Below are 57671 nucleotides of genomic sequence, written 5' to 3'. Positions count from 1 at the left end.
TGGAAGGAGGCCCGTCGCATCTCGACACCTTTGATCCAAAACCCGAGTTGGCGAAGCAGCACTTGAAAGCGTTCACACGCAGTGGTGAGATGGAAAGTGCGATGTCCTCCGGCAAACGGTACTTTGTCAAAAGTCCCTTTGACTTTGTCAAAGCGGGGCAGTGCGGCGCCGATATATCCACTCCCTGGGTGCACTTGAAGGAAATGGTGGACGACATTTGTTTCTACCGGGGTGCGCAAGTCGAATCGGTCAATCATCCCACGGCCTGTTACCAATTAAACACCGGCAATCAATTTGGGGGCGACCCCGCCGTCGGTTCCTGGGTCACCTATGGATTAGGTTCGCCCAACGAGAATTTGCCTGGTTTCGTTGTCTTGCCGCGAACGAGTTATCCGCAAGGGGGCGCAGGCAATTGGTCCAACGGGTTCCTGCCGGCCAAGTTTCAAGGCACCCCGCTTCGATCCGCAGGCAGTCCCATCTTGGACCTCGCACCGCCTGACGGAATCACACGGAATCGGCAGCGTGAGAATCTCGACTTACTGGCCCAACTGAATCAACAACATTTGGCCGACCGGTCGGGGCGAAGTGATTTGGCGGCTCGCATGGACAGTTACGAGCTGGCCTACTCGATGCAGACCGAGGTTCCCGGCGTGATCGATCTCGACGGCGAATCCTCGCAAACCCTAGCTGCCTACGGAATCGGTGATGCCAAAACCGATGACTTTGGACGCAAATGCTTGCTTGCCCGCCGCTTGGTCGAAAAGGGCGTGCGTTTTGTGCAGGCCTACGCTGGCAATTGGGATAGCCATGACTATATCGAAAAGGCTCATGGAGCGCTAATTCGCAGCGTCGATAAACCGATCGCGGCATTGCTTCGCGATTTGAAACAACGCGGAATGCTCAAGGACACGCTGGTGGTTTGGTGTGGCGAATTCGGACGTACCCCCGACAACGGGCTTCGAGGCGGCGGTCAATCGTATGGTCGCGACCACAATGCTAAAGCGATGACGATGTGGTTCGCTGGCGGCGGCACGCGTGCCGGTCACACGGTTGGTGCAACCGATGAAATTGGCGCCGAAGCGGTCGAGTGTGTCCATCACATCCGCGATGTTCATGTCACTCTGTTACATCTGTTGGGGTTAGATGACAACAAACTGACCTACTACCATGCCGGTCGCCACAAACAGTTGTCGCAATTCGGCGGATCGGTCATCCAAGAACTGTTGGCCTAAACGCATCGGCGAATCATATTCGCCGAACTATCCAGAATCGCGGACATCCCCCTACTGCAAGTAGCGAGTCAATCAGACTCGGTCTACTTGCTTAGTGTTGCCAGAGACGTCTCAGAACGAGCGGGGAAGCCTCATTGACTTCGCGTATTAAAACTCGCCGTCAATCAGTTCTTTATTCGCCCGAGTCCCAAGTGCACCCCAAAGACCATAGGGACTTTTCGATCCCGCAGGGTTGATCACCCAGCCGTCGTGGCGAACAGGTGGAGCCTTCGAGTTACCGGCTTCGATGGAATCAGTAATAAATTTCACTGCCCCATCGGCCATCAGCACATGGACACCACCTTGGTGACGGCTGCTAGGCGGAAGCACTCCTTCGTTATGACGATTATCCTGCATGCAAATCTCCGAGTTCGGAGGCAGGATGGTGTTCATCGCACTGAACAATGGTCGTCCATACGCCCATTTGTAACCTCGTGCCATTTCCGAATCAGGTCCGGTGACGGCAGGCGAAGAGACGAACGGAGCTCCGTTGACCCAAAACTGCGGACGTTGTGGATCGAGCATCGGACGACACTCCAACGCATTGTTGGGACCGGTCGGATCGCTAGAGCTGGCCATAATACTGCCGGGTGCATCGGCGGGCCAAGTTCGCGCGTCGCGATCACCTAAATCGGTACAAATTTCGCCCGCAGCAATCGTGTTTGCCAAACCATCCAAAATCTCACTGAATTTGGTCGACCGGCTGGCGACAAAGACGCCACGACACGCTGCACGCTCGGCGGTAAACCACCCGGTGCTTGCCGAAAAAGCTCGGTCATCCTGGTTCCCTACGTGCATGTGGTGTGTAGAGTCCCCCAGACACGCTGCGTAGTTGGTACGACCTTGAGCGGGTAATCCCTCACCTGGATCACTAGGGCAGCGAAGCGAAGGGATATTCGTCAACCAAGGCGAGTATCGATTTCCGGCCGCACCATGGTCGGAAATGTTCATTCGTGGATCGGGTCCCATGGCTTGAAAATCGACAACGCCATTGCCGTCGGAATCCATCGGATTACTAATCTGTTCCCAAAGCGCTTGTTGCTCGAAGAATGGCGTCAATCCGGGCAGCCAACTCAATTCGTTGCGATTGTGTCCGCCACCGCCATCCCGACGCAGCGCTGGATTCGGCGAGCCAGAGTTCGCCGTATTGGTCGTTCCTCTGGAGTGTGCCGGCAACTGGTCGTAGGCCGCGTGGTAGTTGTGCAGCGCAAGCCCGATCTGCTTGAAATTATTGCTGCAACTCATCCGCCGAGCTGCCTCCCGCGCGGCTTGCACCGCGGGCAGCAGCAATCCGACCAATACACCGATGATTGCAATCACAACCAATAGTTCGACGAGGGTAAAACCTCGCGTTTGCTTTGAACGTAGCATTATCAAACCTCTGATAAAAAGGCAAAAGAGAACCGAGGCATACGCCTGCGGATAAAGAGACTCTCAAAACGGCCGCACGGCCCCTATCTGCTAATCAGCGGTGTTGCCGTTGTCCAGCGTGGCTCCGCTATCGAACTCGTGCGGATTCTCGGAAACATACTCCGACAACTCATCCGAACTCGGTGATGTCGCGGTATCTCCACCGCATCCACTGTGCGACAAACACAGCAATACAACGACCAAGCAAAGGAATGAGCTTTTAAGTTGCGGACGAAACATGGGACGTAACATGCGAAGTAGCCTACAGGTAAAGAATAAACCAAAACAAATACATCGAGCAAAAACGGTCCCAAGGGTACAGACAACCTAAGGCCAAAGATATCGCCCTTGCCGCCATACTAAGAGGGGGATGGACGCAAGTCAATCGTCCCTTTTGCCGTCATGATCAAGCTCATTTAAAAAGACTATAGAGCGATTCGTAACTCTATACAGCTAGACCGTTTACGGCACGTTGGAATGCATTTCCGGCAGCGAACCAAACGGCCTGCATGGGGGGGCACTTCACCGGCTCGCAAAAGTCTAGGCGTCTTCCGCGATGCAAAACCAGCCAAACCTTATAAGAAAAAGTGCCTCGGACGGTTGGCTTTACAAAGTCGCCCTGGGGCGCCAGCGGCGAAAAAAAACACGAGACTTACTTTGGTTGTCCCCCCCTCCCTCCCCGCGTCTGATCACCACTGCTCTCTGCTAACATGTATAAGAAAACACGCCGTCGATGCAAAAATGGCAACGACGGCGTGTGCAGGAGACGGCGTGTGCAGAAGACCGTCAAGCAAAGGCTTCTCAGCAGCGGCTAGTACATGTCGTAGTCACCGCCGTGGCCCTTGGCTGACTTCGTATCCACCTTGGGCTTGTCTGCGATCAAGGCGTCACTGGTTAGCAGCAACGTCGAGACACTCGATGCATTTTCGAGTGCCGTGCGGACCACTTTGGTGGGATCAATGACGCCGCTTTCCACCAAGTCTTCATAGGTGTTGGTTGCGGCGTTGTAGCCGTAGTTGCCTTGTTCGGCAGCCACTTTCTCGCACACCAACGATCCGTCTTGCCCCGCGTTCTCGGCAATCCAGGTCATCGGCGCTCGACAAGCCTTCAGCACGATGTTGTAACCGGCGCGTTCATCGTCACTTAGTTTCGATGCATCACACTGGCTGGCCGCTCGCACAAGTGCCACGCCGCCGCCCGGCAGGATGCCCTCTTCGACTGCGGCCCGTGTTGCCGACAATGCGTCTTCGTAACGCATCTTTTTTTCTTTGACTTCGGCTTCGGTCGCGCCACCGACGCTGATCTTGGCCACGCCGCCAACCAGTTTCGCCTTGCGTTCTTGCAACTTTTCGCGGTCGTAATCGCTGGTCGACTTGTCATGCTCGGTCTCGATCTGTTTGATGCGAGCGTGAATGTCCTCGGTCTTGCCGGCACCTTCGATGATTGTGGTGTTTTCTTTGTCGATGATGACTTTCTTAGCACGCCCAAGGTCGGCAAGTTCAATGTTCTCGAGCTTCACACCCAAGCTTTCAAAGAACGCTTTGCCACCGGTCAAGATGGCCATGTCTTCCATCATCGCTTTACGGCGGTCGCCATAACCCGGTGCTTTCACCGCCGCGGCAACGAAGGTTCCTCGCAAACGGTTAACCACCAAGGTTGCTAACGCTTCGCCGTCGACATCTTCGGCAATAATGAGCAGCGGTTTGCCTGCTTTCGCAACTTTCTCTAGCAGCGGAACGAAGTCACGCAGATTGCTGATCTTCTTTTCATGAATCAGCACATACGGTTCTTCGAGCACACACTCCATCGTATCAGGCGAGGTGACGAAGTACGGTGATAGATAGCCTTTGTCGAACTGCATCCCCTCGACCCATTTAACTTCGGTTTCGAGGCTTTTGCCTTCATCGATCGTGACAACGCCATCTTTGCCGACTTTATCCATCGCATCAGCAACGATCTGGCCGACCTTGGCGTCTTGGTTGCCACTGATCCGAGCGACTTGCTCCATCTCTTTGCGGCCTTTGATCGGCGTCGACATCGATTTGAGCTTGCCGACGATGTCTTCGACCGCTTGCTCGATGCCACGTTTCATCCCGATCGGATTCGTCCCCGCCACAACCGCTCGCAAACCTTCGTTAAAAATCGCTTCGGCCAACACGGTCGCTGTCGTGGTCCCGTCCCCAGCGACATCGTTAGTCTTCGAAGCGACTTCGCGAACCATCCGCGCCCCCATATTTTCATAGGGGTCTTCGAGTTCAATCTCTTTGGCAACGGTGACACCGTCTCGAGTGACAACGGGAGATCCGTAACTTTTTTGGATGATCACGTTGTGTCCGCCTGGTCCAAGCGTGCTACGGACAGTCTTGGCCAATTTGTGAACGCCGCGACGCATCGATTCGCGGGCTTCTTGTTCAAAAGCAATCATTTTTGACATAGCTTGTATTCCTGTTCCAAGTTGATTCCCATGCTTACTGTTCGATAACCGCCAAAATGTCGCTCTCTCTGACGATGGTGTATTTGATCTCACCAACTTCAAATTCATCGCCTTCGTATTTGTTCAGCAGGACATGGTCGCCTGGGTTGACCGAGAGCGGATGACAGGTGCCGTGGTCATCGAGTTTGCCGGGACCAACCGCAATCACTTTTGCACGGTTGACTTTCTCTTTCGCAGAATCGGGCAGCACGATGCCGCCGGATGTCATCTCGTCCGCTTCGTCACGTTGGCAGACAACGCGATCGGCGAGAGGTTTTAGCTTCAGGTTTAGACTGGGGGTTGCTTCTGATTTCGTAGCAGTCGCCATGGAATGCCCTCCATTGTTCGCTTGGACATTGCACAACTTTCGTGGCCCTGCCGCTCCGGAGCCACAGCCAATTTGGCACATCGCCAGCGGCAAAAATCCTGATTAGCAACCGCTGTGCCAGACGAATTTGTCACGGGAATTCAGGCCTGAACTGCGTTTCTCATGGCCTGTCTATCGAACAAAACGGTGCCTCCTGAGTCCCGCTGTTCGATTGCACTTTCGAAGCAATGGAACCGGCTGTCATGATTTGGCACCGCAAGCAGAATTGCGGCTGCCGGAAAGGCACGATGCCCTAACAAAATGCCCTCTCCCGCCGCGGAATCAAATCGCGGCGGGAGAGGGTTGTTGCAATCGGGGAAACCACACGATGACATTGCCATCGCATTAACGTCACGGCTCAGACGTCACAGCGTCATTGCGACTGAGCCACAATGAATGCGGGATGACGATCTGCTGTCGATCCCCTACGGAGTTTCGGCTGATCCATCGTCACTGGACTCGCTGAGCGCTTGGGCAGACGAACCGTCGGCTGAGTCGTCGGTCGCGGCCTCCGTTTCCGATGGATCGCTCGATGTCTCGGTCACCGCACCGGATTCTTGATTTGCCGCAGCGTCGTCCTCGGATGTCTCTTTGGCTTTGATAAAGTCACTGCGAGACAGGGCAAGCTTATCGTACTCTTCCCCTGGGATCACGTAGTACCACTGAGCATAACGGTGATTCAGCTCCTCTGCCTTTTCTTTCCCCGACTTCACCTTTTCTTGATAGGATTCGAACTCTCGCAGCTGCGACTGATACTCGTCCATCTGGTTCTCGTATTCCTTGCGAAGCTCTACAAGCTTCGCAGCCTCTTGCTCGTCTTCTTCAGCCTCAGCATCCTCGGACTCGTTCACATCAGACGATTCGGCCGAGTCTTTCTGCTCTAAGGATTCGGGCTTCTCGGGTTCGTTTGGTTTGGATGGCTCATCCCCAAGATACTGCTTGTCAAATGCAACGGTGACGAAGACATAACGCCCTGGCTTTTCCTTGTCCTTCTGCTCATCGTCGCCATTACGGCTCTCTTCACCTTGTTCGTCGGAAGCGATGTCGGTTATCTCGGAAGCCTCGGTCTGTTTACCCTCTTCATCACTTGAGGCACTCGTGAGGCCAATTTCCAGTTCCTCTTGGCTGCCGGTAAAGACGCGACCAAAGTGCAACTTGTACACCAGCCCATCCTTCGTTGCCGTGGCTAATTCACCTTCACGTGCGATCAGCTTCAAGGTGTTTGGATCGCTATCACTGGCCGGTTGCAGTAAAAAGCCTCGCGAAAGCAGGTCGGATTGCAATCGGTCCACGTCGCGCTGTGATCCCAGCATCTTGCGGTCTAGCTGCAATTGCGGCGTCAAACCCTTCTGTTTTGGACGCACGCCCGCGATATTCAGTCCGGCAATCGCATTGACCGTTTCACGCACGGCATCTTGATCCACCTCAGCAACATCGTCGTCGATTTCCCGCATCTGCCATGGATCACCGGAACTTTCGCGGCGAAGCGTGGTAACATCCCGCTGCGTCACGGTCGCATTAAGTTCGTCGAATTGGTAATCACTCAAGCTCAGATGAACGATTTCGGAACTGTTAACGCCCAGCAGATCGGTATCGATCCATTCGCGAAATCGCGTGGACAAATCAATGTCCAGTGTCGCGACATACGTTTCGTCCTCTTCGGGGTGGCGAACGTAATATTGATTGTCCGCTCCGTTGACCAAATCACCGATGATGTAATCAGCCAGCACCTCGTTGCCCTCACCGCGAAGTGTCAAACGTTTTCCGATCCCTTCGAGTTGATCCACGCCCAGCGAATCCACTTTGGGATCGACGACGCCATAGCGGGGATGATCCGATGCCCATCGGCTAACCATCGCTCCGCGCGTGATGCCGATCACACTGCTGGCTGTTTTCGCGAGTTGATCCTCCGCATCGGCGGGATAATTGTGATGTGACGGAATCACCCATTGTCCGTTTTCTGTCTGCTCCACCGCAAACTCTTGCGCTGTAACTTGGTCCTTGTCGATAACCGCGACGTTTAACGCAGTGGCACGCGTGGGGTCGGTAAAGTCGGGAAAAAACGGCTGCCCCACTTTCCCGTACTCTTGGATTTCAGCGGGACGGCTCGTCCATTCGACCACTGCGGTGACTGCCAAACAAGCAATTCCTACGAACGCGTAGACCACCGTCCGGCGGGTTTCGTTACCGAGTGCCGACCAGCGTTTGCCGACCGACTCGGACGCCGAACGAATTGAATTTCCGGCTCGATCGCCGAGCTGGCCATTGTCGTTCGGAGTGCTTTGATTGTGAGTGATGGTGGACATCGAATCTTTTCCCTAATGATTAAATGTTGGCTTCTGAAATTGGCTACGTGCCGGTCGAGAACGACCGTACTATCCGTTGGAATCGACGGACGATCGATCGCGGCGACGCGAATCGACGACGCTGTTTCGCTCGTCTTTGGAACGTTGAACGAAGACGATCAATCCAAGTGCCAGCGCCGGAATCGCCGGCAAGCCAACGGACCAGAGCCGGATATTGGATTCCAGCTTTCGGATTTGACGGTTTGTGGTTGCACGGATCTTGCGAATCTGGTCGTTCTTTTCTTGTTCGATCTGTGCCTCGGCCAACGTCATCCGCTTCTGTTCGGCCTCCTGAGCCTGTCGTAACATCTGAGCTTTGGCGATCGGGTCCAAGTCATCGTTCTCTTGAATTTCCTTGACTCGCTTGCTCAATTGTTCACGACGAAGTTCCAGTTCTTCTTCGGCCGCTTGATCCGCCTTGCGTTCGGCTTGGTTCGCTGCTTCCAAGAACTCGCGTTTTTGTTCCTCGACTCGCACCAGCGTCCGATGAGCCGCGCGGCGACTGCGTAGTTCAAGAAAGGAGGTGTCGCCGACCAACGAATCGACCGCATTCAACACGAAGGTGACGTTGTCGAACTTCATACTCAGGTTGCCAAGATTCCGTTCTTGGAAGAAGAAATCAGAAATCATATCGACATCCGCGACAAAGATCGCATTGAGCGGATTGTCGCCTTCACGCGTCACCTTGGCAGCGATTGCGTGCGTGTTCGTATCGATCACTCGAAAAGGGTTTTGCCGAGGATTGACGGCCGCTTGCATCGTGAACATGTTAAAGCCACTGTCGTCCACGAATTCTTCCCATCGCAACACACCCGACTCGCGGCCGGTCTGCAAAAGCGGCTGAAATTGGGTGTCCGAGTCATTGGCCGAGCGAACTTCGCCTGGATAAAGCGCGATCAACTCCTGCAGCCCACGTGTGATCTCATCATCGCGGTTAAAGGATTCCGAATCAGTCTGCTGACGCGTCACGAACACATATTCCACAGGCAACATTGCAAATTCGGGGTGCGGGTTGTTCATGTCAAATACGACCGCATCGTATTGCCAACGAAGCCCGAGGGCGTTGAGTAGCCGCGTCGCTTTTCCGCCATCGGCTTTCGATTCGCTCGGCGAACCGCCTGCCATCATTGACGCGTGCCCTCGCTTGGGTTGCCGCGGTGCTCCGGTCACTCCAAATCCGTTGCTTCCCAGCGTCAACGGAAACGGGTCGTCGAAAACCAATAGCGGACTGCCCGTGTTGGCGTAGTTGACCAGATTGTCCATCTCGGAATCCGTCAACGACGAAGGCATCACTGCCAACAACACATCAAACTTGTCGGCATTGATCTCGCTCGCTGCGGAAACCTCTTCGACGTCGTATTGCTTGCGAAGCTCATCGACGATCTGCCAATCGTTACCCGTCATCAATCCCGCATCGGTGGTCAGCACACCAACGGTATGTCGTTGTTCATTCGCTACGGTTTGGATCGATCGCGTCAATTCGTATTCGATCGGCAGCCCTTTACCAAAGAATGGAACGACCACCTTGTCGTAGCTGCTGATCACCACGGCCCCAAGGTACACATCAACTTCACTGCGTCGCCCGTCACGCTCGGTCATGACTTGGACCGGCTCGATTCCAAAGTGCTCGGCTTCCTCGGCTTGAGGACTGAACGGTTTGACGTCGACATAACGAACCGCAAGATTCTTGCCTCCGAGCTCATCAAATTGTCGCAGCAACCCGACTAACCGTTTGCGTGTCTCGGTGTATTCACGAGGCACTTCGGGGCTCAGAAACGCTTGGATCTCGATAGGGCGTTCGGATTCAAGTTTGGCGAGGATAGATTTTGTTGCTGACGAAAGACTGAATAGCCGCTGGCTAGTGGCGTCGACTCGAAGTGCACTGTAACCAGCCCATGCGGTTGCGCAGCCCAGCACGGCCGCGACACTGGCGGCTCGGATTGCGAACTGCACCGCCATCGATGGTTCGCGTTTCGTTTGCCAGTGTCGACGCGTCATGACGACGTAGTTCAGATACAACATCAACGCTGTCAAACTGACGAAATACAAAACTCCTGTCAGCGGAACGACGCCCATACCAAAATCACGAAACTGTTCCGCCAAACTAAATTGGTTCAGCGTGTCACCCAAACCCAGCAAATTGCCGAGGTTCCCGATAAACACCGGAATACCACACAGCAAAATCCCGACGACAAATGCCACCGTCATGTTCGACGTCAGCAGCGACGCGAGCATGCCAGCACTGAGCAGCGCCGCCCCCGCAATCCAATAACCGAAATATGTGGTCGCGATCAGCCCCCAGTCGGGGTTTCCGAGGAACATCAACACCATGATGTGAGCCATCGAGAAGAGCAATGCCACGCTGTACACGGCCAACACGGCACCGTACTTCCCAAGCAGGATCTCTTTCTCGCTGGCGGGCATCGTAAATAGCAATTCGTCGGTCCCCATCTTCTTCTCTTCGGCCCACACACTCATGGTGACCGCGGGAATGAAGAACAGCAGCAACACCGGGTACCACTGAGTCAATTGATCCAGCGACGGAGTATTGCCAGTGAAAAACCGTGCGTTAAATGCGAGTGCACCTCCCAACACCACAAAGACGACGATGAAAAGGTAACCAAGGACGCCAGAGAAATAACTGGCAAAGTTGCGTTTAAAGATTGAATGGATGACACGTTTTCGCAGTTGCATCTTCGAATTCCTTCGTTGTTTTGTTGTATTCATGCGGGCAGTGAAGGAACCACCACTCATGCGGCGATCGTCAGTTCGCGGAATTTCGCTTCCATTGCGTCACTATGGGGTCCAAGTTCTGACGTGGGACCATCGAACACCATGCGTCCTTCGTTGATTAACACAACGCGACTGCACACCGCATGGACCTCTTGCAAGATGTGCGTCGACAACAAGACGGTTTTGGTTTCGCTTAGACTCTCGATCAGCTGACGAACACCATAAACCTGATTTGGGTCCAACCCGCTGGTGGGTTCATCCAGGATCAGCACATCGGGGTCATGCAATAACGCTTGAGCCATCCCGACGCGTTGGCGATACCCTCGCGATAACTTGCCAATCGCTTTTCTCCACACGTCACCGAGCGAACATTGTTGACAAACCCAAGTCAAACGGTCCTCCAATTCGCCGCCACCAAGCATGCGAGTTTCGCCGACGTATCTTAAAAATGAATTCGGGGTCATCTCCGGATACAGAGGGCCGTTCTCAGGCAGATAGCCGAGCCGCTCGGCTGCGGCGATCCGGTCGTCATGAACATCAAATCCTCCGATACGTGCGGTTCCTTCGTCGGGCGACAAAAAGCCGGTCAACATCTTCATCGTTGTTGACTTGCCCGCGCCGTTGGGACCAAGAAATGCACAAATCTGACCCGCGGGAACAGCAAAGGTGATGTTTTGGGCGGCAGCAAACTCACCATAATATTTCGACAGACCCGACGCTTCGATCATGTCGCTCATAGGCGGATGTCTCCTTGCTAGAAGAAATGATGGGGCGAGACCTGAGATCCCAGTGTCTAAGTTGCAGACGATCGCCCCCCACGCAACGGTGGCCAATTTCGCTTGCCTCCCAGCATCCGGCGTGCCAATGAACTAATTGCCCCGCGATCTGCAAAGCGAGTGTCAACTTGTCACAGATCCAGACAAACTGTCGCGGCGCGAGCCTTGTTTTGTCGCGGTGCCAACCCAACGTTTTGTGAGACGATGGAGTTTCTCTGACAGCACGTATAGCGATTGACAGAGTTTTGCCTTACGTTGCCTATCCGCATCGCTACTCGCCTCCTTTGAATCCCCCCTTGCGAACCGCCCGAGCGATTTTGCGGGTCGGTGGCATGCTACTTGCCACTGAGTTCGACAATGGCAAGGCCCCCCACGATCCTTTCCAAAAACCGGTAAACGATTTGGCAATGATTACTCGTGACACCGGTTTTCGGATGGATCCAGACTTGGCTCCCAAGCCGCTTCAGCGAAATGATCTGGGCCGAGACCAGTAAAGCGGAGGCAAACCAATGAACGATGTGAACCTACAACTTCGCGAGCGATTAGCCGCAAGCGAAGATCAGCTCGCTCGCACCACCACCGACTTTGACGACTATCGCAAACGCAGCCGCCACGAGCTCGATGAACAGAGAAAGTATTCGGGGATCCACTTGATGCGTGATCTGCTTCCCGTGCTTGACAACCTGGAACGGGCTATTTTAACTGGACGGCACTCCGGCGACTTCGATGGATTGATGGAAGCCGTCGAATTGGTTCGTGACCAGTTCTGCGACACGCTTTCAAGTCATGGCTTGCGCGAAGTGCCGGGATCATGGAGTCCCTTTAATCCCAAACAACACCATGTCATCGGCCAGCAGGATTCGGACAATCATCCCGAAGGCTCGGTGGTGGAAGTGATCCAACAGGGATATCAACTCCATGATCGTGTCATTCGACCATCCAAAGTTATTGTTTCTCGAAACGACTCGCCTTCTCCGGGAGAGAATGAAATGAGCGACTATGTCATTGTTGAAACCGACGACGGTTACACGATTGCAAGTGTCCCCGCAGGATCGACCGCCGAATCTGCGGCCATCGAGGCAGGCGGCGTGTTGATTGACGATATCCGCTACAAATCGTTTGATGAAGCTCAGGACGTTTTGATGGCATTGCCAAGTCCGTTTCCTCAACGTGCGAACGAGTGACGTGGTCAGAGATTCCCTTTCCGCCCGCAACGAATTCGGAGTCAGAGTGGTCCCTGATCACCACTCTCTGCTCCGGATTCTGCGGGAATCGGCACACGCACTCGCTACGCCGACACGACGGATCTGAAACGAGGTTGCTCCATCGCTGTGGCTACAGCGGGCGATGCGGTGTCCGCCGAATTCGTTGCCTGAGGATGCCGCGTCAATCGCCGCCAACGCTTTACCAGCCGGTTGGCTTGCCGCGTTCGAGCGTTCATCTCTGCCCCCGTCGCTGGAAACGGCTTTTCGCAGAACTGGCAGAGCTGTGATTCCAACTGGATGCACAACCGGACTCCATCCACACATTGTCCGGCTAGCCGTTCACAGATCGAGGCCAATTGCTTCTCTAGCTGCAGTGTCAACGATTCCCACTGCAATCGCAAGTCTTGCTTCCGCATGATCTCAGTTACTCCATTGTTCGACGACGCCGCACGACGCATTTCAATGACGGCGTCTTGAGGTTTTCTACGAACGAAGGTGCATTCAGCGTACCGAAACATCAAAGCCGGATCAGAAGCAATCGATTCTCCTGCGATGACAACATGACCTGCTGTCGCCTGCGAAGTGCCACATTGTCTTTGGGACGTTGTTTTACGGCACATTGGTACGACGCTTGCAATATGCGGTCGCGATCATTTTTTTCCGTTTTTATCGGCATGGCCTCTGGCGTCCGTGGTCGTTACTCGGTCGCCACCTTGGATGGCTGGCTGATAATTGATCTTGAAGGACGTTGAATAAGGAAACCAACCGATGAGAATCGCTCAGGTCGCTCCCTTGATTGAAACCGTACCGCCGAAAACCTATGGTGGCACCGAACGAGTCGTTCATTATTTGACGGAAGAACTCGTCAACCAGGGGCATGACGTGACACTGTTTGCCAGTGGCGATTCGCTGACAAACGCTGACCAGGTTGCCGTTGTCAAAGAGTCACTGCGTTGCAGCAGCGTGCCGCATGATGCAATCATCTGGCACCAGCGACAATTGATGGAAGTATTGCGCATGGCGGATAAATTCGATATCATTCACTTCCACACCGACTTTAGCCATTTTAGCGTGATGCGGTATTTGAATACGCCGCATGTTACCACCCTTCATGGGCGACTTGATCTGCCAGATTTCCAAACCGTTTTTGACGAATTTCCCGACATGCCTGTCGTGTCGATTAGTAATTCGCAGCGAGCACCGATCAAAAATGCGAATTGGGTTGCCACGGTTTACAACGGCACACCCGGCGAAAATTATGACTACCAACCCGCGTGTGATCCCAACGAATACTTTGCCTTCCTCGGCCGATTCTCGCCCGAAAAAGGTCCAGAACGTGCCATCGAAATCGCCAAACGCCTCGGTGTGAAGCTAAAAATGGCGGCGAAAATCGACAAAGTCGACGAACAGTATTTTTCAGAAAGGATCAAGCCCCACTTGGACCATCCGTTGATCGAGTACATTGGCGAAGTAAACGAAAGCGGAAAGAACAAGTTGCTTGGAGGCGCCAAGGCATTGTTGTTTCCAATCGATTGGCCCGAGCCATTTGGTTTGGTGATGACCGAATCGATGGCCTGCGGAACCCCCGTAATCGCATTTCGAAACGGCAGCGTCGACGAGGTGATGAAGCACGGCGTCAGCGGATATATTGTTGAGAGTGTCGACGAGGCGGTCGAAGCAGCACGCAATATCGACAAGATCAACCGCCGTGCCTGTCGTATTTACTTCCAGAACCGTTTTTCTGTCGAAACCATGACAAAAGGTTACGTCGACGTATACGAGCGGTTGATTACCCCACAAAAATCGATCCGTCTTCCCTCGCGAGACTCGATTATCAAAACCACCGACGCCGCAGTAACCGCAGGCTAATCGTTTACGTCCCTATTTCACGAACCGTAGTGCCCCGCAGACCTCGGCAGTGGAAAACGCGATTGAGATTTCACTCGATGTCTGGGGGCACGCCCTCTCTATTTTCCCCAACCATGAGCACCACACCTCCCGCGAAAGTTCAATCCGGCACCACCGATTGGGATGTGCAGGCTAAAAACAATCGAGCACCCGCGAACAGCCAGGTGCTAAAACAGGGTGACACGTTCGCCATCGTCGACCAACTCGGAGAGATCGGCGGAGCAGGCGATTCAGAACAGGGCGTGTATCACCTCGGGACCCGCTTTCTATCCACCTGGGAACTGCTGATTAACAACAAACGACCGCTGTTGTTGAATTCAACAATGAAAGAAGACAACAGCTCGTTTGTGGTGCAGATGACAACACCGGAACTGCCTCAACCCGATCACGTGCTGCCGCAAGGCACCCTGCACGTTTTCCGCAGCATGTTGCTTGACGGCGGAACGTTCTACGAACATTTGCGACTGAAGAACTACTCACGCAGTCCGGTCGATCTTGAAGTAGAATATCGTTTCGCGTCGGATTTTCGTGACATATTCGAAGTGCGTGGCGAGCACCGAGCGCAACGAGGCGAATTGCTCGAGGCCAAAGTCGACAAGTCCGCTGTCGCGCTTGCCTATCACGGATTGGATGACCAAAAACGCGAGGTCAACGTCGCGTTTGACGGCAAAGTGAAAATCATCGAACCGCGACGCTGTGTTTTACAAGTCCATCTTGGCGGTGGCGAAGAAACCACGCTGCACGCCACTGCGGAATGCCACACAGAGAAGTCGGGCTACGTCAAGAAACCCGACACACCATCTCGCAGTCACGCCGAGGCTGTCACCGGTTGGAGCAACCGACTGCGCCAAACCGAGGCTGAACGCGTAGAAATCTTCACCTCGAACGAAGAATTCAACGGCTGGCTTAACCGCAGCAACGCGGACCTCGACATGCTAATCTCGGACACGATTTACGGACGCTACCCTTATGCCGGCGTCCCCTGGTTCGCCACGCCGTTTGGTCGCGATGGAATCATTACGGCGCTAGAAACGCTTTGGGTGCGTCCCAAACTAGCTCGCGGCGTATTAAGTTTTTTGGCGGCAACCCAGGCAACCGAAGTCGACCCGAGCATCGAATCGGAACCTGGCAAAATTGTCCACGAGATGCGTGACGGAGAGATGGCGGCATTGGGCGAAGTCCCCTTTAAACGCTATTACGGAACCGTCGATGCCACACCGCTGTTTGTCATCCTGGCCGGTCAATATTACCGGCGGACCGGTGACCGCGAATTCATCGAATTCATCTGGCATAACATCCGCCGCGCCGTCAATTGGATTGATGAATACGGCGACGTCGATGGGGATGGTTTCGTCGAATACCAATCGCACAACGAACGAGGCTTGACCCACCAATGTTGGAAAGACAGCAACGATTCAATCTTCCACAGCGATGGACGCGACGCCAAGGGCGCGATCGCGGTCAGCGAGGTGCAGGGGTATGTTTACCAAGCGAAGTTACTCGCAGCCGAGTTGGCCGACGTGATGGACGACGCAGCGTGGGCTAGCGAACTTCGCCAGCAAGCCGTACGGCTGAAAGAAGACTTTAATGCCCGTTTCTGGGTGCCGTCGATCGGTACCTTTGCCATTGCACTTGACGGCGACAAAATGGCGTGCAAAGTGCGAAACAGCAACGCCGGCCATCTCTTGTTCAGCGGGATTGTCGATCCCTGCCATGCTGCGTCCGTCGCCGCGACGTTAACCGACGAACGGGCGTTCAACGGTTGGGGAATCCGCACCATCAGTGCTGGGGAAGTCCGTTACAACCCGATGTCTTATCACAACGGATCGATCTGGCCGCATGACACCGCAATGTGTGCGGCGGGTCTAGCTCGCTACGGTTTTCGCGATGAATGTGCGCGCGTGATTGCGGGGCTGTTTGACGCTTCGCTGTTCAATGACCTGCATCGTTTGCCAGAATTGTTTTGCGGATTCGATCGCATGCCTGGTCATGCACCGACGCTTTATCCGGTTGCCTGTTCGCCGCAAGCCTGGGCTACTGGTGCTGCATTTCTGTTGCTGCAGAGTATCCTCGGTCTGACCTTCTCACCGACGAAACCCCAAGTTCAATTCGAGAACCCACGTTTACCCGACTTTTTAAATTGGGTTCGAATCCAAAACCTGCGAATTGGCGACGGCGTGGTTGATCTTGCCTTCCATCGCCATCCTCGTGACGTCGGGATGAATGTCGAACGCAAAGAAGGCGATCTGCAAATTGTCGTGATCGGATGATCGTGCGGTGCCAGAAAACGTGCGGTGCCAGAAAACGATGATGCCAACTTGGCGTCGGGCATGCGACAAACATTCACTCGGTTAAGTCAAAAGCGACACCGCACCTGCATTCCGGCATGCGATCGAGATTTGGCACAAACGTTGCATCGCAAGTGCATACGTTGCAGCGATGTCACATGTGTCCGTCAGTTTGATTGATTAATGCAAAGGCGACAGCAACAGAAACGCGATAGCCACCTGGACTCGCTTCGACGTAAATCGCTTTGACACAACCACGGGATAGAAAGGCAAACATAATATCGCATACGGTCCCGATGCCGGATTCCAAGGAGGTCTTCGAGCATCGGTCATGTCAGATGCAGTGGCCGTGGCCGCGTCCGAGGATGATCTGTTACTCACAACGTAGACTCACTCTCCCTCCCTCCGCGGCCCGGCCAATCTGACACATGCCGGTTGCCTTCGCGATATGCCAAATGTAGCAATAGACAGAACGAACCTGGCAGGAGTTTCGATGTGCGTCAACCGGTTCGCCTGGATGCCAGCGGGGCGGATGTGATTGACCGCACCCGATCCCCCATGACCCTCGACAAACGAGATTATCAATTCCGCACGATCATCTAGATCCCCAGTTCCTTGACACGTCGCTGCATCGTCCGAGTGCTAATTCCTAACTGTTTCGCGGCCGCTTTACGACAACCGCCGCATTCCTGCAACGCTCGGCGGATTGCTTCAGTTTCGATATCGGCCAACGTCATGCCGGGGCGGATCAGTGGTTTTTCTTCATCTTGATGATTTAGTGCTGCTAGGTCCAACAGTTCCAATGCCGCATGGCTGCGAAGCAACGTGGGATTGATTCCCAGTCGCCGCGCCGCCTCGACTTTGTCGCCGCCGGTTCGCTTGAGCATTTCTCGGACAAGCCGTTGTTCGACGGCGCCGATCACATCGTCGTACAGATGGGGGGAATCGAAATCGAGCGGACCGTTCGCAATACCGTCCACGATGTTGATAGGTTCATCTACGGGCCGCTGCTCATCCGCTGACGTTATCGCGGTCGCATCGATACATTCGGCTTCATTCGATGAATCCGATTTGCGAAGCTGGTCTTCCGCAACACGCTTGGAAGATGAAAAAACGAACGAAGGCAAAAAGTCGGGCAATAAGGCGGGACCGGACGTCTTCAAAATCCCTTGGCGTATCGCATTTTGCAATTCCCGGATATTACCAGGCCATCGATACTCGCGCAGGACCTGCATCGCATCACGCGATACCATGTGAACCTCTTTCGACAAATCGCGGCAAGCATGGCGGCGAAAATGCTCCACCAATAAATCAAGGTCGCTGCCACGGTCACGTAGCGGTGGCAAATGAATCGAAAATCCATTCAGCCGGTAATATAAGTCCGCTCGAAAGTCGCCGTCGCTGACCATCTGTTCCAAGTTTTGATGGGTCGCAGCAATCACACGCACGTCGGCTTGAATCGTTTCGTTGCCACCAACTCGCTCGAACTGTTTCTCTTGCAGCACACGTAGCAATTTGCTTTGCAGCACCGGTGACATGTCCCCGATCTCGTCCAAGAACAACGTGCCGCCACGACATTGTTCAAACTTTCCGATTCGTTTGCGGTCCGCTCCGGTGAAGGCTCCTTTCTCGTGACCAAACAGCTCGCTTTCCAATAACGCTTCGGGGATTGCCGCACAGTTCACTGCAAGAAAGGGCCCCTGCACTCGTTCGCTGTATTGGTACAACGCCCTCGCGACCAATTCTTTACCGGTTCCGCTCTCGCCTCGAATTAATACTGTCACGTCTTGAGCGGCGACAATCCCGATCGATTTATAGACTTCCTGCATTGCAGCGCAGCGGCCTATGATCGAATGAATATCACTGGATCGCGAGTCGACATTAATCTCGACAGGCGATTCAGTCAATTTGCGGATTTCCACAGCACGCCCCACCACGCCGCGAAGCTCCGTGACATTGATCGGTTTTAGCAAATAATCCAACGCACCGAGTTTCATCGCACGGATTGCAGTACTGCTCTCGCCTCCAGAAGTGACAAAAACCACTGGCAAATGCTCATCAATCTCGCGGATTTTTTTCAGCACGTCTAACCCGTCTCCGTCGGGCAACATCACGTCCAATACGGCAACATCGACACCCCCTCGCCGTAGCAGTCGCAAGGCTTCTTTTGCACATGAGGCGGTCGTAACTTCGTAATTTTGCTTTTCCAGCGCGTGACGAACCAAATTCAGGTCCGCGGGTTCATCGTCAACAACAAGGATTCGGGACATGCGATCACTCGGGATTCGATGGCAGGACGCGATCATCCTCTTGTAGTAGGAATAAATGGACGTCAATCAAAGTCAAATTGGCAGCATATTTGCTCAAATAGCAACCATTGCAAGGTGTGTGCCATTTTGTCGCCCCCCCCCAAACTCGCTAGCGATGACTAAGAAAGCATTTCAAATTCGGTTGCCTGAATCCGCTTCCAAAGTCCGATCTGAACCGTCTGAATTGCGCGGCGATGAACAAGCCGCAGCGGATCGTGATGATTTGGAAACCTTGTCGTTGGTCGTCAGTCGGGCCAGTAACGCGATCCTAATCATGGACGCGAGCGGCCAAATCCAGTGGACCAACGAAGCGTTCAGCAACCTCAGTGGCTACGAACCGTCGGAGGCGATTGGATGCAATTTAGAAAACCTAGTGTTCGGCCCCAGCACCGACGCCACAACGCGGCAAGCGATCCGCAAAACGCTGCTGGCCGCTGAAGAACTAACGACGGATGTCTTGCAATACCGCAGCGATGGAACGACGCTGTGGGTCGAATGCAAATTGATCCCGGTCAACGATGACAGTGGACAACTTTCACGATGGATCGTGATCGAAAGTGACGTGACACGCCGTCGGCAAACCGAAGAAGCGTTGTTGGCAGCGAAGAAGTCCGCCGAGGCGAACAGTCGCAGCAAGAGCGAGTTCCTGGCAAACATGAGCCACGAGATCCGCACGCCGCTTAACGCCATCCTCGGGATGACCGAGCTCGCGTTAACCACGGATCTGTCTCGCGAGCAGCGTGATTACCTGCAAACGGTGAAGACGTCAGCCGATTCGCTGCTGAATCTGCTTAACGACGTGCTGGATATCACCAAAATCGAAGCCGGCAAGATGGAGATCGAAGAAGTCGATTTCAATCTCGCCGAAATCGTCCGAGAAACGACAAAGGCGTTAGCGGTTCGTGCCCACGAGAAAGGACTTGAATTGGCGGTTCATATGCCGATGACCGTCCCCCACTGTTTGCAAGGCGATCCAACTCGAATTCGGCAAGTCTTGTTCAACCTGATTGGCAATGCGATCAAGTTTACTAGCCAAGGTGAGATTGTCGTCGATGTACAAGAACAATGGCAGACCGACGATGAGATCTGTTTGCATTTTTCGGTTTCCGATACAGGTATAGGTATCCCCAAGCAGCGTTTGCAAAAGATCTTTGATGCGTTCACGCAGGTCGATTCATCGATGGCTCGTCGCTTTGGAGGTAGCGGACTCGGATTGACCATCACTTCGAAATTAGTGCGATTGATGAACGGTAAACTGTGGGTGCAAAGCAGCGAAGGCAAAGGCAGCACGTTCCACTTTACGTTAACACTGAAACTAGGTAGCTCACCGGAGCATTTCACCGATGACGGCCAATCGACCGCGTCTTCGATTGATCGGATCCGCAATCTCGCTTCGCAAAACCTGGATGGAAAACGCGTTTTGATCGTCGATGACAACGCTACGAATCGACGGATCTTAAACGAAATGCTTGGCCATTGGGGAATGCGAACGACACATTGTCCCGGGGCTGCCGCTGCCTTGAAAGAATTGGAATCTGCAGTTCGCGACGACGCTCCCTTTGACCTCGTCATCCTTGACGCGATGATGCCGGTAGTCGATGGCTTTCAATTGGCTGAAATGATGCAGCAACGTCCCGATTTGCAGGCAGGCACCGTGATGATGCTGTCTTCGGCGGATCGTCCCAGTTCGACTCACCGGTGCAAAAAATTAGGTATCGAGTCGTACCTCGTGAAACCTGTCTCGGCATCCGCATTGCTCGAAGCCATTATGAGCACATTGGCAACTCGCGATGACCAGTCGTTGCGCAATGCCCCCACTTGTGTCGCAAGCAACGAGGTGACGAATACGCCGTTGGTCCAAACTGTCGACAAACCGCTTCGAATTCTACTTGTAGACGATCACGAACCGAACCGAAAACTGGTCGAATCGATCCTCAGACGTCGTGGCCATGACGTTCGCAGTGAGTGCGATGGTGACGCCGCCATCTCGGTCTGCGAAAACGAATCGTTTGACGTGGTACTAATGGACGTGCAGATGCCAGGCCGCGACGGATTTTCAGCGACGAAAGCGATTCGCGAACAGGAAGCAGACTCGGGCAAACATCTTCCCATCATCGCCCTAACCGCCCACGCGTTGCAGGGAGATCGCGAAAAATGTTTGGCTGCCGGCATGGATTCCTACCTTGCCAAACCGATCCATGCCGCGGAACTGGTAACGTTGGTCGAAGAAATGGGTAGCAGCGACCGCGAAGGTGCAAACAACAACCCCAAGTCTGCACCGTCGCGGTATCCCGAGCCGCTTGACGCCGGGGCATTTAGTATCGGATCGGCGTTACAGCGGATGGGCGGCGAGATGGATCTATTGAAAGAACACATCGGTTACGTGCTCAATGACATGCCGCAATTGATGCAAATGATGAGCGACGCCGTCGATCAACGTGAGCCGCGACAACTCGAAATCGCAGCCCACCGGCTGAAGAGTTTAGTGAGCAGTTATGATCACACCGCAGCTCACGAATTGGCCCAGCAAATCGAGCAGGACGCAAAACACGATCGACTCGGCGAAGCTCGCGGCCGGATCGATGCGTTGCGTCCGCTCGTCGACTCCTTCACTGACGCCGTCGACGAATACCTGCAGGCAAACTAGTCAAAGCCAAGTTGGCGTTTTCGGCGACAATATGTCCTGCTATCTACTGACACTGGCAGTAGCCCTGATTCGCAAGCGAGGCTTCGTGGTTTATGGCTCGCAAGTTATGGCTCGAGAAACTGGCGAGCTGGTGTGTCACATCTTAGATTTTTCGTCCATTGGCACGCGGCGTGCTCATTCTCTAGAGCATGCTACTTCGCTGCATTACGCAAACGGAGGAACCATTCATGCCCACAACACTCAAAGCCCCGAAGCCCCAAAAATCAAGCCGTCCATCGCCGCCGCATCGGGCACCATCGCGTCAGACACCATCGCGGCAAGACCTCAACCGTCATTCCCCCGTCCGTCAGAAACGGGATCATGTGGGTCAGCGGCCACCCCATCGGATGACGCCAGCGGCACGGCCGCGGCGGGTGGCCCCAACACACACTCTCCCGACGCCCCATCAGAAATCGATCCGGCGTCCGAAGTCGAGATTGGGGCGTTTTTTCGCCCGCTTTACGCTCGAAAAAATGTTCACGGTAATCTCGTTCTTGTTGGCGACCGCCTTGGTTGTGCTCTGCACGCTCGACCTCGCGATTTCATGGCCATGGAGGCATGCACGCCCCGTGTTCGATTGGACTTACCTGGGCGTGGGCATCACCATGCTATGGCTCACCTATGACGTATTCAAAGACCAATCGCGTCGCTAATTTTTTTCGACGGTCTCCTTTAACCGGAGACTGCACCGCCTTCTCCGCACCGCAACCGATGCCGTCTCTTGCGTTGCTGACCAACCAACGACCGACTGTTTTCTGACCCAAACCGCTGTAGGTTTCTCGGTTTAGGCCGCGAGCATTAACCCCCGATGCAAACCCCAGTTGGCGAGCGAGGAAAGTCGAATTGATCCCCAGAATACGAGACTTGGTGCGGCGTCCTGCTCTTCCTTGATAAAGTTATCGACGCCACGAACAACTGCAATTTCAAACGCCAATTGATCCTGATTGCTAATCGCGTCTGCGAAGTCGATCACGTTGTGAGCTATGACATCGTGATCGGCGAATGCAAATCGGCGAAATTCTTTATGAGCGTCTAGCTGCTCGAACCGAAGTAGCGAGTCAAGAAATAATCAGTGAATAAAAGTAATTCTCTGATACTGATCCAGTCGTGTACGCAGGGCATACCGCTGAATCGATCCAATCCCTGACGTCACGTATAGAATCCCAATCATCAAGGAAGCATGTTCAATCACCCTCGCGAGCAGCATCCAAAGGACGCGATCTTGCGTTTCCCCAGATACCGCCGCTATCCTCGATTTCTTTGACTTCCGCACAACACGATGCCTCCGGTTTGTTGTAAAACGAAACACCCTCAACGTCCGATGCAAGCGACTGTGATGCCTCGGTTCAAAAATGACCTCATATATGATCCCCCAGGAGCTACACTGCGGTGTTGACCGTTGAAATCACATTGGCCTTGCCTGAGGTCTCAGGAGTTCGATCAAGCTCGGTGCGTCAGCCGCTTGATTCGTGGCCTATCGATCCACCGCATGCTGACGGCTGGAGGCCAACATTGGCCGAGCTGATTACGTTGGCAGTGAAAAACCACGTAAAGCAGCTGAGATTGCCGAATCTTACACCGCTTCGGCGCCCACTGTCGAAAGAGTCTCTGGAGGCGGGACTAGCGGATGGACGGATCCGTTTTGGAACGTCCACGCGTGGCCGCCGGAAAAAGAGCGAAGACGATGCGGTGTGTGCTACCCTCGATGCATTCGAGCGCGGCCATTTTCTTGTTTTTGTCGACGAACAACCTTGTTGCCAACTCGCCGACGAAGTTTCTCTCACTCCATCCAGCACGATCACCTTCGTTCGCACCACGCCGTTGGTGCCTGGCAGCGTGTGATCCACCGCCGTCTCGTCTTGCTGACTCTCTCATCCCCCCTTTAATGAACTCGCCATGGCCATCACCGACTGGGAACGCCCCTGCCATTTAGGACTCATCGATTTTTCAAACCTGTCACAGCCAATCCCGCCGCGTGACCTGAAAATCGAGAGCGAGACCGAACGAACGGACGAATTGTGCCAGCAACTCAAATCTTTTGCGGCTTCGCTGACGGCCCCCGTTCGCATCCCTGCTGATTTGATCAGCCAAGCGAACGAGTTGGGATATGATGTTCCAAAGCGTCTGCCGCCTGCGGAAGTTGCGTCGCTCGGTGGCACAGTCCCGCGTATGGCACAGACCCCCGACCGTCGTTTCTTGTATGAGAACCAACCAGATCGCTTACCCGCTCGAGACGATGTGTTCGCATGGGCCGACAGAGTCAAGCTTCGCGACGATGACGGGCTGCACTGGCATCGCGTTGCCTGGAAGTACAATCATGATTGGAGTCTCGCGAGCGCCGGAAAAGCGGACGCGACTCGTGCCCCCGATGACCCGTTTGCATATGAGCATGCCATCGCTCAATGGCTATGTTTTCGTGCTACCAGCCTTAGTGATTTGGATACGAGCGAATTGGATTTCATCGAGACCACCGCAGCCCGGTTGGAATTCGACGGTCCTTTGCCCAAAAGTTGGCCGAATGTCCCGATCCCAACACACCTATTGCAGGAAATGCTCGAGCGTTACGGTTTGAGTTCGCAACGGCTCGAGACATTACCCATCAAATCGGCTTCGGACGACACGATCCGCCGGATGTTCGAATTGTTGACATGGCGTGATCGCGGTGTCGATCCCACCGTCGGTGGTCGAACTCGCCGCCCAATTCCCGATCGGCTGATGTTGGAGGCCCATCGACGTGGGATTGCCACGGACGAGGAACTGCGTGAACACTTTCTTCTGGCCTACTCGTCCCATGTCGCCTACTTCAGCAGTGACGCGGAACTTCTCGGGTCCATCTGTGCGACGCCCGCCGCGCCCTATGCGACGCTATTCGAAGAATTCCCCGTCCTGCGTGTCACCGCCGAACAAGCCAAATCGCGACTGCTCGATTTGGTAATCGACGAGGGTGGGCCCCATCTGCTGCCCACAACCAATTACACCGTCGTCCCCAAGGGGCTTGATAGCCGTTTCTCAAATAGCCAAACGGACTTGGGAAGACACTTCAATTGCATTGATGACGTTGGAGGTGCTGCCGTTGCCAAACGATTGTTGACAGCGATGGCTGAGGACAATGTCGCCATCCAACCACCCGAACGTCCTTTTCCGAATGCAAATCCGCGACCGACAGCTCTGCAGGTGCTGCTTTGCTGTACCGCGCCCAAGCCGAACGATGATTGTCTCGACGACATCGACGGCGACGTCATATTGCGGCTGGCCATGGCCAATCCGCACTGGGTGCCGCAAGCAGCCAAGATGCTTGATTGGCCTGATTTATCAGAGGTATTGTTCTGGGTGTTCCAGCATACGACTGGGAAACGACGCCCCGACGCGGCAGCGTTGTTGCAGACCCTTGGTGATGAACAGCAACCGCTTTGCGGCTATCTGCTCAACATGGCACTCGTTCGGTCAACGCTCCGCCGCGATGGACTCGACAAAGAATTACGCGAAGCGGGACAGTTCTCCAGCGAGTGGTATTCATCGGTCATCGCCCCATTGTCGCCAACCCAATGGAAGCGGCTGATGACGGCCGTAAAGTCCACGTTCAGTACCCCGCAAGCGACGCGTTTGCAGATGATTGCGGATGTGATGGGTGGTTCGTTCACCGCCAAGCTTCGTGACAAACTGATACAGCAAGTTCAAAAGCGACACGTGCGTGACGCCGTCTCGTTGTTGGGTGAAGCGCCGCTGCTAAATGATGCGGATTTACGGATCCGTGTCGAAACGTTAGCCGACTTCGGTGATTACGCCGAGTCGCTCGACTTAGCTCGCGATTCGGCCGAGGCATTGTTGAATGCCTCGCTTGAGAATTTGGCAGCTCGTGCTGGCTACACATCCGCCGAACAGATGGTCGCCGAAGTTGAATTAGCGAAGTTCAATGATTTGGCCGACGGCATCATTGTTTCCAGCGATGGGGTCGATGTCACGTTGACAATCAACAGCGATGGACAACCCGAAATTGTCTACACCAAGAACGGCAAGGTCTTAAAGCGGCCCCCCGCAAAAATCAAAAAGGCAAAGAAGGTGGCCGCCTTAATTGAACGCCATAAACTACTGAAATCACGTGCTCGCCGTGCCACGCGGCTTCTAGAGCGAGCGATGGCTGAGGCTCGCGTTATGTCGTCCGACGACTTGGCGATGTGGCTTCAACATCCGCTGATTGCGCCGCGGTTACGCACGCTGATATTGGTCAGCGAGAACGGCAAGACTGCCGGATTCTTGACCGCCAATGACACGAAGCTCGTTGACCACTGCGGCAAGTCAACCAAACTTCCGAAAACCTTGCGAGTGGCCCATTGCTTTGATTTGCTTCAACGTGGCGACTGGGTCGATTGGCAGCGTGAATGTTTTGACGCCGGGCGTATCCAGTCCGTCCGTCAAGTGTTTCGCGAATTGTTCGTATTGACCGCTGCCGAACGAGATGAGAAAGATCTGAACCGCTATTCCGAACGTTGGGTACACAAATCCCAAGCCGCAAAGTTGTTACGCGACCGCGGCTGGGGTGGACGGTCGTTTGGATTTGATCGCAATTGGCGATCCGCTGGGTTGACCGCTCACCTCGAAGGAATCCACTTCATGAGCGATGAGAAATGTCGATTGGGGACGCTGACATTCACTCGGACTCTGCAGAACAGCCATAAACAGACCGAGGATATCGAATTAAACCAGGTGCCGCCAATACTGCTCTCGGAAACGTTACGAGAATTGGATCTCGCCGCCAGTGTGGCCGATGCGGAAGTCGGGGCGGAAGAGTATGTCGGGTTTGAACCGGTGGCAGAAATGCGGACCAGACTGATCGAAGAAACTTGTCGAATGCTTGGACTCGACAATATCGAAAGCGATGGCAAGTTTATTCGCATCACCACAAATTCCAACGGTTATGCCGTAAACTTGATGACCGGCGAAGTCCTTAATGACGGCAATCAAAAAATCGAACTGGATGACTCTGCCCCGCCCACGCTCGCGTATGTACCGTTCGCCGAAAACGATCGAGCAACTTCCAAAATTCTTTCCAAGGTCCTCGTACTCGCTGGCGACGGTTCCGAAAGCAAAATATAGTCGGATAAAGATCCCCCACGATCCTTCACGCCTAACCCGACGATCCGGGCGGCCCCATCACGACACAACAGGATGCAACCACCGACATGTTCTCTAGTCCGCTGCAACGTGCGATCAAACGAGGGTTAAAACCCGACGGAGACTTGGCAAAAGAACTCAGCGATTTAAATGATTACACGATTCGCTCTCGACGGGACGCGAAGTCGATTGTCGCGGCGTTGGAAGTCCAACCTGCCAGATCCTCGGCGAACAGAAACGGCTTTTCTGGAATCCGAGCATTGACGTCCCTGTTTCAAGATGTGGAGAGCGTTGACGTGCCCGCGTACGACATTTTGTATGACGCCGGGCTTCCTCAGCTTATCCGGATCTTTGACGGTTGCGCTGCGAATGTAAACAATGATAATGCGAGCGACCTCTTACTGATCCTCAAAATCCTTGCGATATACGGATCCGAAGCGGGTGCGGAGCGAATCGTGCAATCGAGTCGCCATCCGGTTCTTTGCGAAGGGTATCTATGGCATCCGATTCTGTCCGTGTTCACGAAGGCACACCCCCATCGTGACTATGTCTTCGCAAAGATAGCCGAAGCATTGCCCGACGGTTTTCTTGCGGTTGCGTTGCTGGACGCCGCCAACGGTGTCGCCATCGAAGACAACCTTGATCACCACCCCTTTGACAATCCCGAAGGACACCGCCGCTTAAAAGCTTGGATTGAGGATCGAAATCCAGATCACTTTAGTTACGCGCACAGTGCGACAGCGGCGCTGCCATTTGTAGAGAATCCCACACGCGACCAACTACTTGCACTGGCGATGGACCACGTCGACGAGGGAGTCCAAATGGAGGCCGCTTGGGCGTCGGGACGCATGGGACGCGAGTCTGGTTTGAAAATGCTCGCTCGCTATTGCCTCGACGTCAATCATTCCGATACCGCGAAGAGATATTTGGCGGAACTCGGGCGTGAAGATCTGATTCCGGACGATGCCAACGATTCCGATTTTCAAGCGAAAGCAGAGATGGCTCAGTGGCTGGCGCATCCGAATGAATTGGGCCGCGCCCCTGACGAACTTGAAATCATCGACCAACGTGAATTAGCTTGGCCACCCGAAGGTCAGCCGCGTCCTTTTTGGATCGTGCGATACTTGTTAAAGGACCGTACGGGGCTCGAAAAAGACGACATTGGCTGCGGCTTAGTCGGCAGCATGACGTGGTGCTTCTTTATGAGTGACACTCATCGGCGTCCCCCCGAAGACATTTACGCAATCCATTGCTTCTGGGAAATGGAACATAGCGAACTGATCGTGGATGTTGAAGTCACTGATCCGGGGGAATACGCCAGTGTTCTGGGGTCTTGCGATCTTTCGGAATACGACGATGTAAAGATCGTCCGCGTCGCTGAGCTTTCAGCTAATCTACAATTCCCTCACCGCGTCATCGCCTTGGCGACGGCAAACAAGCACGGGCAATCCGGCTGGCTGGCAATCCACGGCGGAAACTCTACTTGGTATGACGCCTCGGAGCAGCCCGAAGGAACGTCGGATTTTTTAGTGATGAAAATTCATGTCGGGCGACGGTTGCTAGGTTTGCAGGGCCAGCCTGATCGCAAAAAGCACCTCGCGATGACGACCTCAGAACGCACCCCGGATGAAATTATCGCGGCATACGGGCAACTACTCGACACGTTCGAGTCGGGATCAGCCGAAGAGGTCAATGAACTGCTGAAAAACCGAAGCCTTCTTCCACGCCATTTTGATGCATACGTCGTTGCCGTTTCGAAAACGAGAAGTCAAGATCGTGAACTGCTCTTCATCGAACTCTATGAACGTTTCCTAGAAGTCGCGCGGCGTTTAGCGCCCGAGGTTCAAGCCAATGCCTACGGTTCTTTTAATGTGCTAGGTCAAAAATTCGACGACTACGTGAGCCTACTGATTAGCCACAACCGAAGCGAGCAAGTCGCGGAACTCATTGATCTGTTCGCGGATCATTGGCAGCACAATTTAGGTTATGGGACGCTGGGGACAGCGGCTTTCGATTCGGGCGACTTTGCTACGGCGGAAAAGTATTTCGAGAAACTTCGTGAGGGATTGGATAGCTATTACCGCTCTGCGCAAATGAGCCAGCTAGCGGAAATCTGGCACTCACGCGGTGAGACGCAGCGGGCAAAAGAACTATTGCTTGAATGTTTGCAGAAGACTTTGCTGGAAATCCAGCACAGCAAATACAATTCCGACAAACAAATGTTTGCTGACGAATACCGGCACCACCGAACCACCTACCTCCGCTTGTTTCCCGCAGCCGAAAGCGAACTCGTGGATGCAGGAGTGCCGGAAAGTCCGCTTTAAAAAAGGCTCATTCGCACGGCTCAACACGTTGGGGGCGCTGATCACCGACTTCGCGACTGTCGCGGACGATGCGTGGCGGGAAGCTTTCCTCTAAGACTGCGATCACGACGGGTGGTTCGCATCCGAAACACACGCTCGGCACATGAGCTGATGTCGCGCGAACCCCGTAGGCCAATCCAAAGCCGCTGTACGATCTTTTCGACAAAGCCTAGCGGTAACCCAATGCCGGCTCGCGACGCAGCGCTCTGCTTGTGCCCTACCTCGCCTACAACTCGCTCGATTTTGCAATGATGCTGAAACTCGCAGGCGGTGGCATCTACACCGCCGGTAAGATCTGCTTTGATGCCAACGGCAATCGATGGAGTGGCCAAAACTGGATGGCGAGGTTGCCAATCCAGCGTGATCAAAAACATCGGCGGTAGCTTCGTTCGGTCGGCACCTGAATTGAGTGGGATTGACCGAGGACGTAACCGCTCAGCTCTTTTCGTAGTTGCGTTCGTGCCCGGTGCAATCGACTGCGGACAGTCCCCTGTTTGATCTGCATTAGCTCGGCGATCTCGTGATAACTAAAACCCTCGAATTCCCGCAGGATCAAAATCTCGCGGTGCACGTCATCGAGCCGGGCAAGGGCACAACGAACTTGTTTTTGTTCTTCGCTCCTCTCCAGTCGCTCTGGTGGTGAACTCTCAGGCTGCAACAACGCCTGATTTCGAGGGTTGCTCTCGGCGTCAATTGACAATGTGAGGTGACGGTGCCGCAAGTGCTTGCGACGCAGATTCAAGGCGATGCGAAAAAGCCACGTGTAGAATCCGCTCCGATTTTCGAACGTGCCCAGATGAAGGTAGGCTTGCACGAATGCTTCTTGCGTGATGTCCTCGGCAAGATCCGCGTATCCCACATTTACGAAGATCGATCGAAACAGTCGATCCTGGTATCGCCAGACAAGCTGCTCATAGCCGCTCCGATTTCCCATAAGGGCGGTTTGGATGAGTTCGTCATCGGAAGGATTCGTGCCGCCGATTCCTGGTAATCGTGTGGATTGCATCGCGTGGCTCCCTTAAACTAGAGCAAGTTTCTGACCGGTTTTCCCCGGGTCTGTTAGCTACGCGGCGCCGTTAGTAACACTCCGCAGATCTTTTTTCAAAAGAAATCAGATTAGGCCCAATGATGAGGAAACCATCACCCTGGCAGGCGTGATCCGACATGAATGCTGACAAAATTGATGTCGCTGGAACCTTGGCGCAAGTTGTAGACGGTGATCCGAACGCCGCCGATCAGTTGGCGGATGTTGTCTACGACCGAATGCGAAACCTGGCCGGGTACCTGCTACGCGGTGAGTCACCTGGACACACACTGCAGCCCACGGCCTTGGTGAACGAGGCCTATCTTCGTCTGGTTGATCAAAGCCGAGTCGATTGGCGAGGAAAGTCGCATTTTTTCGCAATCGGTGCCAAGATGATGCGACGCATTCTGGTCGATCACGCACGCGGAAAGAAGCGACAGAAACGGGGCGGTGAAAGACAGCGCATCGAACTGGATGACAATCTCTGCGTCAGCAGTCGCAAGGACGAAGATGTGCTAGCGGTCGAAGAGGCGCTGACGAAATTAGCCGCACTGGATCCTCGCCAAGCTCAGATTGTCGAATTGCGGTTCTACGGTGGTTTGACCATGGAGGAAGTCGCCGAGGCGCTTTGCGTCTCCAAACGCACCGTTGAATCCGACTGGACGATGTTGCGAGCGTGGATGCGACGTGAATTGTCCGACGAGACCGCCACATGACGCCAACTCAATACACTCGCGTCAAGGAAGTCTTCAGCGAGGCAATCAAACTTCCCCCAAGAGATCGTGTCGCGTTTGCACAGCAGCAGTGTAGCGAGACCCCCGAAATCCTTACCGAAGTGCTATCGCTGCTGAAACATCACTTCGCGGGTACGGTGTTGGAATCGCCACCGAGTCGCCCACCACCCGACACGATCATCGCTGAGCCCTCTTCGCCGATAGATCCGAATCTCGTCCTGAAAGATGTATGGGAAGACAATCGTCAAATTCTTCGCCGCCGTTTGATCGCGATCGCATCGGTGATGGCGGTGTTGATCGCGATATCGATGGTGCGGCTATTCACCTACCATAATGCTGTCTGGGGCTACGGCGGTCGGATCGGCACGCTGGCCGTTACCGTCGGTTGCGCAACGATCTTGGTTTACAAGCCACGTGTGACGCTGTTACAGATCCGCGGCGCCGAGGTTATGGTGATGGCGAGTGTTGGTCTGCTTGCAATCGTAATTGTGGTGCGATTGATGCTCGAATCGGCGGCCCGACAAGATGCAGTCACGTTGATCAGCGTCCATAACTGGAACTTTTTTGTTTGGACGCTGATCATTCTGGTCTACGGCGTCTTCATGCCTAATACATGGCGACGAGCAGCGACGATCCTGATTCCCGTTGCAATCATTCCAGGGCTTGTCACGCTGTTGGCCATTCGGCTCGACTCGCGGGTCGGCATGCTGCTCGGGCAAGATGAGTTCGGTATGCCACTGCCCGTCACCTTGATTGCGGCGGGCGTCTCGATCTACGCAGCCCACTTGATACACGGTGCTCGACTGTTCGCATACACCGCTCAACGCTTGGCCCAGTACAAAGTGAAACGCTTCATTGGCGAAGGCGGTATGGGACAAGTCTTCGAGGCGGAGCACCGAATGCTTAAACGCCCATGCGCGATCAAACTCATTCAACCCGAGTACTGTGCTGATGACCAAGCTCTGCAACGATTCCAATGCGAAGTGCGTGCAACAGCCAAGTTGACACACTCTCACACAATTGAAATCTACGACTACGGGCAAACCAAGGACGGTGTTTTCTTTTTCGCAATGGAATTATTGCCGGGGATGAACTTGCGTAACTTGGTCGACACGACAGGGACTTTGCCGGCCCCGCGGGCCGTCCACTTCTTGGTGCAGGTCTGCGAGGCACTTTGCGAGGCACACAGCGCCGGCATGATTCATCGCGACGTTAAACCCGCAAACATTTTTGCGTCGCAGCGGGGCGGCATCGATGACTTCACCAAGCTGCTGGACTTTGGTGTCGTTCGAGAACTCTCACTCAATCCGCAACATTCGGTCGAGTCGAACATGGTCGCGGGAACTCCTGGTTTCATGTCACCCGAGCAAATCGCAAGCCCTTGCGACGTCGACGCGCGCAGCGATATTTACTCAGTCGGGGCGGTCGCCTATTTCTTGCTAACGGGTCGACCACCGTTTATCGGGGACTCCCCTCTCGAGACCATGATGGCACAAGTCAATCAAACACCGGATCTCCCATCAACCTATCGTGATGACATCCCTCCAGATCTTCAGTCGGTGATTATGCGCTGTTTGGCGAAAGAGGTTGAGCAACGAATCGCCGGTGCCAATTGTCTACTTGACGAGCTAAAACGTTGTAAATGCGCCGACCGATGGACACAGCGTGACGCCACCACGTGGTGGCGTGAGCAGGCCATGAAGGCGAACGCTCAGGTGCCGACGCTATAACCGCGGGCGTACCGCCGCAACTTGTTAACACTGATGACGCCGCCGCTGTCACTGTCGCTATGGCGATGCCGAAGCTGCCTCCCCAGCTGATATCGCCTTGCTGGTTTCGACTGAAGCATGCGACCTCGCCACGCCTATTTTGATTGGCCACGCGGCGGCGACACCTTTGCAAACGGATCATGCGATTTCGTTTGCGCGGCGAGTTTTTGATGGCATGCGGTTTGCGTGGAGTTTTTTTTTGCTGGATCGATTGATGACCGATCCTTTAAATCACTCGCCTATGTCTCGTATTTCCGCACTGATCTTCCTACACCAATGAGCCTGAAAAGACTATTGAGCCGGACAAGCCGGTTTGCAATCCTGATTGTTGTCTTCCTTTCGCCCACATCGAGCGATGCGGGATCACCCACCGGATGGAGCCCGATTATTCTGCCAACGGGATCCTATCGCGCCGAGATCAAGGCGATGCCGATCCACCAACGTCCGGGACGCCCCCTGCATGTCTATGGAAACACCGTCCGTTTGATCGAGCGGATGAAACGGTCGCGAGGATTCTATCGCCCATTACGGCAAATTGTTTTTGGCACAGACGACTTGGCAGAAACGCTCACGAGTCGTTGAGATATTTGCTGGAGGTTAATCTTAGCGAACTCTTGCATCGTTCTATCCCGATGCAATGCCCGAACTCCAGCAGGGTCGCGCGACGTTTACGCCCGCGACTTCGCCGCCCGAGTCTTCGCCGCCCGAGTCTTGGCCGCCCGAGTCTTGGTCAATCAAGTCTTGGTCGATCGAACCTTTTTAGATCTGGTTCGCAATGGGGGCGTCACTGATCCATGCGTGCCGTTCCTCGCAGCTGCGCGGTGGCGACACCACGCTGCTTAGCCAATGGGTCAATGTACCAACGATAGTGGCCATAGTCGGTGGCAAACAGGAATGGCTCGTTCTGGTCATACCATAAGTTCCACGTATTGGCGTCGTCTGATTTCGGCCCCTCTGGAACGTAGCGTAGAAGCAGTCGTTTGGCTCTTGCCGAATCACCCTGCTCGTTGGACGCCAGATGCTCGATCATTGACGGCAGGAATCCAGGATCATCAAACCCCATCTTGATCGTTTCCAAGTCTTTGTCTATTTCCAGTTTGCTGGCAGCATCGGGCGTGAAGTAGGGGGTACGCTCTTTAGCCCAAGCCGCCATCGCGTCTGTGTCATCTAGATTCTGCATCGTCGCCCACAGCTCGGGTGTGACCATACGTTCAACCCACTTCGCACGGTCCGGATTGGCAAGATACGAGGCCACGGAACTTCTCGGCCGGGTGTACGGTCCGACAAACACCGACGGCGTGATGGCAATGGGGCGATCCTGGCTGAAATGGCTAATGTAGGCGATCGCATTGAGCAACATTTTGTCACCGACATCATTCAATTCCACTGGAGACTGTTGAAAACCGAAATGCATTAGGTTTCCTTGACGCCAGATTGCGGCAGCCGTTGGAGTCTTGTGATTTACGCCGCCGCAGAAGAATTCAACCTCGGGAAAAACCTCGAATGCGGTCGAATAGGTACACCAACCAGCCCTCCAATGCTTTTCGTGGTCATCGACTAGCGGGATAACGTCAATTGACTTCGCCTCCAAGTCGTCTTGGAATGATGATGGAGTATCGATCGCGGTTGTCGCGGCACGATCAATCGCAAACGGGGACTTGAAGATCACGTGGTTCTTTAAGTCGTAAGCGACAGGGTCCAAGCAGGTGCACCCTGAACCTCCTCGCAGTTGCCAAGCACAAGCCAAGTTCAATCCGGCGCTGCCAAGCAAGACAGTCGGCCGACTCCAATTTTCACGGGGTCCCAGTGGCGATGATTGGGTTCTCGTCAACCGTGCATCGCTGCTTTGAGGCCAATCCAGCAGCACCACGTCGAACTTGTCGCCGTCTGCCGGATTAAACTCATCGCGATCGACCGAATGGACATCGGCAACATGTTGACGCAAAAAATCAACGAACTCATTCGCACGCTCGGAGCCAACGTAGACGACTCGCAACTCCGCAAGCTCCTTGGCCGACGCAAACGGGGACGAACCCACGATGGCAAACAACACCAGCGTCGACAATTTGCCAACGAGTGAACGACGGCACTTTAAAAACAGCGACTTCATAATGAATCACCTTTGGAGTGTGGCGGGTTGGGAGTGATCAAAACCGGGAGGTCAACGACGAGCGTTTCTTCGGGAAAGCATGCAAGGTCGTTACAAGCTTGGTAGGTGACTTTGGTGGACAGGACAAATCGGCCTTGAAAATCGGGCAGCACTTCCAATGGGACCGACACCTCGACAGTATCTCGGAAGATTGGATGACCGTCGGCGATGGCATGCGGTGCGGGAAGGATCGTGGGCAAAGCACGCACACCTTGCACGCTTGCCGCCCCGCGGATCGAGAGCGAAGTGAAGGGGCCGTCGGAATCGACCTGGGCATAGATATGATAACCACGCTGAATGGAGAGCGTCACTGTTGCAACGATCGGTTGATCATTCAGCATTGGCTGCGGAGGCAGCGATGCAGCGGCGGTCACGTGACCAGTATCGCTTTGCACCGAGACGGGCTCAGCGTGCAACATCGTCCGCGAAGGGACTTTAGCGGAGCTCGACTCAGGCTTCGCGGATTCCCGTGGGTGCTCTCCGCATCCAGTGATTGCAATCCAGATTGCGAAAGCGATCGCAGTGGGCACAATGACGCGAGCGTCACAGTTTCGTCTGCCCACTGGAAATTCATGGTCAATCATCAATGTCCCTTGGAAAGGTACCGCTTGCGATGTCAATTATATCGCCCCCCTCGGCCAACTTCCACATTTCCCGATTGGTGCCATCCACCATTATTTAAACTTGGTGCCTGGCACCGTTTTGTTGATGTATACGACTTTCTCGTTTGGTTTGACGTTCGACTTTCGTTGCGACAGCCCACAAATGAAAAAATCCGGTGCTCGATCATCGATTTTCGCCGCATTTATTCGCGAATAAGCATCACAACAGACAGCATTTACAGAACGGTCGCCTTGCGAGGTCGACGTTCCTGCATGATGAAGCATCAATATCAATGCAAGCTAGTCAACTAGAACATGCAATGAGCTATACGAAACAAGCTGATGCGTTGGATTGGCCGCGGTGCCAGTGGTGCCCCGTCCGCACCGCATCGGCTTGCATCGACTCGCTGCGGCCGACACAGGTGGATTGGCCAAAATAATTTTCCCAGTGCCACACCAAGTCTCGCCACATCGAAGATTCGATTCCAAGTGCTGCCAGTGTTTGTGCTACACCTGCGGGCAATTTCGCTGTGTCGTTAGCATGTTTGGCAGTCCAGCGGAGCAATCGCAGATACTCGTTAAGCGACACACTCAGAAACCCACGGTCGCTGCTGCGAAAACCATCGGTGTGCACTTGAGGTTCGCTCGCGAGCGTGCTTGGGTCGAGCGGCAGCGGAGCAAGCCAACCATCCCGACGTACCTTGCGTCCGGTCGGATTCTTACGCTTGGCACGCTGTTTTTTACGAAGCGCCTCGACCGGAGTTTCGCGAGTGTTCTTTGCCACTTGTTCGCTCGGAATTGGCTTCAAATCGAATGCCGCTGAATCTATTTGTCTACCTTTTCCCGCTTCGATACGGTCATAGGCCGACGTATGCGGTGAGTGGTCTGGGGAATCCGCCATCGCTGCCCGCACCGGATTCAGATCGACGTACATACTGCAGGCCAACAGACCGGTTTCGTCGACGATTCGCTGTGCTTTGAAACGACCTTCCCAGAAATGCCCCGTGCATTCGTCGACTTTGTTAGCGCGGCGAGCAATCGGCTCGGACAATGCTCGCATGAACCAGGAAATATCCGCCAGACGTTGCCGGATCGTCTTTAGTCGCTGCTTGTCACGGACAAGCGATTGGACGTCATTTTCGGTCGGTTCGGCAAGATGTTCTTCGAGCCGATGTCCTGGAAACACTTTCAGCCAACGTAGGGCAACTTCGGTGTCGGACCATTGGGCCAAAACATCAGGCCGATTGCGGAGAATCACGTGTACGTGACTACTCATGATTGAATAGGTGAGTACGTCAACCGAAAAAACAGATGCGAGCGATTCCAGTCGTCTACGAATCCACTCTCGACGGTAAGAAAAGTCCTTACCGGTAACAAAATCGACACCTGCCAGAAAGGCACGGCGGACGCACCGCTGTGTCACGTGGACGATACAAACTTCGTCGGGGCTGAATTGTTCAGCTCGGGGCGGCCGTGGCATCAGGGCACCTCCGCGTGTTCGAGGGATGATTCAGATACCGGTATTAGAGCGGATTACAAACTCGTGTCAAATTTAGGTGCCTGGCACCTAATGCTAGTTGTCATCCAGCACAGAAAAGCCCCAGGTTGCCGATGCCCAGCTTGACCTTCGAGCTTTGCGTGGAAAAGCCCGCTCTGATATGATTCAGTGAACAACCAGTACCACCTATTGGCCATTACCACCTATTGGCAGCGCGTGCTATTTTCCCCCCTTTCGTTTCCGCTGTCCCCTCATAGTCAACCACTTACCCGAATCCTTTTCACGCTCCGTTAACTCTATCCGTGTAGATTGCATTTTCAGCACAGCGTGAACGTTCCGTTCCCCACAATCCAACAATCCAATTTTGCCCCTACCAAAGTCCACCAACAACATCACGATCTCCCCCGATTTGCACACCGTTCGCTACATAGCTTACGTTGTTCTACGGCTACTTCGCCGACAGCATTTGCCCCCTCGACTGCATCCCGGACGTGATCTCCTGATTCGATCCTTGAGCCTCCTATGGCGTCGGACACTCCCGGCCACCCTCACAAACCAAACGAGTCAACGCAGCAAAAGAATTTGCCGGGGCTAAGTGGATGAAGAAGTTCGACAACATGGTACTCGACAACCTGATCGCAGCCTACTTGGACGAAATGGAACAAGGCCGCAAGGTTGCTCCAGAGCGGTTCATTGCACGTTATCCTGAGCTGCGCGAGCCGTTTTTGCGATTTGTCGCGCAACACATTCAGGTTAATGGCTCCACGCCGCTGACAGGCAATGCGGATGAAACCTCCTTTTCGGATGATACGCCGCGAAACATCAACGAGCCAACCGATGTTCCCCGTCAGCTGGGCCGCTATCGCCTGATCCGCACGCTGGGCAGCGGTGGTATGTCAGTCGTCTATGAAGCGATCGCTTCCGATAGCTCCGAACCGGTCGCCTTAAAAGTGCTCCATGCCGCGGCCGCGAATGACTCGGGGATGCGGAAGCGTTTTCGGCGCGAGGCCGAGACGATTCGGTCACTGAATCACCCCCACGTCGTTCCACTTCGCGACTTTGGGACGCACGATGGAACCTCGTTCCTTGCCATGCAGATGATCTCGGGGGAAACGGTTGCTCAACAAATCAGCGGCGTTAGAAAAGACGGAAGTCAATTTGGCGAACCCGAAGACGATAACGACGACGACGATAACGACGACGACGCAATGACGGACGATGCGATCACGAATGCCGTCTCTGATGACAATGCAGGCAACCCAGACTGGACCATGACGGACATCGCATCGGCGATCGCGAACATCGCCGATGCGCTGGATCACGCCCATCGTCGAGGAGTCGTCCACCGCGATGTAAAGCCCTCGAACCTGCTGATCGATTCTGATCGCAAGGTATGGCTGACCGATTTCGGCCTAGCCTCGGCCAACGAAGCACAGACCGTGTTGACTCGCACCGGTCAGATCATCGGGACTCCCCACTACATGAGCCCCGAGCAGGCTTCGGGCAGTGCCAATCGGATCGACCATCGCACTGACATCTATTCTTTGGGCGCAACGCTCTACGAATGGGTAACCCTAAAACGACCGCACCAGGGCGACCGGTTTCACGTGTTGCTCGAGATCGTCAGCGGCCGGCTTAAACCGCCCTCGAAAGTGTGCGAGAGCGTGCCGGCGTCGTTGGAAGCGATCATCATGCAAGCGATGTCGCAATCCCCGGCGGACCGTTACACGTCGGCTGCAGAGATGGCCAACGATCTGCGAAGGTTCTCATCGGGCATGCCCATCCACGCGCGTCGCCCTGGGCGTGCAGACCAAGCAGTACGCTGGTTGGTGCGAAATCCAAAGACCTCGATTGCCTCCGCCCTTGGATTCGCGTCGGTCGTCTTGGCGGTGATCTTGACCCAGTCGCTTGCGAGTTGGCGATTGTCAAAGCTGAACACACGGTTGGCCGCCAGCACCGCGACGCTCGAGCACACCAACAACCAGCTTGCCGAAACCAACTCGCACCTGTATCGAAGCCAATCCGAATTACGCCGTCACCTCTATGTTGCTGACATGGCGTCGGCCTACCGAGCTTACGCGCAGCAGGATATTCGGGCGGTCCATCGATTACTCGCTCGCCAAGTTCCAGGGCCAACGTCTCGGGTCTCGGACGAATTTGATCAACGAGGCTTCGAATGGTGGTTACTTAAGAACCTATCACGTCCGCCCGAAGTGTTGACACTGGGCAAACATGACGGCCCCGCCACCGAAGTCGCGTTAAATCCATCCGGAACCGACCTGTTCTCGGTGGGCGAGGACGGTTGGGTTCGCCACTGGGACATCCTTTCAGGTCGCGAGATTCACCAGTGGAGCATCGGGGGAAGCCTCGACGCGATCGCCCTTTCAGCCGACGGATCAAAATTGGTCACCGGCAGCAACGTTCCGACCGGATTGAATCCGGTCACGCTACGCGTTGCCAGCACGGGCGAAGTTGCGGCACAACTGCAAGGCCACGAGTATTCAGTGGAATCCGCCGCATTTTCGCGTGATGGAAAATGGATCGCCACCGCCGGACGTTACCACCAAGTCTTGCTGCACGACGCGCATGGTCAACTGCACGCTCGTTTGACGACCGGATCACGAAATGAATCGCTCTGTTTTTCGCCGGATAGCGAACAACTCGTTGGGATCCTCCGCGACGAAATTGACGGAGACCATTGGCATTCGCTGCGGTCATGGACCGTGCCCGATTTAGAGCCCGCTAGAATCTGGGAGTTCAATTTCAGTCCGTTGACGTTCGCATTGTCCGGCAATGGAAAGCGAATGATCGCTGCCGACTCCGCAAATTGGGCCCTGACGCGATGGCGTGATTCACAGCGAATAGACAGCCGAGGGGAGATCCACGGACGCATTCGCTGCGTCGCGATCAATCATGGTGGCAACCGTGTCGCGGCAGGTTGCGACAATGGAATGATTTATATTTGGAAGATTGAAAGCGGCAAAGCAAACAGCGACCAGCCACCGCCCCGCATCATCAACACCGACGGTCACAAAATCACCAGTCTTGCTTTTTTTGACGACGATCGGATCCTTGCCAGCTGTGAAAATGGAATGTTGCAGGCTTGGTCGCTGCAAGAGTCCAAGTTCCAGCATCCGCCTTTCGGCGCATCCACTCGCGCGATCACACGGCGACCGACCGACTCCGACCACCTGTTTTTACGAGGCGACCATGGAGGCATCGAGCGGTTCGATTTGTCGACCCTGGACCACGAGCAGATCGCCCACGTCGATTCCGACAACCAATACAAACTAGCGGTAACACCGGATGGAATGATGATCGTTGCAGCAGCACCCGATCAGCTGGTCGTTGTATCGGCAGCAGACGGACGTGAATTGCATCAAATTGACACCACAATGAGTGGAAAGGATTGCCGAGGGCTACGTTTCGTCGACCAAGGGCGGCGGTTGCTCGCGCTCTACAACGACCGTTTCCGTCAGTACGAAACTGCGGATTGGAAGATGATCGATGAGATCATGTTGCCCAACTCAAGTGCTCGAGAAATCATTTCCTCGCCAGACGAATCCGTGGTGCTCGTCGTTACGCAGGACGCGTTGCTGTTCTACGACGTAAAAACGCTTCAACCGAAAAACGTTTATCCGAGGCGTTTCGGCCCCTTGACCAGTGCGAGCTACGCGGCGAACGGCCAAACCATCGCCGTCGGTCATCAAGATGGAACGATCGAGCTACTCAATGCCCTCGACTCGGAACCTATCGGCTTGCTCACTGCACATCGGAATACCGTCTACGGATTATGGTTTGTCGACGATGATCGAACGCTGATCAGTTCCAGCCACGCAGGCAATATTCGATTTTGGGACGTCAGCAGCGGTCGCGAGATCGGCGGACTTGATATCGGAAATACGAGTGCCGACCTGATACATTTCAGCGAGCCGTTGCAAAAATTATTCTCCTTTGGTCCGCATCGACCAATCAAAGTTTGGTCAGGCCAGCGTTCGGAGTAGCCCGATCGCCCGGCCTCGGCAACATCCCGACGTGGTCTTCCATTTAGAAACGCTGGGGAACCGGCCGCTAAAACATTTTTCGCATCCTATGCCGCGGCTAGCCTACAATACAAGCGACACAGCATCCACTACCACGCGAAACCTAGTAATGTCCATCATCAACGTTGGCTGCCAGCTAAATTATATGGTCCGATCACCGGCAATCTATCTTCTCAATCTATCGGTTACTCGAAACGCTCACCAGACCGTAACATCCGAGACATTGGAAGTCTTCCCTTTTCAGCCTGCCGAAGAATGTGACGTTGGGCCGCTTGGCAATCGGATCGTTCGAATCAACGCACCGCTAGGCGAATTGACGATCAACTATAGCGCCACCGTCGAGCTTCACGCGGATGTCGTCGATTCTACCAATGTGTGTGAGACGAGCTACGAGCATTTATCGGCCGATGTGCTCTCGTATCTCAACCCCAGCCGCTACTGCGAATCCGACAAGTTGTATCGGTTTGCGTTTGAAGAGTTCGGCCAATTGCTGCCTGGGTATTCTCGCGTCACGGCAATCTGCAACTGGACCTACGAGCAACTGCATTACTCACCCGGCAGCACCGGTCCAACGACAACCGCGTGCGACGTATTAATTCAGCGAACCGGAGTCTGCCGCGACTATGCGCACGTCGCCATCAGCCTTTGCCGGGCCATGGGGATTCCGGCGCGGTACGTGTCGGGTTACGCCGTCAATCTACAACCCCAGGACTTTCACGGCTTTTTCGAAGCGTATTTAGATGGACGCTGGTTCTTATTTGATGCGACGCGACTGGCACCGGTGGGCGGTTTCGTGCGGATTGGAACCGGCCGTGACGCGGCGGATGTCGCTTTCGCTACGATCCGAGGCGAAGCGGAATGCACCGGAATCAACGTCTGGGCGAACAACGCGAATCAAAACGACCAGGAACTGAACTCCAACGACGTGCAAACCGGCGTCAGTTCCGCGTAAATCACGTCCATCGATATCGCCTGTACAAGACTTTACGATTGCGTCGATTCCTAATCGTGGTATGTTGCAGTGTTGGCCTGCGCGAAATAAGCCCCTGGGTGACAAGACAAGTCACCACCGCTACCTGCGGTCACTGGCGTGCGTCTCGCATTTCGCAGTTTGTTCGCGACGAAGATCCCCTTCGGCAGACAAATCGCACTAGGTCTCTTGTTCGCCCAAGGAGGCGATCATGGTGGATGGTTTGACCGGCACACCGCGTTTCCTCTTAAAGCGTCGCCTCTCAACGGACGATGCTCCTCCTGCGATTCCGTTGATATCGGCGGCATCGCTGGACGCTAAAACCACAACCACCCGCGAGCTGGCCGACACGCCACGGGACGGCTCTGTCGTAAGCCTCCGTTGCGTGGCAATGTCGGATCATAGGAAGGGAGCGCCCCGCTACGCCGATGCGGACTCGCGGGCGTCGAACGCTTTCCCAACGATCTTCGCGAGTTGCAGTCGCGGCTCCGTCCCAATAAGTTCGCTGAGGTGTTGAGGGAGCGGGAGGTTCACGAGTGGTTGTCGGGGACCAGCAGGTTCGAGCCAGAAGCTGATCAGGAACAACCTTTGTCACCATCGCTTGGTATGTCCCCATGATCGATAGACTATCTAACTCGTGCCTACTAAGTCCCTGCGATATCCGGCCGTCCCAACGCGATTGGGAAGTCATCGGCGTCTTCAATCCAGCCGTTGCGATTTTCGGCAATGAGATTGTCATGCTAGCGAGGGTCGCCGAACGCCCGAGCGAGCGACGCGAGGGATGGACGCCGCTTCCTCGTTGGTCCCGATCTGGCGAGACGGCCGTCGATTGGGTTCGCGATCAAGACTTGCGTAAAACGGATGCTCGTGTTGTCGCCCTACAAGACAGCGGTGATCTTCGACTGACCTCGGTCTCCCATCTGCAGACTTTTCGTAAACCAATCCATGGCAGCGACGCGTGGAAGTTCGCGGATCGATTGCTGCCTGACGGATCGTTGGAAGCCTACGGGATCGAGGATCCTCGGATCACCAAGATCGACGAAACTTACTGGATCACCTATGTCGCTGTGTCTAGGTCCGGCGCTGCAACCGCACTCGTCTCTACGACCGACCTTGTAAACTTTCAACGTCACGGAGTGATCTTTGCCAGCGAAAACAAAGACGTCGTGCTGTTCCCACAGCGGATCGGCGGCGACTATGTTGCACTGCATCGTCCCAATCCAAATTCGCATTTTAGCCCGCCACAAATCTGGATCGCTCGCTCACCGGACCTTATTCATTGGGGCCGTCACCAATCAATTCTCAGAGGCGTCCGGTCGTGGGAAGGCGACCGTGTGGGCAGCGGAACGCCACCGATCTTGGTCGACGAAGGTTGGCTGACGCTCTACCACGGCAGCGCAACATCGAACATCGCCGGCACTGTGGGGCGTTATGCGGCTGCCGCACTACTTTTGGATCGCGACGATCCGGCATGCGTGATCGCGCGGTCCAACGAGCCGATCATGACGCCAGCAACCGACTACGAAAAATGCGGCTTTGTACCCAACGTCGTTTTTCCAACGGCAATGTTGGATGTTGGCAACGAATTGCAAGTGTTTTACGGAGCTGCCGACACGTCGGTTGCCATGACCCGATTCACAAAGCGATCGGTGCTTGAATCGCTTGTTCCACAGGACGACTCTCAATCATGACCCCACCCAAACTTCAAAAAATCGCTTTCGTCGGTGACTATCTGCCTCGCAAATGTGGCATCGCAACCTTTACTCACGATTTGCGGGCGTCCATCGCGAAAGCGTCATCCGCCGAGTGCGTCGTGGTTCCGATGGACGATATCCCCGGTGGGTACTTGTACGACCAGGAAGTTCGATTCCAAGTCGTCGAACAAGAAATTGAAGACTACCGGGCTGCAGCCGACTTCCTGAACTTCAGCAATGTCGACATCGTCTGTTTGCAACACGAGTTCGGTATCTACGGCGGTCCCTGCGGCAGTCACGTGTTGGCACTCTTGCAAGACCTGCGGATGCCAATCGTCACCACGCTGCACACCGTTTTGTCGGAGCCTAGTCAAACGCAGCGTGCCGTGATGACACAGTTGGTACGGCATTCAACGCGACTCGTCGTCATGACCGAGCGGTCGCGACAAACCCTGATCAACACCTACTCGGTCGATAGCGATCAAGTCGACTTGATCGCGCACGGTATCCCGAATGCACCCGATACCGACCAGCAAGTTTTAAAAGAGCAATTCAATGTCAAAAACAAGGCGGTGGCATTGACGTTCGGATTGCTATCCCCCGGAAAAGGAATTGAGCATGTGCTGGGAGCGATCCCCGAGGTCGTCGCCCGTTTCCCCGACTTCATCTACCTCGTGCTCGGCGCGACTCACCCCAGTTTGATACGCGAGCAAGGCGAACGCTATCGGATCAGTTTGGAACGGATGGCAATCGAACTCGGCATCACAAAGCACGTCAGCTTCTATAACCGATTCGTCGAACTGGACGAGTTGACCGAGTTTATCGGCGCCGCAGATCTGTACATCACTCCCTATTTAAATGTGCAGCAAGCCGTGTCGGGCACGTTGGCTTACGCATTTGGTTGTGGACAAGCCGTGATCTCGACACCCTACTGGCACGCCGAAGAACTACTCGCCGACGGCCGCGGCGTGTTGGTTCCCTTTGCAGACTCTGCCGCGATCGCTCGAGAGATCATCGGACTTTTGGGCGACGACAACCGCAGGATGGCGATGCGAGCCGAGGCCCGCCGGTTGGGACGCAGTATGACGTGGGATCATGTTTCGGAGTCCTACCTTGCCTCGTTCCGTCGAGCTCAACGCGAACTCAGCAGCCATCGAAAACCCTTGGCGGTACGCACTCTCGACGAGCAACCACTGGCACTACCCAAGATGCAACTCGATCACTTGCAACACCTCAGTGATTCTACCGGGATCGTGCAGCACGCGATCTATACGATTCCCGATCATGCTCACGGCTACTGCACCGATGACAACGCCCGGGCCTTGATTCTGACCGTATTGCTCGAAGAACAGGGCAACGATTCGCCGACGGTGCATTCGCTCGCTTCTCGTTACGCCGCGTTCCTTAACGTCGCGTTTGACCGTGATACAGGGCGTTTCCGTAACTTTATGAGCTTCGACCGGCGGTGGTTGGAAGACGATGGATCCGATGATTCGCAAGGCCGCGCGCTTTGGGCACTGGGAACTTGCATCGGACGGTCTCGTCGCCCCGGCTTAGCCGCCTGGGCTCGTGAATTGTTCCATCGAGCGATGCCGGAGTGTGAAAAAACAACATCACCGCGAACCTGGGCCCTTGGTATCTTGGGGATTCAGGAATACCTTCGCCGCTACAGTGGTGACCGAGTGGCTGCGACGATGAACCAGCGACTTGCCGCACGTTTGATTCAGCTTTACGACGCCACGGCGACCGAGGATTGGCCGTGGTTTGAACACACCGCGACTTACAACAACGCCAAGCTTTCACAGTCCCTTATCGTCTACGGTCGCGGGGCCGATGATTCGCGAGCAACGGACATTGGCTTGAAATCGCTGCGATGGCTTTGCGGAAAACAATTGTCGCCGCAAGGACGATTCCGCCCCATTGGATCCAACGGATTCAGTCGCGAAGGCACGGCGACGGCGGTGTTTGACCAGCAGGCGATCGAAGCACATGCGATGGTCTCCGCTTCGATCGAAGCATTCGCTGCAACAAAAGATCCATTTTGGGACGTGCAAGCTCATTTGGCATTCGATTGGTTTCTAGGCCGCAATGATCTCGGCCAACCGATTTACGACGCATCCACCGGCGGATGCTACGACGGGCTTATGGAGAATCAAGTTAACGAGAACCAAGGTGCCGAATCTACACTCGCGTTTTTACTCTCGCTCGTCGAAATGCGGGGCCTCAGCGCAGCCATGCGAGTCAACTCAACATCCGCTTAGCCTCGCATCCAACTTGTCATTGCTTTGTCGAAGCGACCGATGCCTATCCCCTCTTAAACGGCCATTTAATGCACGTCACACGAACTGGAATCGTCCTCTCGCCCAACAAACAACGCGTCGTTTTGCGACCGTTTCAACCACCCGGCGATGACCGTGTGCTGCGGGTCATCGCCCGCGTTTGTACGCTCTCCGAACACGAAGTCGACGACCTGCTCGATCACGTGTTGGACGAATTTCATGGACGACACCAGAAACCAAAGGCATTCTTTGAGCGGCGGTTTCACGAACTTCGCCGTCACCTTCTCACCGATACCCCACTAACCGAAAACCGACGCCTGCTAATTGGCGCGTACTTCACTCAAGAGTACGCATTGGAGTCGGCGGCCTTGTTCAATCCCTCCATCGTATGGCATCCCGACCAGACAAACCTGGCGACCGGAGCTCGGCGGTTTGCCATGAGTCTGCGTGCGGTCGGCGAAGGACACATCTCATCAATCGTGTTTCGCAGTGGAACGATGACCCGCGACCTGCAAATCACGATCGATGAACCGAATCGGTTCGTCACCACACCACGCTTTGTCCCCGATTCGTGCTACGAAAACGATCTCTTCCGCCGTAAACTCATTGAACTGGGGCTGGGGATTCCGTTTACCTATGAAGTGCTGGCAGAGCTACCCGAAGAATTTACACTCGAGCAACTTGAATCGCGACTTCAGACATCGCTTCGCGCGCACCGATCGCGTCATGCCGAACTCGCACCGGTGGTCGAGCAAGTCGTCATGCTGGCCAAATCGAACTATGAAATCCAGTACACTCCCGACCACGAACTGTCCGAACGCTTAATATTCCCCTTCAGCCCCACCGAAACCAACGGTATCGAAGACGCCCGCTTTGTGCACTTTCACGATTCGGATGGCAGTAGCCGCTATTACGCGACCTATAGCGCCTACGACGGACGCATGGTGTTGCCACAGCTATTGGAAACGACCGATTTCCTGCGTTTCAAACTGCACACACTTAACGGTCCGGCGGTTGCAAACAAAGGAATGGCGTTGTTCCCACGAAAGATCAACGGGCACTACGCGATGCTGGGCCGCCAAGACGGTGAGCATCTTTTTTTGATGTATTCAGACATGCTTCACTTTTGGCACACCAGCGAGCTGATCATCAAACCCACCAACCCGTGGGAGTACGTGCAAATGGGCAACTGCGGCTCGCCCATCGAAACCGACGCGGGCTGGCTCGTTCTAACCCATGGCGTCGGCGCGATGCGAAAGTATTGCATCGGCGCGATGCTGTTGGATTTGCAAGACCCTTCGAAAATTGTGGCTCGTTTACACGATCCGCTGATTACACCCAACGAAGTGGAACGCGAGGGCTACGTTCCCAACGTCGTCTACACCTGCGGCGCGATCGTGCACGAAAACCAACTGATCATTCCCTACGCGATGTCCGACTACGCAACCACATTTGCCACAATCGAAGTGGCCGAACTGCTGTCACGGATGGTGTACGAAAAAGTGCAGTAACGATGCGGTCAGCGGACTAAAATGGGAAGTTCTCAGCCCAATGGAGCAGCACGCGGCAATGGTTGCAGGAATTCGAGCAGCCAGTCATTCACGAATGGAAAATCATCGCCGACCGAGCTGACCTCTCGACGAAAATCGTCCCAGTTTGGGTAGAGCTTCGCGACGGTTTTCGCATCAATCGGACAGAACTTTCCCCAGTGAGGTCGCGCGTCAAATCGTGTGGCCATTACCCGGACGATTTCTGTTGCGAAGGCTTCAAATCCCTGGCGTTCGGCCGGCCTTGCGTAGCTGATGAAGCTAAGTGTGTACCACGGCTCTTTTCCACCAGAGCCTGGCGAAACAAGCGTATCATCAGGCAATACGCGACGGATGCAGATCGGATAATGGTGAACGTACCGCTCGCTAGCGGACCGCGAGGCGTAGTTTTTCAACAAATCGATTGCGACGCTGATCGAATCTTTCAAATGCTTTTGCGGAACAAAAATCTCGACTTCAATATGCCGAAACCGCTCGTGTTGCATCGTTAATTGTCGATCCGATCGATCCACCACTTTCCAGTTCTGAGGGATCAGGCGGGGAATGAGATGGCGAAAGGCAATGGTCGTGCACCGATCGGGCAGCCATCGTGCCAGCGAACAAATTGCGACGTGAAGCATCGTGTCCATGCCCAGTGACCAGAACGCGCGATAGAGGCCCGCATGCCAGCTGCGTTTGCGATCGGTTTCGACACGATGCTGTGCAAAGAAATCCCATCGCCAGGGGACGAGATAGAACTGTTGCAATGGATACTTCGCTTCTTGATCAATAACCTCTTCCAGCGTCTCATATCGCCGCAGATGTTCTTCGATTCTGTATTGCTTCCGAACGGGCAATTCGACTTCCGTGACGACACCCAAGCATCCCAGTGAACTTCGAGCAGCGCGTAGCCGCTGGGGTTGGTCCGTCCCAATCCAGTCCAATTCTGCATGCCGTCCATCGTCAAAAAACGATGCAATGCGAACGGCGCTAACAAAGTGAGACAAGCTTTGGCGGCCCGATCCATGGGTGCCGGTCGCGATCGCGCCGGCGACAGATTGCTCATCAATCAACCCCAATGTTGGCAGCGTCAACCCAGATTGCTGTAGTGCGTTCACCACATCTTTGATTTGGCAACCGGCACCGACTCGAACCACCGTCTCCGAACCCGATTGCCGCAATTCAATGGCACGAAAGTGCCGCATATCGACGACGACCTCGTTGGCCTCGATCACTTGGCTCCAGGAATGCAGACGTCCAATTGCACGAATCTTGGAATCTCGATTTGCGTCGAGAAATCCCAATAGCTCCGTTTCGGATTGCGGACAACAAAACTTCGTAGTACGGATTGTCAGGTTGCGACCAAAGTTCTCAATCATCTTTCCGGCTTTCTCGGCCGTTTTGTGGCCTTCGAGTGGTCGACGCTTTCGCCTTTGACGCTGCATCTCGCCTCGCTTTCTCTGTGTCTTCTAATCTTTTGATGATTTCAGGATCGATCCATCCCAGGCTCGTTCAGCACGTGCATGCGATGGCCAAACAAACGAGGCAGATATCAGTAACACGATGGCGAGAATCGAAATTGCGTTTTTGACAATTCTTAGAAGTAACGGTTTGAGCTAGCACTCGTCAAGTTAGCGGATATGCCAGCAATTGCACCATGTAGACCGTGGGGAAACACAATGATTTGGCAGGTCCCTGTCACAAACCTTCGACCGATCTGCAATTTGCGTTGAAAAAATAGCGTTATGCATCACGTTGTTCATACGCCTATGATTAATAGCGGGTGATGTTCGCTTCTCACCTCGCGAAATCCGAGACTGCTTTCCTTACTGGCTTGCAGCATCATTCAGCGAGAACGTTTCATTTACTTCGACTGTCCCATTTTGTGAGTCGAATGCGCTAGGGTCGGGCCGCCGCTCGGCAAAATGAAGCCTGCGGCCAGGCCGTCGGATCACAGATACGTGGTGACGAAAACAGGGAACAGTTGAATTGAGGCTTCGATACAACTCTTGGGACTCAATTGGACACCAATCATGAACGTTTACCGATCGAAGAGAATCTTTCACCGAGTGCTGGCCACGATGATCCTCCTCTCGCTTCCGATGACCTTCAGCCTCCGACTTGACGGTGACGAGCCAAAGACGGGCGACGCCGAAAACCAAGCATCGGATGTCACTGAATCGGCAGATCTCGATCCGGGCGAATTGCCAATAGTCGATCAAACTCAGCAGGAGTCGAAAGATTTAACGTCGCTGTTGCGTACGCTGACCGATCGGCAATTGCTTGCGATCGCGAAGGGCGACGAGCCACCACCGAGTAACTTTCCCGTTTCTGGCGTTTCTGCGGATCGGTTGAATGAAGAACTGTTGGCTGAGTTGGCGAGGCGATGGGATCGCCAATTGCAGCCGAAAACAGCTACCGAGACTGCATCCAACCCCCAGGCGGTCGTCGCGAGCAACGTGACAGTCGAGGACAACGTTGCTATCAACGTGCCGGCCAAATCGATCACGGTGAAGTTGGACAGCATCGTGGTCGAGGCGTTTTCCGGTACGCCACTAAATGTCGGAGTGATGGAGTTGACGTTTATCAAGGGGCACGGACCGATCTTGTATCCTGATCAGCCTCTCTACTTAGACGCCACTCCGCTGCCCGCTCACTACGTGACCTTCAACGTCTCGTATCAGAAGCGGCAAGGTGAGTCGCCATGGCAAGTCGATCGGATCCACGTCTCATTCTTACACCAGGGTGATGGTCCAACGGAATTGACGCTTTCAGGCGTCCAAGGACTTCAATTAGCCCCGCAAAACGTTGATGTCATCGAAAACACGAGTCGCCATCGCGAATTGCTTCAGCGATGGTGGCGAGACTTTTCAACCGTCCCTCAGGACCTCGACCCTCGGCACAAAATGCTCAAAGAATCCTTGCTGGATATTCTTGCCCGCCGGCTACAACTGCCGGGTCCGTGGCCGAGAGTGGAGCACAACGCTCCGCAAGAATCGCTCAGCCTGGAAGGCCAGTTTGAGCGGGCGATTGGGATGTTGTTTGGAATCGAATCGGTCAAACTTGCGATGCAAGAGGACGTCACTTTGAACCAGTCGACCCGACACGAGAAAGCAAACCGCCCGATTCCTCCGGCGCCACGGATGCGAAGCATCGCGATCCCTAGCGTCCCCGCATCAACTTGGATCGAACCGATCGCGATGCATGTACCTGCTGAGTGCTTCTATTTACGCACCGGCAGCTTGGCGAACTATCGTTACTTTCGAGAATTTTTGCTTAGCTGGGGCGGCAACCTAGATGATATCGTCGCCACCCCTTCGCTGGATCATCAGACTCGAGAAAAAATCGAAGATCAATTAGGGCTGAATCCCGAAGATGTTTCTGCCAAATCATTCGACAAACTCGTTTCGGACATGGCATTGATTGGTTGTGATCCTCTCTTCTCTGACGGCGCCACAGTCGGCATATTATTACGCGCTCGAGACGCTCGCGGTTTGTATGAACTGATCCAGACACAACGCAACGAAGCGAAGTTGGGCGTACCTGGATCCGAAGAGCGACGCGTCGACATCGGTGATCACGCTGTCTCATTTCTTGCATCGGACGACAACCGCCTTCGATCGTTCTATGCAATTGATGGCGAATACCATCTTGTCACGAACTCTCATTACTTGCTCGAGCGGTTTTACGCCGCAGGCAGTGGCGATCGTTCCTTGGGATCGCTGCCGGAATTTCGCTACGCTCGCAGCCAGACGAGAACACAAAACCAGACGATCGCATTTCTGTACCTTTCAGATCCGTTTTTTCAAAATCTGATCAGCCCCCAATACCGCATCGAAGTGACACGTCGCAAGCAGGCCGTGCAAGAACTGAGGCAATTCCAATTGGCTCGAATGGTTGCAGCGGCCGAGCGTGTGAATGCGGAAACGATGGATGACCTTATTAAGTCACAGTTTTTGCCGACCGATTTTGGGCGTCGACCCGATGATAGCTATCCACGCCTCAACAACGGAAAGATTACTGATTCGCTACGCGGATCGCCCGGTGTTTTTCTGCCTGTGCCAGACGTTCGGGTTCAAAAGGCAACCCTAAGTGAAGTCCACTCCTATGCTGCCTTTATAAGTAAATACAGCACCGAATGGAAACAGGTCGATCCGGTCACGGTCGTGTTCGCCCGCGACGCAGCGGCAGCCAATGATTTACACCGTATCCGCATGGATATCATCATTACGCCCTATGCCGCAAGCAAGTATTCCTTTCTGCAGCGGCATTTAGCAGCGGCGGATAATCGTCGAGTCGGCCACGTCGATGGTGACCTTCTGAGCGTGGATACCGCGATCCGACTGAATCCCGGCCAGAAATCGCATCGGCTGTATTTGGGCCTTCGTGACGACGAGGTCGCCTTTAACTTCAGCGATGGCCGAATTGAAATGCTTGACCGACCAGAAGGCACGAGCTACGCCAAAAGCCGCTCCTACGCGGCGATCTCTCCACCGAGCACGGACGTGCTACGGCTGCTTGCGTCGATCATGGAAAAACCGCAGACCGCCCCGATAGCCCCCGTTGACCCCGCAGCCTTGACGCCGCTTCGCCAACTGCCAGTCATGGGATACATGTTCTATGGATTGGGCTGGGCTATCGGGAACATGCCACCAAAACTTCAGGAGGTCGCAAAATACAGGAGCAATGTCACTAACCGTAATGGTTGGATGGTCGCATCGACCAACAGAAACATACAACACGATACACCTGACCGGCTCGCCCAAGAGTGGATCAACGAGCCTACCCAAGTGCGATTGCGGATGGGATCGCTCAGCGGGTCAAAGGTAGAACCGTACATTCAAGCCTACACCTATCATGCATCACGAAAGGTTTCCGGCGAAAACTCGCGATTCTTAAACGATTTTGCTGGTTGGTTGCAGCTGCCAACCGAGGAATCACGCGACACACTCGAAGGTTTGTTAGGTGCCCGCATTCACTGTCCGCTTGGCGGTGAGTACACGCTGGAAACGTTTGGCGAGCACCCGCATTGGATAAGCACCTCGTGGTCGGAAGCGAGTCTTTATTCGCTTTCGAAAGCACCCGAGTCATGGAAGTTTCCATTTCTTGACTGGATTCGCCGTCTCGATCTGCGGTTTGATCTCGACCGGACCACGCTGCGAGCGCAAGTCGATTTGTTGGTTCATCAGCCCAATGATCCCGTCAAAGACGTATTGATCGGTCTGCAGATGGATCCCCCCGGTTCCAATGCTGCGGATGGAATGGCAACGCAACACGATTGGATCCTTGGCGTTCGAGTCTCCGCGACCGATCAATCGATGCGGATTACCCATGTTCACGCCAACAGCCCCGCATCTCGAGTTGGAATACAAGTGGGTGACGTGATTCAGATGGTTGATCGTCAATCACCACGATCCAGTGCACATCTAATGAGTATGATTGACTCTGCACGTGATCGAGGAGTTGCAGAAATAAAGGTCGACCGTCGGGGATTCAGCGTTACCTTCGATGTTCCGCTTTCGACACATTAAAAAACTTTCGTCATCCATACGACGTTTGACATGACTACAGGAGGCAATTACCAAAAATCTGAAAATCTTCCGAAATCATTCCTGAGATAAAGGCTCCTATCTAGAAGTCCATAAACTTCAGGAGTCCGGTAATGTCCAAACGTGTCTCTCACAGCCTACTTGATCCGTTTGTCGGTCCACCTCTAGCCGCACTCTATCCACGCTTACACATTCCTCGCGGGTTTCCACCTGAAGGGATCGTGATGATTGGTCATTTGTCGGCGATCGCCGGGGCGATTGGGCTCGCCATTTCGACGACCTATTGGTGGGGCGGGTTGTTGGCGGCAACCGGCATCGCTGGTAACCATTTGGCGGACTGTGTTGATGGCCGACATGCTCGAGCGACGGGGCAATGCCGCAATGGCGGTGAGTTGCTCGACCACTTCACCGATCCGCTCTCGTTCACCTACTGGTTGGTCGGACTGGCTATTGCATGCGGTCGTCTGGACATTGGCCTGGTCGCTGTGATTGTGCTGATGGCGATGGCGGTACTGACCAACCTGCGAGCTAAACTGACGGGCGAGTTCACGCTCGCCGCATTCGGGCCAACTGAGTTCAAAACCTTGCTCGCCTTCTTTGCTCTAACGCTTACATCGCTTTCCGTGTTTGTGCCCGCTGTGACCCAAACGACCTGCCTGGCCGGGCTAGCATCTTTAACCGTAATCGGACTGATTCTGCTGCCGATCCAGTTGCTTCAATCGGTCCGCGAAGTCAACCGCTGTGGCACTCAACCAGACACCAGTGAATGGGATACGACACGTTCTAGCTAACAGACTAGCTAGCAGAGACGTGGAATATCGCTGGCCATAGGCCTTGGCTATACATCGTATCAAGGTTCACCCCCGTCCGATCGTCAAAGCGTCCTCGACGCATTCGCGACTTCGATCGAGGCGTCAGCACCAGATCGAACCACGAAACCGTGACTCATTTCAGAGCAGCCTGACACGCCATGATCCAGTTGTAACTGAACCGACGGATCTGCCAGCATTCAACGGCGTCGCTTGTTCGAGTTCGTCCTCGCACTGTCCTCTGTGGCATAGCAATTGCTTCGCTATGTGTCGTTCACTTTCCCACAGCCGTTTCCCTTTTAAGGAGAAGACGATGAGTAAGACTGACTATTACACCGAAAATGATTTGAGCACTTGGGAACGTATTAAAAAGGCGTTCGCGAATGACTGGGAGCAAACCAAAGCGGACTTTGGTTCCGATTCGGCTCGAGACATGGACCAGGACGTTGACGATACGATCAAGCAGATGGCGGGCTCGGATGACGCCTTTGAAAATCGCGAGCAAGCGTTTCGGTTTGGCTACATCGCCCAACATCGCTACGGATCGGATCACCCAAAATGGAATGACGACTTGGACACTCGACTTCGTAAAGAATACGACGGCAACTACGACGCCGATCGTCGCTATATCCAGCATGCTTACGGCTATCGCCCGAAAAGCTAAAGCCGCTTCCGCTTTGCTGCAACACCGCCGTCTGTATCGTAATTGTGAGCCGACGGCGTAAGCTGGCTAATCTGAGTTGACCATTTTAGGTCGAGTGTTTTAATTCCGATAACGCCACCCAAAAAGACTCGTCCCAAGGCTACGGCCTGGGGACGCTCTGCACCCGAGGTTCCCGCCTCACCTTTTCACTTACTCCGCAGGCTGGAGCCTGCAAGGCATCCGGTTCCCAGGCAAGAAGATTGGGGACCAGGGGAAGAATGACACTCGTGCCCAGACTACGGGCTGGGCTGATTCATCATGCGGCGGTCAGTGTCGGCTACAATGAATGCAACCAGTCGATCGGACGTCATCCATTGCCCCAAGGGAATTTCCATGAACTGGTTGGACCGAATCCCATTGCTGCTGTTTCTCGTGGCGGCGTTGACCCTGGGGTTAGCTCCGTTTGTCCCAGAGCCACATCTCTGGGAAAAGCTAAAAATGCTCGCATCCGGGACGCTCAGACGGCCAATCGATATTTTCGATATGCTGCTACATGCGACGCCGTGGGTGTTATTGATCGCAAAAGTCGCACGGATGCTGATGCGGCAAAGTGATACTTGAAACGATGAAAATTTGGTTCATTTCCGATACCCATAACGAGCATCTTGGACTGACCGTTCCCGAAGTGGACATGGTGATCCACTGCGGCGATGAGTCGACTGATGGAAATGCGTCGACGAACGAACCAGAGGCTAGACGATTCTTCGATTGGTACTCGGACTTAAAGATCACGAACAAGGTGTTCGTGCCTGGCAATCATTCGACCGCATTCGAACAAGGTCTGATACGCGCAGATGACTATCCTGACATCCGTTTCCTCATTCATGAATCGATGCAGTGCAACGGAATCAAATTGTTTGGTTCGCCCTACACGCCTCGATTTCACAATTGGGCCTACATGAAGAAGCGAAGCCAGCTGGATCTCGTTTGGAAAACGGTTCCCGATGACATCGATATCCTAATCACGCACGGCCCGCCCAAGGGAGTCTTGGATCTTACGCACGACATGGACTCAAAAGCGCTGATCCAGGTCGGTTGCATGGCCTTGCGTCATCACGTTGAAAACCGGATCAAACCCAAGATTCACGCCTTCGGTCACTTGCACGACGAACGGGGTATCAGTAACTACGGCATCTTTACCCGCGGTGCGACGCAATTTATCAACTGTTCGTGTTGTAATCTCGCCGCGATACTGAAGAACAACGGCTTCGTCATCGAGATTTGATTGAAATAGAAACGCCCACGACGGATCACTCCACCGCGGACGTATCACTTATTGCTCACTAGGCGACGACTCGCGTCACCACGCCCGAGCCGACGGTCTTGCCCCCTTCGCGGATGGCAAAGTGGTCGCCGTCGCTAATCGCGACCGGTTGCTTTGATGCGATGCTAAGACGAACACCTTTCCCGCCCTCGCCATCGAAAGACGAGTTGGATGTTGATGTTGTGAATGCCGTGAACATGTTCATCTCAGAATCCAGTCATAGTGGTTTGAAACACAGACACGCACCCATGATCTGGGTTCGCGACGAATTCTGCGAAACTTTCACGCATTACGATGCTCTTCTGCACTTGCTGCTCTGCCCGAGTCTGGGAACAAGCAGTGACCTACAACCTTGAGAGAACCGTGATGAGAAAACTGGCAACGATTCGGACCGTTCAGCAGACGAGATCGATCCAGGGTGCGGACTTGATTGAATTGTCAGTCGTCGATGGCTGGAAATGCGTCACGAAGAAGGGCGAATGTGCGGTAGGTTCCCCAGCGATTTACTGCGAAATCGACTCGTTCCTGCCCGTCAGAGAAGAATTCGAATTCTTGCGAGAGTCATCGTTAGAAACGATGGACCATCGCGAGGGTTTCCGACTGCGAACCGTGAAGCTGCGGGGACAGATTTCCCAGGGACTTTTGCTTCGTCCCGAAATTCTCGGCCTACCGTACCTGCTTGGTGAAGATGTCACTGATGACCTTGGGATCGTCAGATACGAGCCGCCCAGTCCGGCGTGCAAAGGCGGCGAGGTCGTGGTGCCGTTTCCTTCGTTCATCTCCAAAACGGATGAGAAACACATTCACCACGCTGCCTGTTGATCGGTAAGCGTTCCCCCGTGATGTTGCCAACACCCGCGTGTCATACCGATGCGTACCCCACTTGGGATCAAGAGAACTGATATGATGTTCGGGAACTCATTCAATTGCTTGACGTGGGATGATCATGTTAGAATTCCAAACGCTTCAAACGGCGGTTCTTGCCAAAGATTCTGCCGCCGTGGTTCAGACGCTGTCGAGTTGCAGCGAGACGGAACGCCAAACGGCGAGAGAACCGCTGGCCATCTTGCTGTTCGCCTTGGGAATCGATTCGCTGTTTGTTCAGCTGCTCGAAACCAACGTCACACCGGACGACCCGCGGATCGAACAAAAGCGTCAGACCGACGGCATCCGCCCGATGTCAGCGAGAGAGCGCAACTATGATCACAAACTTCATTACATGGCTTGGCTTGCCAGCTACGGTGTCGCTCCGGAATCGTCGTTCCGGCGGTTTGTTTGCACCCCCGACTACGAAGCCGAGTCGGCACAGATCATGGCAGATCGCCGGCCTGAATGGTTTGACGCTTGGATCGACCGACTCACTGAAATCGACGAAGAAGGTGCTTCCGCAGGACTGACTGCTGGTTTCTGGTGCCGTCTGTATCAACACGGCCTGATTCAAACAGTGAAGCAAGACTGGATTCAACACGTTTTCATTCACCAGCTTCCGGATGCGTTTCAGAACGCTCGCGAGGCGACGCAAACCGTGTTGCAGGACGTCGATGCCGCCAGGAACGTGATCTACGAGCTTCCCAAGTGGCCCCACCAACTCTCGGTAGCCAAGGAATGGATCCCCGTCATCGAGTGGCTGGGCAACGCAGAACTGCTTGATCACAAAGCGGTTCTATCGATGTTTGCCGAAACATTTCATGAACCGCTGAACCAAACCGAGCGAAATGGCTGCGTGATTCTATCCAAAGCGATCATCAAACCTATCGCCAAGTCGAATCCACAAATCATTAGCGAACTGCAATCCAATTGGGTAGGCCTACT

The 57671-nt window shown here is 54.4% G+C and carries 42 protein-coding genes (2 of these 42 running past the window's edge); 26 read left to right on the top strand and 16 right to left on the bottom strand.

Going from position 1 to position 57671, the window contains the following annotated elements; genetic code table 11:
- Positions 1-1232, top strand: the 3' portion of a protein-coding gene (locus ABD971_RS13500; RefSeq protein WP_345322838.1) for a DUF1501 domain-containing protein. It extends 160 nt beyond the left edge of the window; the window shows 1232 of its 1392 coding nt (coding positions 161-1392); its start codon lies off the left edge, out of view; it ends in the stop codon at positions 1230-1232.
- Positions 1233-1379: 147 nt separating this feature from the next.
- On the opposite strand, the gene ABD971_RS13495 is transcribed toward ABD971_RS13500, so the two are convergent.
- The 7 genes from ABD971_RS13495 to ABD971_RS13465 form a co-directional block, all read right to left on the bottom strand.
- The gene (locus tag ABD971_RS13495; protein WP_339939791.1) at positions 1380-2642 is read right to left on the bottom strand and encodes a DUF1559 family PulG-like putative transporter; all 1263 of its coding nucleotides are present in this window, start codon (positions 2640-2642) and stop codon (positions 1380-1382) included.
- A gap of 90 nt (positions 2643-2732) precedes the next feature.
- Positions 2733-2933, bottom strand: coding sequence for a hypothetical protein (locus tag ABD971_RS13490; protein ID WP_339939789.1), 201 nt, complete (start codon positions 2931-2933; stop codon positions 2733-2735).
- Positions 2934-3492: 559 nt separating this feature from the next.
- Complete coding sequence (gene groL, locus ABD971_RS13485) at positions 3493-5115, bottom strand: chaperonin GroEL (RefSeq protein WP_345322835.1); 1623 nt, start codon at positions 5113-5115, stop codon at positions 3493-3495.
- Positions 5116-5149: 34 nt separating this feature from the next.
- A complete protein-coding gene (locus ABD971_RS13480) occupies positions 5150-5482 on the bottom strand; it encodes a co-chaperone GroES (RefSeq protein WP_345322833.1) in 333 nt (110 codons plus the stop codon).
- 464 nt (positions 5483-5946) lie between these two features.
- Positions 5947-7827: a DUF4340 domain-containing protein gene (locus ABD971_RS13475; RefSeq protein WP_345322831.1), complete on the bottom strand. Its 1881-nt coding sequence runs from the start codon at positions 7825-7827 to the stop codon at positions 5947-5949.
- A gap of 69 nt (positions 7828-7896) precedes the next feature.
- Positions 7897-10560, bottom strand: coding sequence for a Gldg family protein (locus ABD971_RS13470; RefSeq protein ID WP_345322829.1), 2664 nt, complete (start codon positions 10558-10560; stop codon positions 7897-7899).
- 56 nt (positions 10561-10616) lie between these two features.
- A complete protein-coding gene (locus tag ABD971_RS13465; RefSeq protein ID WP_339939779.1) occupies positions 10617-11336 on the bottom strand; it encodes an ABC transporter ATP-binding protein in 720 nt (239 codons plus the stop codon).
- Positions 11337-11659: 323 nt separating this feature from the next.
- Here ABD971_RS13465 and ABD971_RS13460 point away from each other — a divergent pair, with 323 nt between their 5' ends.
- Both ABD971_RS13460 and ABD971_RS13455 read left to right on the top strand, forming a co-directional pair.
- Positions 11660-11869, top strand: coding sequence for a hypothetical protein (locus ABD971_RS13460; RefSeq protein WP_345322827.1), 210 nt, complete (start codon positions 11660-11662; stop codon positions 11867-11869).
- Positions 11870-11884: 15 nt separating this feature from the next.
- Complete coding sequence (locus ABD971_RS13455) at positions 11885-12559, top strand: nucleotide exchange factor GrpE (RefSeq protein WP_345322825.1); 675 nt, start codon at positions 11885-11887, stop codon at positions 12557-12559.
- A 104-nt stretch (positions 12560-12663) separates the two neighbouring features.
- Here ABD971_RS13455 and ABD971_RS13450 read toward each other — a convergent pair whose 3' ends face one another.
- Positions 12664-12996, bottom strand: coding sequence for a hypothetical protein (locus ABD971_RS13450; RefSeq protein ID WP_345322823.1), 333 nt, complete (start codon positions 12994-12996; stop codon positions 12664-12666).
- A gap of 352 nt (positions 12997-13348) precedes the next feature.
- Between ABD971_RS13450 and ABD971_RS13445 the strand changes: the two genes are divergently transcribed.
- Both ABD971_RS13445 and ABD971_RS13440 read left to right on the top strand, forming a co-directional pair.
- Positions 13349-14449, top strand: coding sequence for a glycosyltransferase family 4 protein (locus ABD971_RS13445; RefSeq protein WP_345322821.1), 1101 nt, complete (start codon positions 13349-13351; stop codon positions 14447-14449).
- A 113-nt stretch (positions 14450-14562) separates the two neighbouring features.
- Positions 14563-16758 carry an amylo-alpha-1,6-glucosidase gene (locus ABD971_RS13440; protein ID WP_345322819.1) on the top strand — a complete coding sequence of 732 codons (2196 nt, stop codon included), beginning with the start codon at positions 14563-14565 and terminating at the stop codon, positions 16756-16758.
- Positions 16759-17375: 617 nt separating this feature from the next.
- Here ABD971_RS13440 and ABD971_RS13435 read toward each other — a convergent pair.
- Complete coding sequence (locus tag ABD971_RS13435; RefSeq protein WP_345322817.1) at positions 17376-19046, bottom strand: sigma 54-interacting transcriptional regulator; 1671 nt, start codon at positions 19044-19046, stop codon at positions 17376-17378.
- Between the two features lie 154 nt (positions 19047-19200).
- Here ABD971_RS13435 and ABD971_RS13430 point away from each other — a divergent pair, with 154 nt between their 5' ends.
- On the top strand, positions 19201-21732 hold the full coding sequence (locus tag ABD971_RS13430; RefSeq protein WP_345322815.1) for a PAS domain-containing hybrid sensor histidine kinase/response regulator: 2532 nt from the start codon (positions 19201-19203) through the stop codon (positions 21730-21732).
- A gap of 512 nt (positions 21733-22244) precedes the next feature.
- Complete coding sequence (locus ABD971_RS13425) at positions 22245-22424, top strand: hypothetical protein (RefSeq protein ID WP_339939763.1); 180 nt, start codon at positions 22245-22247, stop codon at positions 22422-22424.
- Between the two features lie 131 nt (positions 22425-22555).
- On the opposite strand, the gene ABD971_RS13420 is transcribed toward ABD971_RS13425, so the two are convergent.
- Positions 22556-22744 (bottom strand): hypothetical protein, encoded by a 189-nt coding sequence (locus ABD971_RS13420; protein WP_345322813.1) that lies wholly within the window; start codon positions 22742-22744, stop codon positions 22556-22558.
- 416 nt (positions 22745-23160) lie between these two features.
- Here ABD971_RS13420 and ABD971_RS13415 point away from each other — a divergent pair, with 416 nt between their 5' ends.
- From ABD971_RS13415 to ABD971_RS13400, 4 genes are all read left to right on the top strand, one after another.
- Positions 23161-23613 (top strand): hypothetical protein, encoded by a 453-nt coding sequence (locus tag ABD971_RS13415; RefSeq protein ID WP_345322811.1) that lies wholly within the window; start codon positions 23161-23163, stop codon positions 23611-23613.
- Positions 23614-23667: 54 nt separating this feature from the next.
- Positions 23668-26865 (top strand): DUF4132 domain-containing protein, encoded by a 3198-nt coding sequence (locus ABD971_RS13410; RefSeq protein WP_345322809.1) that lies wholly within the window; start codon positions 23668-23670, stop codon positions 26863-26865.
- 86 nt (positions 26866-26951) lie between these two features.
- Positions 26952-29207, top strand: coding sequence for a tetratricopeptide repeat protein (locus ABD971_RS13405; protein WP_345322808.1), 2256 nt, complete (start codon positions 26952-26954; stop codon positions 29205-29207).
- A 287-nt stretch (positions 29208-29494) separates the two neighbouring features.
- Entirely contained in the window at positions 29495-29629 is a 135-nt protein-coding gene (locus tag ABD971_RS13400; RefSeq protein WP_345322806.1) for a hypothetical protein, read from the top strand.
- On the opposite strand, the gene ABD971_RS13395 is transcribed toward ABD971_RS13400, so the two are convergent.
- Complete coding sequence (locus ABD971_RS13395) at positions 29611-30252, bottom strand: RNA polymerase sigma factor (RefSeq protein WP_345322804.1); 642 nt, start codon at positions 30250-30252, stop codon at positions 29611-29613. The genes ABD971_RS13400 and ABD971_RS13395 overlap by 19 nt on opposite strands.
- Positions 30253-30410: 158 nt before the next feature.
- Here ABD971_RS13395 and ABD971_RS13390 point away from each other — a divergent pair, with 158 nt between their 5' ends.
- The 3 genes from ABD971_RS13390 to ABD971_RS13380 all read left to right on the top strand — a co-directional run bounded on the left by ABD971_RS13390 (position 30411) and on the right by ABD971_RS13380 (position 33355).
- The gene (locus ABD971_RS13390) at positions 30411-30986 is read left to right on the top strand and encodes a sigma-70 family RNA polymerase sigma factor (protein WP_345322802.1); all 576 of its coding nucleotides are present in this window, start codon (positions 30411-30413) and stop codon (positions 30984-30986) included.
- On the top strand, positions 30983-32734 hold the full coding sequence (locus ABD971_RS13385) for a serine/threonine-protein kinase (RefSeq protein WP_345322800.1): 1752 nt from the start codon (positions 30983-30985) through the stop codon (positions 32732-32734). The genes ABD971_RS13390 and ABD971_RS13385 overlap by 4 nt, the downstream gene beginning before the upstream one ends.
- A gap of 315 nt (positions 32735-33049) precedes the next feature.
- Positions 33050-33355 (top strand): hypothetical protein, encoded by a 306-nt coding sequence (locus tag ABD971_RS13380; protein WP_345322798.1) that lies wholly within the window; start codon positions 33050-33052, stop codon positions 33353-33355.
- A 202-nt stretch (positions 33356-33557) separates the two neighbouring features.
- Here ABD971_RS13380 and ABD971_RS13375 read toward each other — a convergent pair whose 3' ends face one another.
- From ABD971_RS13375 to ABD971_RS13365, 3 genes are all read right to left on the bottom strand, one after another.
- A complete protein-coding gene (locus ABD971_RS13375; RefSeq protein ID WP_345322796.1) occupies positions 33558-34883 on the bottom strand; it encodes a hypothetical protein in 1326 nt (441 codons plus the stop codon).
- On the bottom strand, positions 34880-35506 hold the full coding sequence (locus ABD971_RS13370) for a protein-disulfide reductase DsbD domain-containing protein (protein WP_345322794.1): 627 nt from the start codon (positions 35504-35506) through the stop codon (positions 34880-34882). Before ABD971_RS13370 ends, ABD971_RS13375 begins: the two co-directional genes overlap by 4 nt.
- 343 nt (positions 35507-35849) lie before the next feature.
- Positions 35850-37004 carry a hypothetical protein gene (locus ABD971_RS13365; protein ID WP_345322792.1) on the bottom strand — a complete coding sequence of 385 codons (1155 nt, stop codon included), beginning with the start codon at positions 37002-37004 and terminating at the stop codon, positions 35850-35852.
- Between the two features lie 617 nt (positions 37005-37621).
- Between ABD971_RS13365 and ABD971_RS13360 the strand changes: the two genes are divergently transcribed.
- The 5 genes from ABD971_RS13360 (at position 37622) to ABD971_RS13340 (ending at position 47519) form a co-directional block, all read left to right on the top strand.
- Complete coding sequence (locus ABD971_RS13360) at positions 37622-41026, top strand: protein kinase domain-containing protein (RefSeq protein WP_345322790.1); 3405 nt, start codon at positions 37622-37624, stop codon at positions 41024-41026.
- A 148-nt stretch (positions 41027-41174) separates the two neighbouring features.
- A complete protein-coding gene (locus ABD971_RS13355; RefSeq protein WP_345322788.1) occupies positions 41175-42017 on the top strand; it encodes a transglutaminase-like domain-containing protein in 843 nt (280 codons plus the stop codon).
- A 632-nt stretch (positions 42018-42649) separates the two neighbouring features.
- Positions 42650-43726, top strand: a complete 1077-nt coding sequence (locus tag ABD971_RS13350; protein WP_345322786.1) for a glycoside hydrolase family 130 protein — start codon at positions 42650-42652, stop codon at positions 43724-43726.
- Entirely contained in the window at positions 43723-45990 is a 2268-nt protein-coding gene (locus ABD971_RS13345) for a glycosyltransferase family 4 protein (RefSeq protein ID WP_345322784.1), read from the top strand. The genes ABD971_RS13350 and ABD971_RS13345 overlap by 4 nt, the downstream gene beginning before the upstream one ends.
- A gap of 68 nt (positions 45991-46058) precedes the next feature.
- The gene (locus ABD971_RS13340; protein ID WP_345322782.1) at positions 46059-47519 is read left to right on the top strand and encodes a glycoside hydrolase family 130 protein; all 1461 of its coding nucleotides are present in this window, start codon (positions 46059-46061) and stop codon (positions 47517-47519) included.
- A 32-nt stretch (positions 47520-47551) separates the two neighbouring features.
- Here ABD971_RS13340 and ABD971_RS13335 read toward each other — a convergent pair whose 3' ends face one another.
- Positions 47552-48979, bottom strand: coding sequence for a D-arabinono-1,4-lactone oxidase (locus ABD971_RS13335; RefSeq protein ID WP_345322780.1), 1428 nt, complete (start codon positions 48977-48979; stop codon positions 47552-47554).
- A gap of 588 nt (positions 48980-49567) precedes the next feature.
- Here ABD971_RS13335 and ABD971_RS13330 point away from each other — a divergent pair.
- From ABD971_RS13330 to ABD971_RS13310, 5 genes are all read left to right on the top strand, one after another.
- Positions 49568-53065, top strand: coding sequence for a PDZ domain-containing protein (locus ABD971_RS13330; protein WP_345322778.1), 3498 nt, complete (start codon positions 49568-49570; stop codon positions 53063-53065).
- A 131-nt stretch (positions 53066-53196) separates the two neighbouring features.
- The gene (locus tag ABD971_RS13325; RefSeq protein WP_345322776.1) at positions 53197-53874 is read left to right on the top strand and encodes a CDP-alcohol phosphatidyltransferase family protein; all 678 of its coding nucleotides are present in this window, start codon (positions 53197-53199) and stop codon (positions 53872-53874) included.
- 331 nt (positions 53875-54205) lie between these two features.
- Positions 54206-54556 carry a hypothetical protein gene (locus tag ABD971_RS13320; protein WP_339939721.1) on the top strand — a complete coding sequence of 117 codons (351 nt, stop codon included), beginning with the start codon at positions 54206-54208 and terminating at the stop codon, positions 54554-54556.
- Between the two features lie 372 nt (positions 54557-54928).
- Positions 54929-55156, top strand: coding sequence for a hypothetical protein (locus ABD971_RS13315; protein WP_339939719.1), 228 nt, complete (start codon positions 54929-54931; stop codon positions 55154-55156).
- 4 nt (positions 55157-55160) lie between these two features.
- Positions 55161-55820, top strand: a complete 660-nt coding sequence (locus ABD971_RS13310) for a metallophosphoesterase (RefSeq protein WP_339939718.1) — start codon at positions 55161-55163, stop codon at positions 55818-55820.
- 58 nt (positions 55821-55878) lie between these two features.
- Here the strand turns inward: ABD971_RS13310 and ABD971_RS13305 are convergent, their stop codons facing one another.
- Positions 55879-56064 (bottom strand): EF-Tu C-terminal domain-related protein, encoded by a 186-nt coding sequence (locus ABD971_RS13305; protein WP_339939717.1) that lies wholly within the window; start codon positions 56062-56064, stop codon positions 55879-55881.
- A 161-nt stretch (positions 56065-56225) separates the two neighbouring features.
- On the opposite strand from ABD971_RS13305, the gene ABD971_RS13300 reads away from it, so the two are divergent.
- Both ABD971_RS13300 and ABD971_RS13295 read left to right on the top strand, forming a co-directional pair.
- Complete coding sequence (locus ABD971_RS13300; RefSeq protein ID WP_345322772.1) at positions 56226-56681, top strand: hypothetical protein; 456 nt, start codon at positions 56226-56228, stop codon at positions 56679-56681.
- 124 nt (positions 56682-56805) lie between these two features.
- A protein-coding gene (locus ABD971_RS13295) for a DUF7824 domain-containing protein (protein WP_345322770.1) crosses the window boundary here: on the top strand, positions 56806-57671 show its start. Its footprint extends 2296 nt past the window's final position; 866 of the gene's 3162 nt are visible here — the first part of the coding sequence; it begins with the start codon at positions 56806-56808; its stop codon lies beyond the right edge, outside the window.

It is taken from the genome of Novipirellula rosea, from assembly GCF_039541335.1.
Classification (GTDB): domain Bacteria; phylum Planctomycetota; class Planctomycetia; order Pirellulales; family Pirellulaceae; genus Novipirellula; species Novipirellula rosea.
This window is presented reverse-complemented; position numbering and strand designations above follow the sequence as displayed.

What these genes read in the sequence shown, in the direction of transcription:
- ABD971_RS13340 (WP_345322782.1), top strand. Translation starts at nt 46,059, where the DNA reads ATGCACGTCACACGAACTGGAATCGTCCTCTCGCCCAACAAACAACGC.
- ABD971_RS13315 (WP_339939719.1), top strand. Translation starts at nt 54,929, where the DNA reads ATGAACTGGTTGGACCGAATCCCATTGCTGCTGTTTCTCGTGGCGGCG.
- ABD971_RS13405 (WP_345322808.1), top strand. Translation starts at nt 26,952, where the DNA reads ATGTTCTCTAGTCCGCTGCAACGTGCGATCAAACGAGGGTTAAAACCC.
- ABD971_RS13355 (WP_345322788.1), top strand. Translation starts at nt 41,175, where the DNA reads ATGTCCATCATCAACGTTGGCTGCCAGCTAAATTATATGGTCCGATCA.
- ABD971_RS13395 (WP_345322804.1), bottom strand. Translation starts at nt 30,252, where the DNA reads ATGCAATCCACACGATTACCAGGAATCGGCGGCACGAATCCTTCCGAT.
- ABD971_RS13455 (WP_345322825.1), top strand. Translation starts at nt 11,885, where the DNA reads ATGAACGATGTGAACCTACAACTTCGCGAGCGATTAGCCGCAAGCGAA.
- ABD971_RS13430 (WP_345322815.1), top strand. Translation starts at nt 19,201, where the DNA reads ATGACTAAGAAAGCATTTCAAATTCGGTTGCCTGAATCCGCTTCCAAA.
- ABD971_RS13425 (WP_339939763.1), top strand. Translation starts at nt 22,245, where the DNA reads ATGTTCACGGTAATCTCGTTCTTGTTGGCGACCGCCTTGGTTGTGCTC.
- ABD971_RS13350 (WP_345322786.1), top strand. Translation starts at nt 42,650, where the DNA reads ATGATCGATAGACTATCTAACTCGTGCCTACTAAGTCCCTGCGATATC.
- ABD971_RS13445 (WP_345322821.1), top strand. Translation starts at nt 13,349, where the DNA reads ATGAGAATCGCTCAGGTCGCTCCCTTGATTGAAACCGTACCGCCGAAA.
- ABD971_RS13300 (WP_345322772.1), top strand. Translation starts at nt 56,226, where the DNA reads ATGAGAAAACTGGCAACGATTCGGACCGTTCAGCAGACGAGATCGATC.
- ABD971_RS13495 (WP_339939791.1), bottom strand. Translation starts at nt 2,642, where the DNA reads ATGCTACGTTCAAAGCAAACGCGAGGTTTTACCCTCGTCGAACTATTG.
- ABD971_RS13360 (WP_345322790.1), top strand. Translation starts at nt 37,622, where the DNA reads ATGAAGAAGTTCGACAACATGGTACTCGACAACCTGATCGCAGCCTAC.
- ABD971_RS13335 (WP_345322780.1), bottom strand. Translation starts at nt 48,979, where the DNA reads ATGCAGCGTCAAAGGCGAAAGCGTCGACCACTCGAAGGCCACAAAACG.
- ABD971_RS13330 (WP_345322778.1), top strand. Translation starts at nt 49,568, where the DNA reads ATGAACGTTTACCGATCGAAGAGAATCTTTCACCGAGTGCTGGCCACG.
- ABD971_RS13475 (WP_345322831.1), bottom strand. Translation starts at nt 7,827, where the DNA reads ATGTCCACCATCACTCACAATCAAAGCACTCCGAACGACAATGGCCAG.
- ABD971_RS13490 (WP_339939789.1), bottom strand. Translation starts at nt 2,933, where the DNA reads ATGTTACGTCCCATGTTTCGTCCGCAACTTAAAAGCTCATTCCTTTGC.
- ABD971_RS13450 (WP_345322823.1), bottom strand. Translation starts at nt 12,996, where the DNA reads ATGCGGAAGCAAGACTTGCGATTGCAGTGGGAATCGTTGACACTGCAG.
- ABD971_RS13435 (WP_345322817.1), bottom strand. Translation starts at nt 19,046, where the DNA reads ATGTCCCGAATCCTTGTTGTTGACGATGAACCCGCGGACCTGAATTTG.
- ABD971_RS13440 (WP_345322819.1), top strand. Translation starts at nt 14,563, where the DNA reads ATGAGCACCACACCTCCCGCGAAAGTTCAATCCGGCACCACCGATTGG.
- ABD971_RS13320 (WP_339939721.1), top strand. Translation starts at nt 54,206, where the DNA reads ATGAGTAAGACTGACTATTACACCGAAAATGATTTGAGCACTTGGGAA.
- ABD971_RS13370 (WP_345322794.1), bottom strand. Translation starts at nt 35,506, where the DNA reads ATGATTGACCATGAATTTCCAGTGGGCAGACGAAACTGTGACGCTCGC.
- ABD971_RS13310 (WP_339939718.1), top strand. Translation starts at nt 55,161, where the DNA reads ATGAAAATTTGGTTCATTTCCGATACCCATAACGAGCATCTTGGACTG.
- ABD971_RS13410 (WP_345322809.1), top strand. Translation starts at nt 23,668, where the DNA reads ATGGCCATCACCGACTGGGAACGCCCCTGCCATTTAGGACTCATCGAT.
- ABD971_RS13305 (WP_339939717.1), bottom strand. Translation starts at nt 56,064, where the DNA reads ATGAACATGTTCACGGCATTCACAACATCAACATCCAACTCGTCTTTC.
- groL (WP_345322835.1), bottom strand. Translation starts at nt 5,115, where the DNA reads ATGTCAAAAATGATTGCTTTTGAACAAGAAGCCCGCGAATCGATGCGT.
- ABD971_RS13390 (WP_345322802.1), top strand. Translation starts at nt 30,411, where the DNA reads ATGAATGCTGACAAAATTGATGTCGCTGGAACCTTGGCGCAAGTTGTA.
- ABD971_RS13400 (WP_345322806.1), top strand. Translation starts at nt 29,495, where the DNA reads ATGATGCTGAAACTCGCAGGCGGTGGCATCTACACCGCCGGTAAGATC.
- ABD971_RS13480 (WP_345322833.1), bottom strand. Translation starts at nt 5,482, where the DNA reads ATGGCGACTGCTACGAAATCAGAAGCAACCCCCAGTCTAAACCTGAAG.
- ABD971_RS13365 (WP_345322792.1), bottom strand. Translation starts at nt 37,004, where the DNA reads ATGCCACGGCCGCCCCGAGCTGAACAATTCAGCCCCGACGAAGTTTGT.
- ABD971_RS13380 (WP_345322798.1), top strand. Translation starts at nt 33,050, where the DNA reads ATGAGCCTGAAAAGACTATTGAGCCGGACAAGCCGGTTTGCAATCCTG.
- ABD971_RS13470 (WP_345322829.1), bottom strand. Translation starts at nt 10,560, where the DNA reads ATGCAACTGCGAAAACGTGTCATCCATTCAATCTTTAAACGCAACTTT.
- ABD971_RS13375 (WP_345322796.1), bottom strand. Translation starts at nt 34,883, where the DNA reads ATGAAGTCGCTGTTTTTAAAGTGCCGTCGTTCACTCGTTGGCAAATTG.
- ABD971_RS13325 (WP_345322776.1), top strand. Translation starts at nt 53,197, where the DNA reads ATGTCCAAACGTGTCTCTCACAGCCTACTTGATCCGTTTGTCGGTCCA.
- ABD971_RS13345 (WP_345322784.1), top strand. Translation starts at nt 43,723, where the DNA reads ATGACCCCACCCAAACTTCAAAAAATCGCTTTCGTCGGTGACTATCTG.
- ABD971_RS13465 (WP_339939779.1), bottom strand. Translation starts at nt 11,336, where the DNA reads ATGAGCGACATGATCGAAGCGTCGGGTCTGTCGAAATATTATGGTGAG.
- ABD971_RS13385 (WP_345322800.1), top strand. Translation starts at nt 30,983, where the DNA reads ATGACGCCAACTCAATACACTCGCGTCAAGGAAGTCTTCAGCGAGGCA.